Raw genomic sequence first — 48,593 nt, 5'->3', positions numbered from 1 at the left:
AACGTGGCCGATCGTGCCGATGTTTACGTGAGGCTTAGTGCGCTCAAACTTACCTTTTGCCATGTCTTTTTTCCTGTGATCGAAAGTTGGGCTAACCGGCCCTCCCGGTTTGGCAGCCGTTTAAGGCTTTCGCAACGAATGCGCAAGCCTTAAATGCGCGCGGGCGAAGGGGCTGCGGGGCACGCCCGCAAAGGCCGCGCGCGCCGCGGCATCGCACGCGAATCACTTTTTACGGCAAGGCCTTACGCGCACTTCCTGCCACCGTACGGCAGCGTTCCACACTGTGGCCACATCGCTGTGCGAGGGTCGTCGCCATGACCATAGGCATCGCTCTCGGCGTCGGAATAGGAGCCGTCATCGGCTCGGCTTTCCTCGACAACGTCCCCATCGGCATCGCGATCGGAATCGCGCTGGGGGCGGCGGGCGGCTGGGCGTTTTCACGAAAGAAGTAAGGGAACCTGCCGGCCGGTGGAGCGGGTAGCGGGAATCGAACCCGCGTATTCAGCTTGGAAGGCTGCTGCTCTACCATTGAGCTATACCCGCGGGTCATCGATCCGAACCGACGAAATGGTGGAGGGAGTTGGATTTGAACCAACGTAGGCTGAGCCAACGGATTTACAGTCCGTCCCCTTTAACCACTCGGGCATCCCTCCAGGTTTCCGTCGGGATCAAGCGACCAGGTATCGACCGGAGAAGGCAACCCTTTCGGGCGGCGCCTCCTATCTGGCGGGGTATATGACCGGCGCAATTCGTCCTGTCAACACGACGTCACGGAAAAAATTGCGAAAAAACCCGACGCCCGGTCCGGCCTGCGGCCGCCGCCATTCGTGTGCCGTCCGCGTTCCCGGATTTTTCATCGGGCCGTTGCCGCAAAACCGCTGCACAGTTTCGCGCGACGTGCTTTATAGGGCCGCATGAGCAAGGATGATACCGGCGGCAAGTCCGCGAAAGACACCCATTACGCCAAGCTGCGCCGGGCGCACCGCGACCAGAAGCGCGAGCGCGGCGAGATCCCGACGCCCAAGGACGACCGCCGGCGCCGGCAGGCGGACGGCTGGAAGCCGCCCGCCCCGGCGGCGCCGGACCAGGTCCATCTCTACGGGCTGCACACGGTGCGCGCCGCCCTCGACAATCCCGAGCGGAAGATCGTGAAGCTCTCGGTGACGCAGAACGCCGCGCAGCGGCTCGGCCTCGCCGACCTGTCCACCCTGCCCTACCCGGTCGAGACCGTGCTTCCCTCCGACCTCGACAGGGTGCTGGGGCCGGAGGCGATCCACCAGGGCGTGATGCTGGAGACGCGGCCCCTGCCCGTGCGCCGGCTGGAGGCGCTGAGGGACAGCCCGCTGCTGCTCGTGCTCGACCAGGTGACCGACCCGCACAATGTCGGCGCGATCATGCGCTCGGCCGTCGCCTTCGACGCCGGCGCCGTCATCACCACGCAGCGCCACTCGCCGACCGAATCGGGCGTGCTCGCCAAGACCGCCTCCGGCGCGCTGGAGCTCATCCCCTATATCCAGGTCACCAATCTCTCCGACGCGCTGGAGGAGCTGCACCGGCTCGGCTTCCTGACGATCGGCCTCGATTCGGAAGGCCCGGCGCCGCTGGAGGGCACGCTTGCCGGCGGGCGCATCGCGCTCGTCATGGGCTCGGAGGGCAAGGGGCTGCGACAGAAGACGCGGGCGACCTGCAAGGCGCTCGCCCGGCTCGACATGCCGGGCGCGATCAAATCCCTCAACGTCTCGAACGCCGCGGCGATCGCGCTCTACGCGACGCGGCGCTTCCTCGCGGGGTAGCCGATACGGCAACGCCCGCCGGGCAGGAACCGGCGGGCGTCTCGCCCGTCCCGACGGGCGGGGTCAGCTTGCGAGCTTCAGCGTCGGGCTGGTGGAGATGACGCGCTCGGCCTCGGAGATCGCCTCGACCTTCTTGTCGGCACCGAGGTTCAGCCCCTCGGCACGGACGATCTCGATGTCGGTGATGCCGACGAAGCCGAGAACGGCCTTCAGGTAGCTTTCCTGATGGTCCATGATCGCCGCCGGGCCGGCGCTGTAATGGCCGCCGCGCGTCGAGATGATGACGACCTTCTTGCCCTGCGCCAGGCCTTCCGGACCGCTTTCCGTGTAGCGGAAGGTCTTGCCGGCAACGGCGATGCGGTCGATCCAGGCCTTGAGCTGGCTCGGCAGCGAGAAATTGTACATCGGCGCGCCGATGACGATCGTGTCGGCGGCGAGGAATTCCTCCAGCACGGCCCGGCCCTCCGCGAGGTCGGCCGCAATGCGTGCGTCGAGCTCCTTCGGCTTCGCATTGGCCGCCATCAGGTGGGAGCCGGACAGATGCGCGAGCGGCGCGGCGACGAGGTCGCGGTAGGTGACGGTCGCGGCCGGCTGCTCGGCCCTGATCTGCGCGACGAGCGCGGCGCTCAGGCGGCGGGAAACGGAATGCTCTCCGAGAATGCCGGAGTCGATGTGGAGGACGTTCATGGGGTCAGCACCTCTGTTCAAATTCGATGCCGACGATATGAAACCAAAACAATCACCTGATTAGACCGCAAAAATCCAATTGACCGTTTCCGACGGGAAACAATAAATGGCGCGGAGACGGACAGGAGCCGACGATGCAGGATCTCAACGACCTCGCCCTCTATGCCGCCGTGGTGCGCCACAAGGGCTTCACGGCGGCGGCCAAGGCGCTTTCGGTGCCGAAATCGAAGATCAGCAAGCGCATCGCCGCGCTCGAGGACCAGCTCGGCGTGCGGCTGATCGAGCGCTCGACGCGCAAGCTCGCCGTCACCGACGTCGGCCAGTCCTTCTACGAGCGCTGCGAGGCGGTGCTGTCCGACGTGCAGTCGGCGGAGGCGGTGGTGGCGATGGCGAAGGCGGCGCCTGCCGGCGTCGTTCGGCTTTCCGTGCCACCGGGCTTCGCGCCGATGATCGCCGACATCCTGCCCGCCTTCATGACGCGCCACCCGCAGGTGCGCGTCTCCATCCTGATGACGAACCGGCCGGTCGACCTCATCGAGGAACGCATCGACGTGGCGCTGCGCGTGCGCGACGGCTACGACGGCGACCAGTCGCTGATCGTCCGCCGCTTCGGCGCGACGCGGCGCTACCTTGCCGCAAGCCCCCGCTTCCTGGAGCGCCACGGGCCGATCACCCTCGACCGGCTCGCGGAGGTGCCGACGCTCTCCATGGAGGAGAATACCGCGAGGACCGTCTGGACGCTCGTCAACGACGACGGCGAGACGCGCGAGGTCGTCTCCACGCCGGTCCTCTCGGCGGCGGACTTCGGCATCCTCGAACGGGCGACGATCGAGGGCGTGGGCGTGGCGCTCCTGCCGGACATCATCTTCGAGCGCGGCTTCCGCGCCGGGCTGCTGAGCCCCGTCCTGCCGGGCTGGTCCTCGGCGGAGGCGTCGGTGCACGCGGTCTTCACCTCGCGCCACGGCATGCTGCCCGCCGTGCGCGCGCTGATCGACCACCTCGCCGTCCACCTGCCCCGCTCGATGCAGCGCTGCCAGGAGGTCGTTCCCCACGCGCCCGCGGAGGCGAACTGGTCGATCTGACCCGCCCTTTTTCCTTTACAGCCGCCGAATTTGTGGTAACTCGCATGGCTGGAGCGCCCTTATAGCTCAGTTGGTAGAGCACCTGATTTGTAATCAGGGGGTCGCGGGTTCGAGTCCTGCTGGGGGCACCATTTCCCTCTCCTCGCGCTGCCGCGGCCTATGGCCGCTTCGCTCCGGAGGGGCGCCGGACGGCCGGCGACGGGCAGTCGCCCCTGCAAACCCTGCGGGTGCGGGGTTTCCCGATGAAGCGCACCATTTTTCCTCGCGCAATGCCGCCGATCGACCCGTTGCACGGGTTCGCCCTCGCTCCGCCTCGGCGTGCCATCTCTTTCTCCCGCGCTGACGCGGCCTGCGGCGGCTTCGCTCCGGAAGGACGCGAGCGGGCGGTCGCCGGTGCGAAAACGCTGCGGGTTCGAGGTTTCCGCGGCGAAGCGCGCACCCCTCCCACTTTTCGGATGCGCATGACGCCAAGGCATGCCACAAAGGCGGGGCGCTCGACGGGGAGCGGGCGGGCCAAGAGGATGCGGACCGGCGGGATGACGCGAGACTTCAGTTCCATTTCCTTCGTCGCCTCGCCGTCGGCCGAGGCGCAGGAGGCCCGGCACGACCTGGTCGCCCTCTACGGCAACACGGACCCGGAGGAGGCCGACGTCATCGTCGCGCTCGGCGGCGACGGCTTCATGCTGCAGACGCTGCACACGACGATGACCACCGGCAAGCCGGTCTACGGCATGAACCGCGGCTCTGTCGGCTTCCTGATGAACCGCTACGACACGACCGACCTCCGCGCGCGCATCGCCGGCGCGGTGGAGAATGCCTTCCGGCCGCTGGAGATGCTGACGGAGGATGCGAGCGGCCAGCAGCGCCGGGCGCTCGCCATCAACGAGGTCTATCTCTTCCGCCAGTCCTACCAGGCGGCGAAGCTGCGCGTGACCGTCGACGGGCGGGTGCGGCTGGAGGAGCTCATCTGCGACGGGCTGCTGCTCGCCACCCCCGCCGGCTCCACCGCCTACAATCTCTCCGCCCACGGGCCGATCCTGCCGCTGGAGGCGCCGCTGCTGGCGCTCACCCCCGTCAGCCCCTTCCGCCCGCGGCGCTGGCGCGGCGCGCTGCTGCCGAACAAGGTGACGGTCGAGATCGACGTGCTGGAGGCGGAGAAGCGGCCGGTCAACGCCGTCGCCGACAACACGGAGGTGAAGTCCGTGACTTCGGTGCGCGTCGCCGAATCGCTCGGGCTGACGGCGCGCATCCTCTCCGACCCCGACCATTCCTGGTCCGACCGGATCCTCGCCGAGCAGTTCGACTATTGAGGCGCGATGCCGGCTGATATAGCCTCCCGGCCAAGGAGTTCGCCCATGATCCGGCCCCTCTTCGCGACCGCGCTTGCCGCCCTCGTCCTCGTGCCGCTCTGCGCACGGGCGGAGGACGAGCCGCCCGTGCCCGCCACGATCACCTTCGTCGTCTCCAGCGGCTTCTGGGAGGAACTGCCGGATGCAGAGGACGATGCGGAGGAGGCAACCGCCCCGCAGGCGGCGCGGCGCGGCTACTACAAGCTGGTCGCCGAACGCCAGCCGGACGGCACGGCGCTCGTCCACCTCCAGCAGATCGAGGCGACGCCTGACGGGCCGAAGATCGCCAGTTCCACGGTGCTGGAAGAATTCTCGGCGCTGAAGCCCTACGTCACCGACATCCGCCCGGAGAATTCCGCCGGCATCACCATCCAGCCCGGCCTCTTCGCCACCGTCTATCTCAAGACCGACCCCGCCGTGGCCGAGCCGGAAAGCTGGACCGTGCTGATCGACGACCTCGGCGACATCAAGGTCGAGCGGGCGACGAACTGAGGACGGAGGCTCGCCCTCCCCTCGACGGCAGGACTATCGCATATGCGGCTTTGCCCCTCGCCCTCACCCTCTCCCCGCCTGCGGGGAGAGGGTGAGGGTTCGGGAAGCGATGCGGCACATCTCCTTCTCCCCGCAGCCAAGGAGGAGGTGGCCGGCAGGCCGGACGGGGCAAGACCGGGAGATCGGCGGAGACCGCCGACCCGCGGCCGAAGGTCAGTTCAGGTCGTCCACCACCGCATCGCCGCCGCCGCTGACGCGGTGGGCGAGCGCTGCCTCCATGAACGGGTCCAGCGCGCCGTCGAGGACGTCCGAGGGCGCGGTGCTCTCGACGCCGGTGCGCAGGTCCTTCACCAGCTGATAGGGCTGCAGCACGTAGGAGCGGATCTGGTGGCCCCAGCCGATGTCGGTCTTCGAGGCCGATTCGGCGTTGGCCGCCTCCTCGCGCTTCTTGAGCTCCGCCTCGTAGAGGCGCGCGCGCAGCATGTCCCAGGCCTTGGCGCGGTTCTTGTGCTGCGAGCGTTCCTGCTGGCAGGCCACGACGATGCCGGTCGGGATGTGCGTGATGCGCACGGCCGAATCGGTCGTGTTGACGTGCTGGCCGCCGGCACCCGAGGAGCGGTAGGTGTCGATGCGGCAGTCGCTCTCGTTCACCTCGATGTTGATCGAGTCGTCCACCACCGGATAGACCCAGATCGAGGAGAAGGAGGTGTGGCGGCGCGCGTTGCTGTCATAGGGCGAGATGCGCACGAGGCGGTGCACGCCCGATTCGGTCTTCAGCCAGCCATAGGCATTGTGGCCCTTGACGAGGATCGTCGCGGACTTGATGCCGGCCTCTTCGCCGTCATGGACTTCGAGCACCTCGACCTTGAAGCCGGAGCGCTCCGCCCAGCGCGTGTACATGCGCAGCAGCATGTTCGCCCAGTCCTGGCTCTCGGTGCCGCCGGCGCCGGAGTGGACTTCCAGATAGGTGTCGTTGCCGTCGGCCTCGCCGGAGAGCATCGCCTCGACCTGCTTGCGCGCGGCCTCGGCGGCGAGCGCCTTCAGCGCCTCCTCGGCGTCCTTGACGATCGCCTGGTCGCCCTCCTCCTCGCCGAGCTCGATCAGCTCGACATTGTCCTTCAGCTGCTGCTCGATGGCCTTCACGCCGCCGATGGCCTCGTCCAGCTGCTGGCGCTCGCGCATCAGCTTCTGGGCTTCCTGGGCATCGTTCCAGAGGTTGGGGTCCTCTGCCTTGTTGTTCAACCAGTCCAGTCGTCTTACCGCCTGATCCCAGTCAAAGATGCCTCCTCAGCAGGCTTATGGCCTGCTTGATCTCGTCGACGACGTTCTCGATTTCCGCTCGCATGTCCGCTTTCTTCGATGCTGTTTCGGGGTGGCCTGAAATAGTGAGAGCGGGCGCGGATGTAAAGCCCCGCGCCCGCCCCGAGATGTGCCGGCAGCTGGATCAGAACAGGCCGCCGCCGCCGCCGGTGATCGCCTGGTTGGCCTGCGGCGAGGAGCGCAGGATCTCCTCGGGCGTGGCGAACTCGTCGCCGCCGATGACCGAGAAGACGTCGGCCGGGCCGGTGCCGGGCTTGAAGGCTTCCATGATCGTGTCCGGATCGCCGGCGTTGGCCTGCATGCCGGTCTTGCGGTTGACGGGGATCAGCTTCATGCCTTCCGGGATGATGAACTTGGTCGGCTGCGTTCCCTCGAGGGCCGCCTGCATGAACTCGTTGAAGACGGGCGAGGCGAGCGAGCCGCCGGTCGCGCCGCGGCCGAGCGGGGCCGGGTTGTCGAAGCCGAGATAGAGGCCGGCGACGAGGTCCGGCGTGTAGCCGACGAACCAGGCGTCCTTCTCGTCGTTGGTGGTGCCCGTCTTGCCGGCAACCGGCCGGTCGAGCTTGATCTTGCCCGCCGCCGTGCCGCGCGTGACGACGCCCTCCATCATCGAGGTGATCTGGTAGGCGGTCATCGGGTCGAGCACCTGCTCGCGGTTGTCGACCAGCACCGGCTCCTCCTGGCTTTCCCAGTCGTTGGCGTTGCAGTCGTCGCAGGTGCGCTCCTCGTGGCGGAAGATCGTCTTGCCGTAGCGGTCCTGGATGCGGTCGATCAGCGAGGGCTTGATCTGCTTGCCGCCGTTGGCGAGTACCGAATAGGCCGAGACCATGCGCAGCACCGTCGTCTCGCCCGAGCCGAGCGACATGGAGAGCACCGGATACATCTTGTCGTAGATGCCGAAGCGCTCGGCATATTCGGCGACGAGGTTCATGCCCATGTCGTTGGCAAGCCTGACCGTCATCAGGTTGCGCGAGCGCTCGATGCCGAGGCGCAGCGTCGAGGGACCGGCGGCGCCGCCGCCGTAGTTCTGCGGGCGCCAGACCTGGCCGCCGGCGACGATCTCGATCGGCGCGTCCATGATGACGGAGGCCGGCGTATAGCCGTTGTCGAGCGCCGCCGCATAGACGAAGGGCTTGAAGGAGGAACCCGGCTGGCGCATCGCCTGGGTGGCGCGGTTGAACTCCGACTGGGCGAAGGAGAAGCCGCCGACCATGGCGAGCACGCGGCCGGTGTGCGGGTCCATGGCGACGAGGCCGCCCTGCACCTTGGGCGGCTGGCGCAGGCGGTAGGAGGCGCCGTCCTCGGTCGGCTCGACATAGACGACGTCGCCGGGACCGAACACGCCGGCGGGCGATTTCGCCGTCTTGCGGTCGCCCTTGGCCGAGCGGTAGGCCCAGGCCATGTTCTTCGCCTCGATGCGGCCCGTCACGCGCTCCTCGACCACCTTGCCGGAGGCCTCCTTGCGCGGCTGCAGGCCGATATCGGCACCGCTCTCGTCGACGGCGAGCACGACGGCGAGCTTCCATTCCGGCACGTCCGACAGCGCGTCGATCTTGGCGAGTTCGACGCCCCAGTCGCCGCCGATCTCGATCGTCTTGACCGGCCCGTGGAAGCCGCGCCGCTCGTCATAGCTGACGAGGCCGTGCTGCAGCGCCTTGCGGGCGGCGACCTGGATGCGCGGGTCGAGCGAGGTGCGCACCGAAAGCCCGCCCTCGTAGAGCGCGTTGTCGCCGTAGCGCTCGATGATCTGGCGGCGCACCTCCTCGGCGAAGAATTCCGAGGCGAAGAGATAGGAGCCGCGGTGGCGCGGCGTCACGCCGAGCGGCTGGGCCTTGGCCTCGGCACCGTCGGAGGCCGACACGTAGCCGTTCTCGACCATGCGGTCGATCACCCAGTTGCGCCGCTCGATCGCGGCCTCGGTGCGGCGGAAGGGATGGTAGTTCGACGGGCCTTTCGGCAGGGCGGCGAGATAGGCGGTCTCGGCGATCGAGAGCTCCGTCACCGACTTGTCGAAATAGGTGAGTGCGGCGCCGGCGATGCCGTAGGAATTGAGGCCGAAGAAGATCTCGTTGAGATAGAGCTCGAGGATGCGGTCCTTGGAATAGGCCTGCTCGATGCGGAAGGAGAGGATCGCCTCCTTCACCTTGCGGTCGATCGTCTGGTCGGAGGAGAGCAGGAAATTCTTGGCGACCTGCTGGGTGATGGTCGAGGCGCCGACCGGGCGGCGGCCGGAGCCCATGTTCTGCAGGTTGGTGACGATGGCGCGGAAGAGGCCCGTCACGTCGACGCCCGGATGCTGGTAGAAGTTCTTGTCCTCCGCCGAGAGGAAGGCGGCCTTGACGCGGTCGGGAATGGCCTGGATCGGCAGGTAGAGCCGGCGCTCGCGGGCATATTCGGCCATCAGCGCGCCGTTGCCGGCATGCATGCGCGTCGTCACGGGCGGCGCGTAGTTGCTCAGCACCTCGTAGTCGGGAAGATCCTTCGCGACATTTCCGAGATAGAGCGCCACGGCGGCGGCGACGACGAGGAAGAAAACCGCGCCGATCCCGAAGAAATATCCAATCAGTCTGACCATGAGCCGATTACCGATGCCTTTATATTATATGACGTCAACATTCCCCGGCACGGGCCGGCGGGCGCGATCTGGCCCCGCCCCGTCGCGGCAGACTCGGCTGCCGATTTTCCCACCCGTGTAGCGACCGGAATGTGAGGAAAATAGGGCTTACAGCATGCGCCCGCCCGTGGCCACCGCACAATGGCGGCCGCTGTCACTTTTCCGGCACAGGCCGCGGCCCTCAGCCGCCGTTGGCGACGACGGCGGCGCGGTAGCGCTCCACGGCCTTCGCCACGAGGCCCGCCACCTTCCTGCGCCACTTCGGATCGATCAGCAGCTGCTCGTCGTCCTTGTTCGACATGAAGCCGAGCTCGAGCAGGACCGAAGGCACGTCCGGCGCCGTCAGCACGCGGAAGCCGGCATGGCGGTGCGGGTTGTTGATCAGCGCCACCTCGCCCTCGAAGGCGCTGACGACGCTGGAGGCGAGGCTGATCGAGAAGGCCTGCGTCTCGCGGCGGGTGAGATCGAGCAGGATGTCGGCGACCTCGGCCGGCTCGCTTTCGAGCGCCATGCCGGCAAGCTGGTCGGAGAGGTTCTCGCGCTCGGCGAGATTGGCGGCGAGGCTGTCGGAGGCCTTGTCGGAAATGGTGTAGACGGTCGCGCCGCGGATGTCCTTCTGGCGCAGCGTGTCGGCATGGATGGAGATCAGCAGGTTCGCGCCGCCGCTGCGGGCGAGCTGCACGCGCTGGGAAAGGGAGAGGAACTCGTCCTTGTCCCGCGTCAGGAAGGCGCGCGTGTCGGCAAGCGCGTTCAGCGCCTCGGCGAGCTCGCGGGCGAAGGCGAGCGTGACGTGCTTCTCCTCCGTCTTCGTCACCCCGCCGCGCGCGCCGTCGTCGATGCCGCCGTGGCCGGCGTCGACCGCCACCACGAAGGGGCCGTCGGTCGCGCCGGCGCCCGGCAGCAGGAAGGGTGCGCGCTCCCCGGCGCCCGCCGCGGCCGTGTCCTTCCAGCTCTGCTTCTCCACCAGGCCCTGGAAGGCCTGGTCGGTGACGATCGCCGCGTCGACGACGAGCCGCCAGGTCGAGGCCTCCTCCTCCTCCTGCACCTCGGCGAGCACGACGCCGACCGGGCGGGCGGCCGTCAGCACGATGCGCGAGCGCCCCGCCGCCATCGTGCCGTAGCGGATGTCGGTGAAGATGCCGCGCGCGGCGAGCTCCTCCGGCTTCACGCCGAAGCCGGTCTCCGGCAGGTCGATGACGATGCGGTAGGGATTGGCGACGTAGTGGACCTCGAAATCCGGCTTCCTGTCGAAGTCGAGGACGAGGCGGGTGCGGGCATCGTCGCCGGCGATGCGGGCGGAGAAGACGAGCAGCGGCTGCGAGGGCTCGGGCGCGGCGGCCGCGGCCGGGCCGAGGACGGTGAGGAGCGTCAGCAGGCCGGCGGCGAGGAGGCGGAAGACATCGGTCGCAACGGTGAGTTTCGGCATCGAAAGCCCGTTCAAGCGCGTGGGGACCGCGAAGCGCGGTGCGGAACAAGGCCCATGGATGCCCTCATATGGTTAAGCGAAGGTTGCCGGCGCGGGGCCGGTCGACCGCCTGCGCACGGATCATGCCAATTTCATCAATATTATGACGCTTCGGGCTTTTCCCTTGCCATTGTGGCATATAGGCCATAAAAGCAAGATCAGGGAGAAAGATTAGACGGGATAGATCGTTCGATCGGGCAGCCACCCCATGACGGGACCTAACCTCGTCGGGACTTGGCGCCAAACCGGGCCCTCATCCGCCGTCGCACCGCTTTCTCCCGGCCGATTGAATCGCGTAATCCGGCGGTGGCCGGACTTGTTCGGGTGGTTTTCCACCTTCGCCCCATGCGGGGCAAACTCATCGGACCGACAGGTCTATGGCATTGGCATTCTCGTTTGGACGTTGATGTTGTCGCAGCGGATTTTCCCAGAGGATAACAGGCACCGGGATGACATCCCGGCCTCTGTCTGGCCGCTGCCCGCCCAACCGCACCGGACGGGACTTTACATATCCGGCGCAACCCCCTCCTCTTTCGGCACGTCCTTCTCAAGGGACCGTTCGCCAGACGGAGCGGCCTTGCGTCGAGGAGCACAATCTAAATGGCAGAGAAAATGCTTATCGATGCGTCTCACGCAGAGGAGACGCGGGTTGTCGTCGTACGCGGGAACCGCATAGAAGAATTCGACTTCGAATCCCAATACAAGAAGCAGATCCGCGGCAACATCTACCTTGCCAAGGTCACGCGCGTCGAGCCGTCGCTGCAGGCGGCCTTCGTCGACTACGGCGGCAACCGCCACGGCTTCCTGGCCTTCGCCGAAATCCACCCCGACTACTACCAGATCCCGCTCGCCGACCGGCAGGCGCTCCTGAAGGCGGAAGCCGAGGAGCATCGCCGCGGCGACGACGACGTCGAGCCGGTCGAGACGGCGCGCGATCTCGCGGGCGCGGACGAGGCGCCCGCCGCTGCGGCCGAGGCCGCCGTCGAGGAGGCCCCGGTCGAGGCCGCACCCGAGGCCGAGGTCGCGGAAGCCGCCGCCGACCTCGCCGAGGAGGCGCCTGCCGAGAAGCCGAAGAAGCCGCGCCGCACCCGCAAGGCGAAGGCCAAGGCCGAGGACGCGCCCGAGGCCACGGAGGCCGCCGCCGAGGGCGGCGAGGACGACACGCCCGGCGGCGCGATGGCCATGGCCGTCGACACGGACGAGATTTCCGAACCCGCCGAGCGCAAGCGCGGCCGCCGCCGGCGCGACGACGACGATGACGACGATCACGGCGAGGAGAAGGAAGTCATCGAATCGGTCGGCGCCGAGGACGCGATGGAAGAGGTTCCGGACCGCGTCATCCGCAAGCCGCGCAAGCAGTACCGCATCCAGGAAGTCATCAAGCGCCGGCAGATCCTGCTCGTGCAGGTCGCCAAGGAGGAGCGCGGCAACAAGGGGGCGGCGCTCACCACCTATCTGTCGCTCGCCGGCCGCTACTCGGTGCTGATGCCGAACACGGCGCGCGGCGGCGGCATCTCCCGCAAGATCACCAACCTGCAGGACCGCAAGCGGCTGAAGGAGATCGCCCGCGAGCTCGACGTGCCGCAGGGCATGGGCGTCATCCTGCGCACGGCCGGCGCCAACCGCACCAAGGTCGAGATCAAGCGCGACTTCGAATACCTGATGCGCCTGTGGGAGAACGTCCGCACGCTGACGCTGTCGTCGACCGCGCCCTGCCTCGTCTACGAGGAAGGCTCGCTGATCAAGCGCTCGATCCGCGACCTCTACAACAAGGACATCAGCGAGATCGTCGTCGCCGGCGAGGAAGGCTACAAGGAGGCGAAAGCCTTCATGAAGATGCTGATGCCGAGCCACGCGAAGGTCGTGCAGCCCTATCGCGACGTGCATCCGATCTTCTCGCGCTCCGGCATCGAGGCGCAGCTCGACCGCATGCTGCAGCCGCAGGTGACGCTGAAATCCGGCGGCTACATCATCATCAACCAGACCGAGGCGCTCGTCTCGATCGACGTCAACTCCGGCCGCTCGACGCGCGAGCACTCCATCGAGGAGACCGCGCTGCAGACGAACCTGGAGGCGGCCGAGGAAGTGGCGCGCCAGCTCCGCCTGCGCGACCTCGCCGGCCTCGTCGTCATCGACTTCATCGACATGGAGGAGAAGCGCAACAACCGCGCCGTCGAGAAACGCCTCAAGGACCATCTCAAGAACGACCGCGCCCGCATCCAGGTCGGCCGCATCTCGCATTTCGGCCTGCTCGAGATGTCGCGCCAGCGCATCCGCGCCTCGGTGCTCGAATCGACCATGCAGACCTGCCCGCACTGCAACGGCACGGGCCACATCCGCTCGCAGTCGTCGGTGGCGCTGCACGTGCTGCGCGGCGTCGAGGAATACCTGCTCAAGAACACGACGCACAACATCACCGTGCGCGCGACGCCCGACATCGCGCTCTACCTGCTCAACCACAAGCGCGGCACGATCGTCGACTACGAGGCCCGCTTCGGCGTGCGCATCATCATCGAGGCCGACGCCCATATCGGCGCGCAGCATTTCGCGGTCGACCGCGGCGAGCCGGTGGAAAACCCGGTCAAGATCGAGCAGATCCTGCACTTCGAGCCCGAGCCGGAAGAGGACGACGTCGTCATCGAGGAGGAGTTCGACGAGGACGAGGGCGAAGCCCGTCCGGCTGCTGCCGCCGCGCAGGCGAACGGCACTTCGGACGAGAACGGCCGCAAGCGCAAGCGCCGCCGCCGCCGTCGCGGCCGCGGCCGCGAGAACGGCGAAGGCACCGACACGGCCTCCTTCGGCGGCGAACTGCCGGGCGACGAGGACACCCTGGAGGAAGACGACGGAGCGGACGGCAATGGCGGGGACGAGGCGGAATCGCCGGCCGCGGCCGAGGCCGGCGATTCGGACGAGCCGCGCCGCAAGCGCCGCCGCCGCGGCAAGCGTGGCGGCCGCCGCAACCGGGCCGACGAGGCACTGGACGCCGCCGGCGAGGATGGCGCCGCGGATGATGACGACGACGAAGGCGACGACGAGGAAGAGGCCGCCGCCATCGTCTCGGTGACGGAAGAAGAGGCCGGCGAGGCGCCGGTCGTCGCCGAGGCCGAAGCGGAGGAAGCGCCCGCCAAGCCGAAGCGCGCGCGCCGCAGCCGCAAGGCCGCGGCCGAGGAGAGCGTCGCCGAAGAGGTGCCGACCGACGAGGCCGTGCGCGCCGAGATCGAGGCGGCGCCCGTCGAAGAGGTGGCGGAAATCCCGGCCGAGCCCGCCGTCGAGACGGCCGCTGCCGACCTCGACGAGCCGGAGAAGCCCGTCCGCGGCAACCGCGACCTGTCGCGCATCGCCTCCGAGCCGGTGGTCAAGTCCTCGGCCGTCAAGGAAGGCGAGCCGGAGAACGAGCCCGAGAAGCCGAAGCGCGGCGGCTGGTGGCAGCGCCGCGGCTTCTTCTGAGCCGCAGGACATTCGGAAATGAAGAAGGCCCGGCAGCGATGCCGGGCCTTTCGTTTGTTGGCTGTGCCCTGCCGGGCGGTCGCCTATGGAATCCGCCCTCACCCTGCCCCTCTCCCCGCGAGCGGGAGAGGAACCTGTTCCGTGAAGCGGTGGCGGCCGGGAAAACGATGTGGAATTTACCCCCAATCCTAACCCTTGTAACTTGGAATTTGCTTCCCGGACTGGCCGGTCCGGGAAGGTTCGCGACCAAGCCCGACAACTCCAAGAACTTCAAGTTCGTGGGAGAGCAAGGGACACCCGCCGGGATTTCCCAAGCCCGTACAGTCGCTTGGGCCAAGCTCCGGCCGGGGGCCAAGCCCGCTATGCGCAAGGATGGGACACCGAAACTCTCTACAAACTCCTCGTTCCTAAGCCCTTTCTTGGCTTGCAATTCAAGGCAGTCGCTCTCCCCGCAAGTGGGGAGAGAGGACCTGCCCGCGAACGGCGATAACCCGGGAAAACGATGCGGCTTCCTTCCTTCTCCCCGCCCGCGGGGAGAAGGTGGCCGGCAGGCCGGATGAGGGGCGCGCGCCCTTATGCAATCCCGCCCTCAGCCCAGCCACGCCCCGATCCGCTCCGTCGCCGTCACCATCTCCTCGTAGGACCCGGCATAGGAGAAGCGCATCGTGTGCCGGCCGTCGACGGGGTCGAAGTCGAGGCCGGGGGTGGCGGCGACGTCGATCTCGGCGAGCATGCGCCGGGCGAAATCCATGCTGTCGTTGGTGAAGCGGGAGACGTCGACATAGGCGTAGAAGGCGCCGTCCATCGGCGAGGCCACGGAAAAGCCGAGCGCCGGCAGGCGTTCGGCGAGAAGGTCGCGGTTGCGGCGGTAGGCGTCGCGGTGGGCGTCGAGCTCCTCCGTCGCGCCGAGCGCGGCCTCCGCCGCGATCTGCGATAGTTCCGGCGCGGAGATGTAGAGGCTCTGGGCGATGCGCTCGACCGGGCGCACCAAAGCGTCCGGCAGCACCATCCAGCCGACGCGCCAGCCGGTCATGCAATGGTATTTGGAGAAGGAGTTGATGACGACGGCGTCCGCGCCGAACTCCAGCGCCGTCGCCTCCTCGCCGACGAAGGCGAGGCCGTGGTAGATCTCGTCGGAGATGAAGGCGACGCCGTTGTCGCGGCACCAGGCGGAAAGCGCCGCGAGGTCTTGCCGGCCGGTCACGGTGCCGGTCGGGTTGGCGGGGCTTGCGAGCAGCACGCCGTCGATGCGGCCGTGCTCGGCGGCCGCCGCCTCGAGGGCGGCGGGCGCCAGCGTGAAGCCGTTGTCGCGGCTCACCTCGATCTCCACCGTCTCGATGCCGAGGGCGGCGAGGATGTTGCGGTAGGCCGGATAGCCGGGCCGCGCGATCGCCACCCGGTCGCCGGCGTCGAAGAGGGCGAGGAAGGCGAGGTTGAAGCCGGCCGACGAGCCGGTGGTGACGGCGATGCGGGCCGGATCGACGGAGACGCCGTGCCGGTCGCGGTAGAAACCGGCGATCGCCCTGCGCAGCGACGGCAGGCCGAGCGAATCGGTGTAGCCGATCCGGCCCGTATCGAGCGCCGCACGCGCGGCGGCGAGCGCCGCCTTCGGCGCGGGATGCACCGGCTGGCCGACCGCCATGGAGATCACCGGCCTGCCGGCGGCACGCCGCCGCGTCGCCTCCGCCAGCACGTCCATGGCGTGGAAGGGTTCGACGGCGCCGCGTCGGGAGAGTTTCATGGGCTTCGCTCCGCTTGCAGGAAGCCTCCTCCTAGCGCCAACGCTCCCCCGTTCACAATCCCGCGAGGGCCGAAAATCCGCCGCTTTTGCCCTGTCCTTTCCGCCGGAGCGTCCCTAAGCTCGTCCTTGACGCCGCGCGCGGGACATGACAATCGGGCGCGAAACGCCTCACCGAGGGAACGGAAACGGACATGACATTCAGGACTTCGCTGGCGGCCTCCGTCGCGCTCGGCATCGCATTCGCAGCCCCCCTCCCCGCGCTCGCCCTCGACGACGCCCAGAAGAAGGAATTCGGCGCGTTCATCCGCGAATACCTGCTCGAGAACCCCGAAATCCTCCTCGACGTGCAGGAGGCGCTGCAGCGCAAGCAGCAGGAGGCACAGCAGGTGAAGGCCGTCCAGGCGATCACCGACAACGAGACGGCGATCTTCTCCTCCGACCACGACATCGCGCTCGGCAATCCGGACGGCGACGTCACCGTGGTCGAGTTCTTCGACTACAATTGCGGCTACTGCCGCCGCGCGCTTTCCGACATGGACGCGATCATCGCCTCCGACAAGAACGTGCGCTTCGTGCTGAAGGAACTGCCGATCCTCGGTCCCGATTCGCTCGCCGCCCACAAGGTGAGCGCCGCCGTGCGCGATCTCGCGCCGGAAAAATACGGCGACTTCCACCGCAAGCTGCTCGGCAGCGACGGCCGGGCGACCGAGGAGAGCGCCATCGCGGTCGCCGTCGAGCTCGGCCTCAAGGAGGAGGACATCCGCAAGACGATGGCCGACAAGCCGCACGACGACGCCGTGCGCGAGGCCTATTCACTCGCCAACGACCTCGGCATCACCGGCACGCCCTCCTACGTGATCGCCCGCGAGACGGTGTTCGGCGCCGTCGGCGCGGACGACCTGGAGGCGAAGATCGCCAACGTGCGCTCCTGCGGCAAGGCGACCTGCTGAGCCGCCATCTTCCTGCCATATCGCCGGTGTTCAGCCTCCGCGGCTTGTGGACAGCGGACCCATGGACCCGCGCCTTGCGCCCGCTTGGGGCTTTCCCTGCGGGAATCGCCGGTCTATAGGTACTCGTCCATCCAGCATGCGGACTTTCGAATGGCATCCACCTTCTTCGTGCTCAACGGCCCCAACCTGAACGCACTCGGCAAACGCGAGCCCGGCATCTATGGCGGGCAGACGCTCGCCGATATCGAGGCGCTCTGCCGGGCCGAGGGCGAGCGGCTGGGCTTTGCCGTCGATTTCCGCCAGTCCAATCACGAAGGCGATCTGGTCGACTGGATCCACGAGGCCGGCGACACCGCCGCCGGCATCGCCATCAACGCCGGCGCCTACACGCATACGTCCGTGGCGCTGCACGACGCCATCCGCGCCATAAGGATCCCCGTCGTGGAGCTGCACCTTTCCAACGTGCACGCCCGCGAGGAATTCCGCCACAGGTCGATGATCGCCCCCGCCGTCAAGGGCGTCATCTGCGGCTTCGGCGCGACGAGCTACATCCTGGCGCTCAACGCGCTTTCATCCATAACGACATAACAACAAGACCCCGAGGCTCACTTCCATGGCTGACAAGAAACAAGGCATCGATCAGGCCCTGATCCGCGATCTCGCCAACATCCTCAACGAGACCGACCTGACCGAGATCGAAGTGGAGCAGGACGACCTGCGCATCCGCGTCTCGCGCGCCGGAACGCCGCAATACGTGCAGGCGCCGGTCGCCCCGCCGGCCGCTGCGCAGTTTGCGGCCGCGCCCGCGGCCGCCGCCGCAGCGCCCGTCGCCGACGCCCGCTCCAACAAGAACGCCGTGACGGCGCCGATGGTGGGCACCGCCTATCTCTCGCCCGCTCCGGGTGCGCGCCCCTTCGTCGAGGTCGGCTCCACGGTCAAGGAAGGCCAGACGATCCTCATCATCGAGGCCATGAAGACGATGAACCAGATCCCGGCGCCGCGCTCCGGCAAGGTGACGGAGATCCTCGTCGGGGATGCCGCGCCGGTCGAATACGGCGAGCCGCTGGTCATCATCGAATAAGGCGGGCCAGATGATCTCCAAAATCCTGATTGCCAATCGCGGCGAGATCGCGCTCCGGGTCCTTCGGGCCTGCAAGGAGCTGGGCATCGCCACGGTTGCCGTGCATTCGACGGCGGATGCCGACGCCATGCACGTCCGCCTCGCCGACGAGAGCGTGTGCATCGGCCCGCCGCCCTCGCGCGACAGCTACCTCAACATCCACCAGATCGTCGCGGCCTGCGAGATCACCGGCGCCGACGCCGTGCATCCGGGCTACGGCTTCCTGTCGGAGAACGCCAAATTCGCGGAGATCCTCGACGCGCACGGAATCACCTTCATCGGCCCGACGGCGGAGCACATCCGCATCATGGGCGACAAGATCACCGCCAAGAAGACGGCCGAAGAGCTCGGCATCCCGGTCGTGCCCGGTTCCGACGGCGAGGTGAAGCCGGACAACGCGCTCGAAGTCGCCCGCAAGATCGGCTTCCCGGTGCTGATCAAGGCCACCGCCGGCGGCGGCGGACGTGGTATGAAGGTGGCGAAGACCGAGGCCGATCTCGACGAGGCGGTCTCCACCGCCCGTTCCGAGGCGCTCGCCGCCTTCGGCAACGACGCCGTCTACATGGAGAAGTATCTCGGCAAGCCGCGCCACATCGAGGTGCAGGTGGTCGGCGACGGCGAAGGCGACGCCATCCATCTCGGCGAGCGCGACTGCTCCTTGCAGCGCCGCCACCAGAAGGTCTGGGAGGAGGCGAACTCGCCCGCCCTCAACGTCGAGCAGCGCATGAAGATCGGCAAGATCTGCGCCGACGCGATGAAGAAGCTGAAATACCGCGGCGCCGGCACGATCGAGTTCCTCTACGAGAACGGCGAGTTCTATTTCATCGAGATGAACACGCGCCTGCAGGTCGAGCATCCGATCACCGAGGCGATCACCGGCATCGACCTCGTGCACGAGCAGATCCGCGTCGCCTCCGGCGCCGGCCTTTCCGTGCGGCAGGAGGACGTCGTCTTCTCCGGCCACGCCATCGAGTGCCGCATCAATGCCGAGGACCCGCGCACCTTCGTGCCCTCGCCCGGCACGATCACGCATTTCCATGCGCCGGGCGGGCTCGGCGTGCGCGTCGATTCGGGCGCCTATCAGGGCTACCGCATCCCGCCCTACTACGACAGCCTGATCGGCAAGCTGATCGTGCACGGGCGCACGCGCGTGGAATGCATGATGCGGCTGCGCCGGGTCCTTGACGAGTTCGTCATCGACGGCATCAAGACGACGCTGCCGCTGTTCCAGGACCTGATCGGCAACCAGGACATCGCCAACGGCGACTACGACATCCACTGGCTGGAGGATTATCTGGCCAAGACCGACGCCTGAGGAGGCGCCGGTCGCCATGGCGGGACGGCGCAGCCGGAACACCGAGATCACGCCGGAGCTGCTGCTGCGCGCCTATTCCATCGGCCTCTTCCCGATGGCCGATTCGGCGGACGACCCGGAGCTCTTCTGGGTCGAGCCGGACATGCGCGGCATCATCCCGCTCGACACCTTCCACGTCCCGCGCAGCCTGGCGAAGACCATCCGCAGAAAACCCTTCGACATCCGCTTCGACACCGCTTTCGACACGGTGATCGCGGCCTGCGCCGAGCCCGCGCCCGGCCGGCCGACGACCTGGATCAACGGCAAGATCCGCGCGCTCTATTCGACGCTGCACCGCATGGGCCATGCCCATTCGGTCGAGGCCTGGGCGGGGGACGAACTGGTCGGCGGGCTCTACGGCGTGTCGCTCGGCGCCGCCTTCTTCGGCGAGAGCATGTTCTCGCGCCGCACCGACGCCTCGAAGATCTGCCTCGTGCACCTGGTGGAGCGGCTGAAGGCGAACGGTTTCCGGCTGCTCGACACGCAGTTCACGACGGAGCACCTGAAGACCTTCGGCGCGATCGACGTGCCGAAGGCGGACTACGAGGACATGCTGGCGCGGGCCGTGGCCTCGCCGCATCTGCCGTTCTGAGCGTGTGAAGGCCCCTCATCCGGCTGCCGCCACCTTCTCCCCGCTTGCGGGGAGAAGGGGATGTGGCGAGGGTTTCCTGATTTGGGAAAACATTACGGCAAAGTCCCTTCGTCCCGCTTGCGGGGAGAAGGTGGCGGCAGCCGGATGAGGGGCAATCAAACCCTTATTCGTTTTCCGGCGGCGGCACGTCGGACTTCGCCTTGCACTCGATCAGCCAGACGTCGTAGACGGGGTGCTCGACGGCGTTGAGGCCGGGGCTGTCGGCGAACATCCAGCCCGTGAAGATGCGGCGGATCTTCCGGTCGAGCGTGATCTCGTCGACCTCGACGAAGGTCGTCACCTTCTGCGCCTCGGTCTCGTCGCGGCTGTAGCAGACGCGCGGCGTCACCTGCAGCGCGCCGAACTGCACGGTCTCGCCGATATAGACGTCGAAATTGGTGATGCGGCCGGTGATCTTGTCGATGCCGGAGAAGACGGCGACGGGATTTTCGATCCGCGCGGCATGGGCGGAGCCCGCAAGCGCCGCGAGCGCGAGACAGGCCGCCGGAAGAAGCCGCCGTCCGGCCGTCGCCGAGAAAATCCCAAATGTCATGAAGCCGTCTCCTGCGATCCGTGTCCGGCACGCGGCCGGCGCCCTCGGGCTACCGGCGAATTGTGGCCAAATCGGTGTCTTTCGTTTCACGCAATTGCGGACGCAAGACCGCTTCGCACCTTTGCCGGAATCGCTTCAGCCGCCGGGCGTCCAGGCGTCGTAGTCGCCCGTCACGCGCGGGCGCTCGCCGGCGGCGGCGATCGAGCCCGGCGGGCGGTAGGCCTGCGCCGTGCCGGTCGGGTTCGGGCGGTGCGGCTTCTGCCATTCGCGGGCCTTGTAGGCCTCGTCGGCGGGCGAGACGTCGGTGCGGTGATGCATCCAGCCGTGCCAGCCCGGCGGGATCTTCGAGGCCTCGGCATAGCCGTTGTAGATCACCCAGCGGCGGGTGCGGCCCTCGGAATCCTTGCCGCCCTGATAGTAGACGTTGCCGAATTCGTCCTCGCCGACCTTGGTGCCGACGCGCCAGGTGTGGAAGCGGGTGCCGATCGTCTGACCGTTCCACCAGGTGAAGATCTGCTTGAGAAGGTTCATGGATGTCGTCCTTGCAGGGGACCGATGGTCGTTTCCGCTTATGGCGCGCAAGCACCGGAATGTCCAGAGATTCCCGCAGCTTCCCCGGGGCTTTTCGCCGCGCTCAGCCGCCGAGCGGCTTTTCGTAGACGTGGAGCGGCAGGCCGGAGACGATGTCCACCGTATGCCGCGTCTCGCCCACCCTGACGAAGCCGTGCGCCGTATAGAAGGCGATCGCCGCGGCGTTGCGCGGATCGACCTCGAGCTGCATGGCGGTGGCGTCGGGAAAGCAGGTCTCCAGCTCGGCGAAGAGGTCGCGGCCGATGCCTTGGCGCTGGTGGCGCGGCAGGACGTAGAGCTGGTGCAGGAGCGCCAGCGTCGGCCGCTCCTTCGACAGCGCCGCATAGCCCATGCCGGCAAGCGTGCGGCCGTCGTCGGCGACGACGAACTCGCTGTCCCTGCGTTCGAGCCGCGCCTTCAAGGCCGGCACCGAATGCCAGCGCGCCGAGACCTCGGCGACCGTGTCGGCGCCGTAGAGCGCGTCGAAGGACGCGTGCCACGTCTCGGTAAGCAGCGCGCTGACGGCCGCGAGATCCCGCTCCGAGGCCGTGCGGACGAAGAACACGGGAAGCTCCTTTCCTTTCGATGCAATTCCGGACGGAAAACCGCTTCGCACTTTTCCTGGAATTGCGTCAGTCTTCCAACCCGAGCTTCGCCTTGACGAGCGCCTGCACGGCCTGCGGGTTGGCCTTGCCACCGGTCGCCTTCATCACCTGGCCGACGAACCAGCCGGCGAGGTTGGGCTTGGCCTTGACCTTCTCGACCTGGTCCGGGTTGGCGGCGATGATCTCGTCGACGGCCTTCTCGATGGCCCCGGTGTCCGTCACCTGCTTGAGGCCCCGCGCCTCGACGATCCCGGAGGGCTTCCCGCCCTCGTTCCAGACGATCTCGAAGAGGTCCTTGGCGATCTTGCCCGAGATCGTGCCGTCCTTGATGAGGTCGATGATCTCGCCGAGCTGGGCGGGCGAAACCGGAGTCTCCTCAATGGCTTTGCCGGCCTTGTTCAAGGCGCCCATGAGGTCGTTGATGACCCAGTTCGCCGCCGCCTTGCCGTCGCGGCCGGCCGCCAGCGCCTCGAAATAGTCGGCGATCGCCTTTTCCGAGACGAGCACGGAGGCGTCGTAGACCGAGAGGCCGAGCTCGCGGATGAAGCGCTCCTTCTTGTCGTCCGGCAGCTCCGGCAGGTGTGCTGCAAGCTCCGCGACGAAAGCGTCGTCGAATTCGAGCGGCAGGAGGTCCGGATCGGGGAAATAGCGGTAGTCGTGCGCGTCCTCCTTGGAACGCATGGAGCGGGTCTCGCCCTTGTTGGGGTCGAAGAGGCGCGTCTCCTGGTCGATGACGCCGCCGTCTTCCAGGATGCCGATCTGGCGGCGGGCCTCGTATTCGATCGCCTGGCCGATGAAGCGGATGGAGTTGACGTTCTTGATCTCGCAGCGCGTGCCGAAGGGCTCGCCCGGCCGGCGCACGGAGACGTTGACGTCGGCGCGCATCGAGCCCTCGTCCATGTTGCCGTCGCAGGTGCCGAGGTAGCGCACGATCGAGCGCAGCTTCGTCATGTAGGCCTTGGCCTCGTCGGAGGAGCGCATGTCCGGCTTGGAGACGATCTCCATCAGCGCCACGCCCGAGCGGTTGAGGTCGACATAGGACATGGTCGGATGCTGGTCGTGCATCGACTTGCCGGCGTCCTGCTCCAGGTGCAGGCGCTCGATGCCGATCTCGATGTCCTCGAAATTGCCCTGCCGGTCGGGGCCGAGCGAGATGACGATCTTGCCCTCCCCGACGATCGGGTCCTTGTACTGCGAGATCTGGTAGCCCTGCGGCAGGTCCGGGTAGAAATAGTTCTTGCGGTCGAAGACCGAGCGCTTGTTGATCTGCGCTTTCAGGCCAAGGCCGGTGCGGACCGCCTGGCGCACGCACTCGATGTTGATGACCGGCAGCATGCCCGGCATTGCCGCGTCGACCAGCGAGACGTTAGCGTTCGGCGCCTTGCCGAATTCCGTCGAGGCGCCGGAGAACAGCTTGGACCGGGACAGCACCTGGGCGTGCACCTCCATGCCGACGATCACCTCCCACTCGCCGGTGGCGCCGGGGATCAAGCGTTTCGGATCGGGGGTGCGGACGTCGACGATGGTCATGGGATGCTCGTTGGAAAAGCTTCGGATTTGCCTGTCTCGGTAGAACATATGGCCCGCCCGTGCAAGGCTTCGGGGCGAAGCATTGACCGCCCTGCCCGCCTGCGCCTATGAAGGCATGTCCTTCATGGAGTCTGGATGTCACACCAGTCGGAGACCCGCTGAGGACCCTGCCCGCATCCTTTTGCGCGCGGGGTCGGAAAAACGATGAACCCTGCCACCCCCGGGTGGCGGACCGTTTTTTCGCGTTCATGCGAACGCCAGACAGGTTTCCGGAACAATGGACATCTCACGCGCGGAACAGCGCATTCTCCACCTGCTCGCCCAGGGCGGCAGGATCGACATCGAAAGGGGCGAGAACCGCAGGATCGTCGCCGTCGCCTGCATCACGCGGGACGGCTGGCGCACGGGCGGGCTGGACATCCCGCTCTTCCGCAAGCTGAAGCGGCGCGGCTGCATCGCCTCCAGCGGGGGCAGGCCCTATCGCATCACCGGCCGCGGGCTGGAGCTCGTCCGCGCCCAGGCCGACAACCGCTGACCGCTTCGGGAGGGGGCGGCGCGCCCGCCTCCTCTCAGAAGCCGCCCGGCCCGTATCCGAGCGGTTCGTCGGCGACGAGTTGCTTCCTCAGGCCGACCGATTCGACGTCGCGGTCGAGGCGGGCGGCATAGGCGACCGAGAGCCAGTGCACGCCGTAGCCGCGGTTGCGGAAGAAGCCGACCGCGCGGTCGTTGCGCGCATGGGTCTGGAGGCGCGCGGCCTCGAAGCCGGCGGCGGCGATCTCCGCCTCAAGGGCTGCGACCAGCGCCGTGCCGGCCCCCTGCCGCTGCCGGGCGGGATCGACCCAGAGGTCGGTGATCTCGTCGTCCAGCGCCTCGCGCGCCGCCCAGCCGACGACCGCCCCCGCCTGCTCGGCGACGATCGCCCGCAGCCAGTGCGCGACGAGGAACTGCTGGAAGGCGATGCGGGCGTTCTCGCGCAGCGTCGAGAGGTCGGCAAGGCCCGTCGCGGCCTGCGCCCAGGCCGCCACGCCGATGTCGACGAGCAGCGGGATGTCCTCTTCGCGGGCGTTGCGGACGGTGATCATGGCGGAAGCATCAAAGCACCGTCACGCCGCCGTGGCGAGTGAGACGAATCGAAATGATTGTGGATTGCGCGAGCTACCCCCCTCTGGCCTGCCGGCCAGAGGGGGGGGTATCACAAGCACAATGCCTACCACCACTTCGTCGGCGAGAAGCGGCCGGCGGCCTGCTCGATGACGTGGGCGGTCCTGAAGAGGGTCTCCTCCTCGAAGGGCTTGCCGATGAGCTGGAGGCCGAGCGGCAGGCCCTTATGGTCGAGGCCGGCGGGAACCGACAGGCCCGGCAGGCCGGCCATGTTCACCGTCACCGTGAAGATGTCATTGAGATACATCTTCACCGGATCGGCGGCGAGGTCCTCGTCGGCGATGCCGAAGGCCGACGACGGGGTGGCCGGCGTCAGGATCGCGTCGACACCGGCCTGGAAGGCGAGCTCGAAGTCGCGCTTGATCAGCGTGCGCACCTTCTGCGCCCGGAGGTAATAGGCGTCGTAGTAGCCGGCCGAGAGCACGTAGGTGCCGATCAGGATGCGGCGCTTGACCTCGGTGCCAAAGCCGGCGGCGCGGGTCTTCTCGTACATGTCGACGATGTCCTTGCCGTCGACGCGCAGCCCGTAGCGCACGCCGTCGTAGCGGGCGAGGTTCGAGGAGGCTTCCGCGGGCGCGACGATGTAATAGGCCGGCAGCGCGTATTTCGTGTGCGGCAGGGTGATGTCGACGATCTCCGCGCCGGCGTCCTTCAGCCAGGCGATGCCCTGCTGCCAGAGCGCCTCGATCTCCTCGGGCATGCCGTCGACGCGGTATTCCTTGGGGATGCCGATCTTCATGCCCTTCAGCGACTGGCCGAGTGCCGCCTCGTAGTCCGGCACCGGCAGGTCGACGGAGGTCGTGTCCTTGTCGTCGACGCTCGCCATGGACCTGAGCAGGATCGCCGCGTCGCGCACGTCGCGGGCGATGGGGCCGGCCTGGTCGAGCGAGGAGGCGAAGGCGACGACGCCGAAGCGGGAGCAGCGGCCGTAGGTCGGCTTGATGCCGACGGTGCCGGTGAAGGCGGCGGGCTGGCGGATCGAGCCGCCGGTGTCGGTCGCGGTCGCGCCGGCGCAGAGGAAGGCGGCGACGGCGGCCGCCGAGCCGCCGGAGGAGCCGCCCGGCACTAGGTCGGCATTGGAGCCCTTGGCGCGCCACGGGTTCTTCACGGGGCCGTAATAAGAGGTCTCGTTGGAGGAGCCCATGGCGAACTCGTCCATGTTGAGCTTGCCGAGCATCACCGCGCCGTCGTTCCAGAGGTTCTGCGTGACGGTCGATTCGTAACGCGGCCTGAAGCCGTCGAGGATGTGGCTGCAGGCCTGGGTGTGGACGCCCTCGGTGCCGAACAGGTCCTTGATGCCGAGCGGGATGCCCTCCAGCGCGCCGGCCTTGCCGGCGGCGATGCGGGCGTCGGAGGCCTTCGCCATCGCGCGCGCCTTGTCGGCGGTGACGGTGACATAGGCGTTGATCGCCGGGTTGGCGGCCTCGATCGCGGCGAGATAGGCGTCGGTCAGCTCGGCGGCGGAAAATTCCTTCGCGGCGAGTTTTTCGCGCGCTTCGGCGATGGTGAGGCGGGTCAGGTCGGTCATGGAGGACGTCTTTCGGATACGGGCGGTTCGGACGGCGGGCGGACGGTGTTACTCGACCACCTTGGGAACCAGGAAGAAGTTGCGGTCGGAGGCCGGCGCGTTGGCGACGATGTCGTCGGCCTTGTCGCCGTCGGTGACGGCGTCCTCGCGCTTCTTCATCGCCATCGGCGTGACGGAGGTCATCGGCTCGACGCCCGCGACGTCCACCTCGGACAGTTGCTCGACGAAGCCGAGGATGCCGTTCAGCTCGCCGGTCATGCGGTTTGCCTCTTCCTCGCTGACGGCGATGCGGGCAAGGCGCGCGACGCGCTTCACGGTGGCGATATCTACGGACATGGGGCGTCTCCGGTCAGAAATACCCCTCCGCTATACTGACCAAGCCGGAGGGGCGCAACCGGGTGCAGGCCCGGTTTGCGCGTGCTGTCCGGATTTCAGCGCACGACGACGTCGCCGACGCGCGGAACCTCCACAATCGAGGACTGGCCGTCCATGGCGGCGAGGAAGGTGTCGGCGGTCTTCTCGATGATGCCGAAGGAGCCGTAGTGGCAGGGGATCACCGTCGAGAACTGGAAGAAGCGGCGGCAGGCGAGTGCCGCCACCGCGCCGCCCATGGTGAAGCGGTCGCCGATCGGCACGAGGCCGATGTCGGGCTGGTGCAGCTCGTTGATGAGGCCCATGTCGGAGAAGATGTCGGTGTCGCCCATGTGGTAGAGCGTCGGCTCGTCCTCGACATGCAGCACGAGGCCGTTGGCGTTGCCGAGCGAATGGGAGACGCCGTCCTCGGTGATCTGCGCGGAGGAATGGAGCGCGTTGACGAAGGTGACGGAGAAGCCGTCGTAATGCACGGTGCCGCCGGTATTGCCCATGTCGACGGTGCCGACGCCCTTCGAGCCGAGCCAAGCGGCGAGATCAGCGTTCGCCAGCACCGTCGCGCCCGTCTCCCTGGCGATGGCGATCGTGTCGCCGACGTGGTCGCCGTGGCCATGGGTCAGGAGGACGTGGGTGAGGCCCGCCGCGGCGTCCTTACGGGTCGATTCGTCGAAGGCGGGGTTTCCGGTGAAGAACGGGTCGATGAGGATCCTCGCCTTCGCCGTCTCGATGCGGAAGGCGGAATGGCCGAGCCAGGTGATTTTCATGCTTGTTCTCCCGTTTGGTCCTTTGGCGCGATATAGAAGCGGCGAAGGCCGTTTCCATCCGTCGTGGGATCGTTATAAGCGGCTAATGTCCCAGCTTGAAGGAGCCGCCATGAGCGACGACGACTATATCTACGACGAAGCGACCGGCGAATGGCGGCCGGCCTCCGAAATCGCGGCGGAAAAGGCCGCTGCCAACGTCGTGCACGACGCGGCCGGCAACGTGCTCGCCGACGGCGATTCGGTCGTGCTGGTGAAGGATCTCAAGGTGAAGGGCGCCGGGCAGACGCTGAAGCAGGGCACCGTGATCCGCTCGATCCGCCTCACCGACAATCCGGAGGAGATCGACTGCCGGCACGAGACCATCAAGGGGCTGGTGCTGCGCACGGAATTCGTCCGCAAGCGCTGAGGGGATCTCCATGGCGACACTGACGCTGGAAGAGCTTTCGCAAACCCTCCTGCCCGGCCAGCCGGTCGCCGGCCTCGACCTCGGCACCAAGACCATCGGGCTTGCCGTCTCCGACCTCGGCCGGAGGCTCGCCACGCCACGGCCGGTGCTGAAGCGGGTGAAGTTCACGCAGGACGCCGAGACGCTGCTTTCCTTCGCCGCGAAGGAGAAGGTCGCCGCCTTCGTCATCGGCCTGCCCGTCAACATGGACGGCTCGTCCGGCCCGCGCGTGCAGGCGACGCGCGCCTTCGTGCGCACGATGGCGGAGAAGACGGACATACCCTTCGTCTACTGGGACGAGCGGCTGTCGACGGTGGCGGCGGAGCGCACGCTGATCGAGATGGACGTGTCGCGCAGGAAGCGGGCGGAGCGGATCGATTCGGCCGCCGCCGCTTTCATCCTTCAGGGCGCGCTCGACAGGCTCTCGTCGCTGGCGAGGGCCTCGGAGGCCTGACGGCGCGCCTGCCACCAGGCGGCGATCCGGCGGCGGCGGCGGAAGGCCATGAGCGCGAGCACCAGGAAGCTGTCGAAGACGATGGCGCGGGCGACGAGCGGCGGCAGGTCCTCCGGCGGGATGCCGAGGATATGGCCGTAGATCTGGAACACCAGGTCATGGGCGTCGCGCGTCAGCATGAAGAAGCCGAAGCTCATGTCGTAGTAGGAAAGCCCGTACCAGCCGCCGAGGAGCGCCACGGGCATCGCCCAGAGGGACAGGAACCACTTCATGCCGCTCTCCTCCGCATGGTGAGCAGAAGGTCGCCGGCAACGAAGACCGTCTCGCTCGCGACGACGCCCGCCAGAAGCACCGCAAGCGGCACGGCGATGTCGAGCGCCAGAGAGGCAAATAGGGTCGTCATGACCAAAATCCAGGCCGTCCTGGCCATAGGGCACTCGCTGCATGGTTAACGAAACATGAAGCGCAACTTGGCCCGTTAACCCTTCCTCCGCAACGTAAACCCTTTGTTAAGGTTAATATCCACCGTCAGGCGAGCCTTCGACGGGGACTGGGGGATTCAGGAAATGCAGCGCCGCCGTTCCCTTCTCCCCGCCGGGGAGACGGGGCGAGAAGCACGCTTGTAATTCCACGCGCGATAGCTACCGCGCCGGCGGATAGAGCAGGTCGACGATGTAGGCCGAATCGAAGCGCGAATCGAGCATGCCGTAGGTGGCGCGCCAGCCCGACGCGAGCCGCGTCTCGAGGAAGGCGTCGGCCACCCTGCCCGCCCCGGCCCGGTAGAGCTCGGCGGCGGCGGCGGCGAGCGCGAGCTGCTCGACCAGCAGGCGCGCCGCCCCCTCGTCGCGCTCGCAGAGCGAAAGGGCGGCGCGCAGCACCTCGACCGTCTTGCGGCCGGCCGGGCCGAGATCGCGGGCGAGCGCTGCAAACAGGATCTCGAACAGATCCTTGCCGTGGCCGAGCACGCGCAGCACGTCGAGCGCCATGACGTTGCCGGAACCCTCCCAGATCGCGTTGACCGGGGCCTCGCGGTAGTGGCGGGCGATCGGCCGTTCCTCGACGTAGCCGCTGCCGCCGATGCACTCCATCGCCTCGTAGATGAGGGCGGGCGCGATCTTGCAGCACCAGTATTTCGTGACGGGCGTCATGACGCGGGCGTAGGCCGCGTCCTCGGCGCTGTCGCGCGCCTTGTCGAAGGCCTCGGCGAGGCGGAAGGCGAGCGCCGTGGCGCCGGCCACGTCGAGCGCCATGTCGGCGAGCACGCGCGTCATGATCGGCTGGGCGACGAGCGGCTTGCCGAAGACGTTCCGGCCGCGCGTGTGGTGCACGGCTTCAGCGAGCGAGGCGCGCATGATGCCGGCCGAGGCCAGCGCGCAGTCGAGCCGCGTCAGCGTCACCATGTCGAGGATGGTGCGGATGCCGGCGTCCGGCGCGCCGAGCAGGAAGCCGAAGGTGTCGGAGAACTCCACTTCCGAGGAGGCGTTCGAGCGGTTGCCGATCTTGTCCTTGAGGCGCTGGAAGCGCAGGCCGTTGGTCGAGCCGTCCTCCAGGAGGCGCGGCACGAGGAAACAGCCCATGCCCTCGCGCGTCTTCGCCAGCATGACGAAGCCGTCGCTCATCGGCGCCGACATGAACCACTTGTGGCCCGAAAGGCGATAGATGCCCTCGCCGACGCGCTCGGCCGTCGAGGTATTGGCGCGGACGTCCGTGCCGCCCTGCTTTTCCGTCATGCCCATGCCGATGGTGACGGCGCTCTTCTGCATGGCCGGCTTGTTGGTCGAATCGTATTTGCGCGACAGGATCTTGCCGCCCCATTCGCGCTGCACCTGCGGCGAGGCGGAAAGGGCGGCGACCGAGGCGCTGGTCATCGTCAGCGGGCAGAGATGGCCGCTTTCGAGCTGGGCCGTCAGGTAGAAGCGCACGGCGCGGGCCTTGTGCGCCCTGCCCTTCTCGTCGGCGACGGTCTCCCACAGCGAGGAATGCAGGCCGCTTGCCATCGAGCGGCGCATCAGCGCATGCCAGGCGGGATGGAAATCGACGACGTCGATGCGCTCGCCGCGCGGCCCGTGGGTGCGCAGCTCCGGCACGCCGTGGTTGGCCATGCGGGCGAGCTCCTGCGCCTCCGGCGAGGTGACGTAGCGGCCGATGGCGTCGAACTCGTCGCGCAGCGCCTTCGGCATCGCGTCTGTGGCGTCGACCAGCAGCGGGTCGGAGCGGTAGGCGTTGATGCCCGACCAGAGCGGCGGCTGGTTGAGATCGGCGAGTTTCTGTTCGGTGCGTGCGTCGCGAGTCATGGAGGGGTTCTAGCCCAGTTCCGGAGCGGACGAAACGGGGGGACGCGGGCGGCCTCAGAAAAGCGTGGGAATGCGGCGAAAGGCCCGTCTTTTCCTTGCCGGGGCGGGAGCGAGGCTCTAAGGAAAGCCCGCATATCCACGACAGTTGAGGCGGAGCCCCATGGACCTCTTTCCGCATCGCCACCTCCTCGGCATCAAGGGCCTGACCGAGCAGGACATCACGCTCCTGCTCGACCGGGCCGACGAGGCCGTGAAGATCTCCCGCCAGCGCGAGAAGAAGACCTCGACGCTGCGCGGCCTCACCCAGATCAACCTGTTCTTCGAGGCCTCGACGCGCACGCAATCCTCCTTCGAGCTCGCCGGAAAGCGTCTCGGCGCGGACGTGATGAACATGTCGGTCGGCAATTCCTCGGTGAAGAAGGGCGAGACGCTGATCGACACGGCGATGACGCTGAACGCCATGCACCCCGACGTTCTGGTGGTGCGCCACTCCTCCGCCGGGGCCGCCGCCCTGCTCGCCCAAAAGGTCTCCTGCGCGGTGGTGAACGCCGGCGACGGCCAGCACGAGCATCCGACCCAGGCGCTGCTCGACGCGCTGACGATCCGCCGGGCCCGGGGCAAGCTCTCGCGCATCATCGTGGCGATCTGCGGCGACGTCTTGCATTCGCGCGTCGCCCGCTCGAACATCCTGCTGCTCAACGCCATGGGCGCGCGCGTGCGCGTCGTCGCGCCGCCGACGCTGCTCCCCTCCGGCATCGCCGAGATGGGCGCCGAGGTCTACCACTCGATGGCTGAGGGGCTGAAGGACGCCGACGTGGTGATGATGCTGCGCCTGCAGCGCGAGCGCATGTCCGGCGCCTTCGTGCCCTCGGTGCGCGAATATTTCCACTATTACGGCCTCGACGCGGAGAAGCTGAAAGCGGCGAAGGCGGATGCGCTGGTCATGCATCCCGGCCCGATGAACCGCGGCGTCGAGATCGCCTCGGAGATCGCCGACGGGCCGCAGAGCGTGATCGAGCAGCAGGTCGAGATGGGGGTCGCCGTGCGCATGGCCGTGATGGAAACGCTTCTTCTCTCGCAGAACCGGGAGCCCCGCGCATGAGCCGCACGACCGTCATCCAGAACGTCCGCATCCTCGACCCGTCGCGCAACGTCGATGAAAAGGGCGCCATCGTCGTCGAGAACGGCCGGATCGCCGCCGCGGGCGCCGGCGCGCTGAACCAGGGCGCGCCGGAAGGGGCCGAGGTGGTCGACGGACGCGGGCTGATCGCCGCGCCGGGCCTCGTCGACGCGCGCGTCTTCGTCGGCGAGCCGGGCGGCGAGCATCGCGAGACGATCGAATCGGCCGCGCGCGCCGCGGCGGCGGGCGGCGTCACCTCCTTCATCATGATGCCGGACACCGATCCGGTCATCGACGACGTGGCGCTGGTCGAGTTCGTGCTGAAGACGGCGCGCGACAAGGCGGTCGTCAACATCCATCCGGCCGCAGCGCTGACCAAGGGTCTCGCCGGCGAGGAGATGACGGAATTCGGCCTGCTCAAGGAGGCCGGCGCCGTCGCCTTCACCAACGGCCGCCACCCCGTGCACAACGCGCAGGTGCTGCGCCGCGCCATGACCTATGCCCGCACCTTCGGCGGCGTCATCGCGCTGGAGACGCGCGACAAGCACCTCGGCGCCGGCGGCGTCATGAACGAAGGGCTGCTTGCAAGCTGGCTCGGCCTCTCCGGCACGCCGCGCGAGGCGGAGCTGATCCCGCTCGAACGGGATCTCCGCATCGCCGGCCTGACCACGGCCGCCTACCATGCCGCGCAGATCTCCGTGCCGGAATCGGCGGACGCCATCGAGATCGCCCGGGCGCGCGGGGCGAACGTCACCTGCGGCATCTCGATCAACCACCTGACGCTGAACGAGAACGACATCGGCGAGTACCGCACCTTCTTCAAGCTCTCGCCGCCCTTGCGCGGCGAGGACGACCGCAAGGCGATGGTCGACGCATTGGCGAAGGGGACGATCGACATCATCGTCTCCTCGCACGACCCGCAGGACGTCGACACCAAGCGCCTGCCCTTCGCCGACGCCGCCGACGGGGCGATCGGGCTGGAGACGATGCTCGCCGCGGCACTCCGCCTGCACCACAGCGGCGAGGTGCCCTTGATGCGGCTCGTCGATGCGCTGTCGACGCGGCCCGCAAAGATCTTCGGTCTCGACGCCGGCACGCTCGCGCCGGGGGCTGCGGCCGACATCGTGCTGATCGATCCCGACGAGCCATGGCTTGCGACGCGCGACACCTTCGTCTCGCGCTCGAAGAACACCGCCTTCGAGGATGCCCGCTTTACGGGGCGTGCCGTCAGCACCTATGTTGCCGGCAAGCGGGTGCATTCGCTGGGGTAGGCCTGTCGGGCCGCCTTCTTCCCGAGGGAGAAGGGGAATACCGTCAGCGCCGCATTTCCCTTCTCCCTCGGGGAGAAGGTGCCGGCAGGCGGATGAGGGGCGCTGCGGCGGATGAGCTGGAAGACGAACTGGGGGAACTGACGTGTCCGAAATCCTCACCTGGCAGCCCGGCGCGCTGGCGACGCTTGCCGCCCTCGTCTTCGGCTACCTCCTCGGCTCCATCCCGTTCGGCCTCGTCCTGACGCGGCTCGCCGGCCTCGGCGACGTGCGCAAGATCGGCTCGGGCAATATCGGCGCGACCAACGTGCTGCGCACCGGCAACAGGAAGCTCGCCGCCGCGACGCTGCTGCTCGACGCGCTGAAGGGCACGGCGGCCGCCGCGATCGCCGCGCGCGTCTCGCCCGACCTCGGCCTCGCGGCGGGCTTCGCCACCTTCCTCGGCCACCTCTTCCCGGTCTGGCTCGGCTTCAAGGGCGGCAAGGGGGTCGCCACCTATGTCGGCGTGCTGCTCGGGCTGGTGCCGGTGGTGGTGCCCGTCTTCGCCGCCGTCTGGGGCGCGGTCGCCTGGCTCAGCCGCTATTCGTCCCTGTCCGCCCTGGTTGCAACGGCTGCCTCACCGGTTGTATTGTGGTTTCTCGGTCACGAGAAGGCGGCGCTCGTCTTCGCGCTCCTGACCGTAATCACCTGGTGGAAGCACCGGGCGAACATAACCCGCCTTCTCGGCGGCACCGAGAGCAGGATCGGCGACAAGGGATAGCGATGACCGACGGCGCAAGGAAACAGGGAATTGCGCTTTCGGAACGACAACGGATCGCCTGGCTGCGCCTGATCCGCAGCGACAATGTCGGGCCGGTCACCTTCCGCGACCTCATTAACCATTTCGGCAGCGCCGAGACGGCGCTCACGATGCTGCCCGAGCTCTCCCGCCGCGGCGGCGCGGCGCGCGCCATCCGCGTGGCCAGCATGGCCGATGCCGAGCGCGAGCTGGAGGTCGCCCGCCGGCACGGCGCCGCCTTCGTCGGCATCGGCGAGCCGGACTATCCGCCGCTGCTGCGCCAGATCTACGGCGCGCCGCCGCTCCTTGCCGTCATGGGCAACCGCGCGGTCGCGGCCGCACCCGCCGTCGGCATCGTCGGCGCACGCAACGCCTCCGTCTCCGGCATGAAGTTCGCGGGGCTCATCGCCCGCGGCGTCGGCCGCGCCGGCTATGCCACCGTCTCCGGCCTCGCCCGCGGCATCGACACGGCCGCCCACCGCGCCAGCCTCGACACCGGCACGATCGCCGCCATGGCCGGCGGGCTCGACTGCCCCTACCCGCCGGAAAACGCCGACCTTCTCCGGGAGATCGCCGACGGCCAGGGGCTCGCCGTCAGCGAGATGCCGTTCGGCTGGGAGCCGCGCGCCCGCGACTTCCCGCGCCGCAACCGGCTGATCGCCGGCATGGCGCTCGGGCTCGTCGTGGTGGAGGCGGCGACGCGTTCCGGCTCGCTGATCACGGCGCGCAACGCCGCGGATTTCGGCCGGCTCGTCTTCGCCGTGCCGGGCTCGCCGCTCGACCCGCGCTCGGAGGGCACGAACGGGCTCCTGAAGGAGGGGGCGACCATCGTGACGGGGGCGGAAGACGTGCTGGAGGCGCTGCGCCCGCTCGCCGAGCCGGACCTCTTCGTCGCGGCACGCACCGGGGCGGACGAACCGGACGACGGCCCGCCGCCGCTCGCCGCCCTGCCCCCGAGCGAGGACGAGCGGGCGCGCGTCGTCGACGCGCTGAACCTCGTCCCCACCGATATCGACGACATCATCCGCCACACCGGCATCGCCGCGCCGACGGTCTATCTCGTGCTGCTAGAGCTTGATCTTGCCGGGCGCCTTCACCGGCACGCCGGCGGCGCGGTCTCCCGCGCGCCGGACTGACAGCGGCCGCAACCCCGCCTGGATGTCGCCCGCCTCGACATAGGCCATCTCGATCAGGTAGCCCAGCATCTCCGCGCCCTCGTTGTGGGCGACGGTGCGCAACTCCCCGAGCATGTTGCGGACATAGACGATGTTGTCCAGCGTGCCGCTCGGGGATTGGACGGGCATGGCCGATTTCGAATTCATGAGTTGCACCTGCGGTTCGATCGCGCGCGGCGCGCAATTCCATCACGACAAAAACGATACATCCTTTATTTAAAATTGCAACAACTTGCGAAGCTCTCTTTGGTTGTATCGCGTTGCAGAGGCGTTAATTTCACCCCTGCCTCTTGACCGGCGCGCTTTCCCTGTTCATGTCGGGAGCACGAATTTCCGGCGGAACGCGCCTGTTTCGGCCGCCTGCCCCAATGCTGCGGCCCGGCATCAGAGAATTGACGATGAATGTTGTAGTTGTGGAATCGCCCGCCAAGGCCAAGACGATCAACAAGTATCTCGGCCCGGGCTACACGGTGCTCGCCTCCTTCGGCCATGTGCGCGACCTGCCCGCCAAGGACGGCTCCGTGCGTCCCGACGAGGACTTCGAGATGTCCTGGGAGGTCGACGGGGCGTCCGCCAGGCGCATGAAGGACATCGCCGACGCGGTGAAATCCTCCGACGGCCTGATCCTCGCGACCGACCCCGACCGCGAGGGCGAGGCGATCTCCTGGCATGTGCTGGACCTCCTGAAGAAGAAGCGGGTGATCGGCGACAAGCCGGTCAAGCGCGTCGTCTTCAACGCCATCACCAAGGCGGCCGTGCTCGACGCCATGCGCAACCCGCGCGACATCGACATCTCGCTGGTCGACGCGTATCTCGCGCGCCGCGCGCTCGACTATCTCGTCGGCTTCAACCTGTCGCCGGTGCTCTGGCGCAAGCTGCCGGGCGCGCGCTCGGCCGGCCGCGTGCAGTCGGTGGCGCTGCGCCTCGTCTGCGACCGCGAGGCGGAGATCGAGCGCTTCGTCTCGGAGGAATACTGGAACCTCTCGGCGCTGCTGAAGACGCCGCGCGGCGACGTCTTCGAGGCCCGTCTCGTCTCGGCCGAGGGCAAGCGGCTTTCCGGCAAGTCGATCGGCAACGGCGAGGAGGCGAACCGCCTCAAGGCGCTGCTCGAAGGCGCCGCCTACCGCGTCGAGAGCGTCGAGGCGAAGCCGACGAAGCGCAATCCGGCGCCGCCGTTTACCACCTCCACGCTGCAGCAGGCAGCCTCCTCCAAGCTCGGCTTCTCGGCGTCGCGCACCATGCAGGTGGCGCAGCGGCTCTACGAGGGCATCGACATCGGCGGCGAGACCGTCGGCCTCATCACCTATATGCGAACCGACGGCGTGCAGATGGCGCCCGAGGCGATCGAGGCGGCGCGGCGTGCCGTCGCCGAGCAGTTCGGCCCGCGCTACGTGCCGGAGAAGGCCCGCTTCTACGCCACCAAGGCGAAGAACGCGCAGGAGGCCCACGAGGCGATCCGCCCGACCTCCTTCGACCGCACGCCCGACCAGGTGCGCCGCGCGCTGGACGCCGACCAGCTGAAGCTCTACGACCTCATCTGGAAGCGCGGCATCGCCAGCCAGATGGCGTCGGCCGAGATCGAGCGCACCACCGTCGAGATCGACGCCGACAACGGCGGGCGCAAGGCCGGCCTGCGCGCCACCGGCTCCGTCATCCGCTTCGACGGCTTCATCGCTGCCTACACCGACCAGAAGGAGGACGGCGAGCAGGCCGACGATGGCGACGAGGACGGCCGCCTGCCGGAGATCAACGCGAAGGAGAAGCTCGACAAGGAGAAGGTGAACGCCACCCAGCACTTCACCGAGCCGCCGCCGCGCTATTCCGAAGCCACGCTGATCAAGAAGATGGAGGAGCTCGGCATCGGCCGCCCCTCGACCTACGCCGCGACGCTCGCCACGCTGCGCGACCGCGAATACATCACCATCGACAAGCGCAAGCTGATCCCGGAGGCCAAGGGCCGGCTCGTCACCGCTTTCCTCGAGAGCTTCTTCACCCGCTACGTCGAATACGACTTCACCGCCGACCTGGAGGAGAAGCTCGACAAGATTTCTGCCGGCGAGCTCGACTGGAAGCAGGTGCTGCGCGATTTCTGGAAGGATTTCTTCGCGCAGATCGAGGACACGAAGGAGCTGCGCGTCACCAATGTGCTCGACGCGCTGAACGACGAGCTCGCGCCGCTGATCTTCCCCAAGCGCGAGGACGGCAGCGATCCGCGCGCCTGCCCCTCCTGCGGCACGGGCAAGCTGTCGCTGAAGCTCGGGCGCGGCAGCGGCGCCTTCATCGGCTGCTCGAACTATCCGGAATGCCGCTACACCCGCCCCTTCGGCACCGAGGCGAACGGCGAGGCGCAGGCGGCCGCCGAGCCGCAAAACCTCGGCAAGGACCCGCATACCGGCGAGGAGATCACGCTGCGCACCGGCCGCTTCGGCCCCTATGTCCAGCGCGGCGACGGCAAGGAGGCCAAGCGTGCCAGCCTGCCGAAGGGCTGGGCGCCGGCGAGCATCGACCACGAGAAGGCGGTGGCGCTGCTCTCGCTGCCGCGCGACATCGGCCGGCATCCGGAGACCGGCAAGATGATCTCCGCCGGCATCGGCCGCTACGGCCCCTTCCTGCTGCACGACGGCGGCTATGCCAACCTGGAGACGGTGGAGGACGTGTTCTCGATCGGCCTCAACCGCGCCGTGACGGTCATCGCCGAGAAGAAATCGAAGGGCGGCGGACGCGGCCGTTCGGCGCCGGCGGCGCTGAAGACGCTGGGCGACCATCCCGACGGCGGGCCGGTGACGGTGCGCGACGGGCGCTACGGACCCTATGTCAACTGGGGCAAGGTGAACGCCACGCTGCCCAAGGGGAAGGACGCCGACGGCGTCACCCTGGAGGAGGCGCTGGTGCTGATCGCCGGCAAGGCGGGGAAATCACCCGCCAAGGCCAAGGCCGCGAAGACGACGAAGGCGGCGAAGCCGAAGGCCGCGGCCAAGCCTAAGGCGGCACCGAAGGCGAAAAAGGCTTGAGGCCATGACGAACGGGGCTATCGCAGATAAAGGCAGGCCGGTGCCGCTCTCCTTCTCCCCTTGGGGAGAAGGTGGCCCGAAGGGCCGGATGAGGGGGAAAAGCCCCCTCGGCCGAATCCGCTGCTTGCGCCCCCTCATCCGCCTGCCGGCACCTTCTCCCCGAGGGGAGAAGGGAGAAGACGGCCTGCTCTCGGCACTCCATTGGGGCATCCTGTCATGGTGAAGGAACCGCGCGGCCGGACGGGACACTCGAAACGGACCGGGCGCCCGCCCGACGCCGAGGCGCCGATCATCCACGGCGTCGTGCCGCCGCGCGACGTCCTCCTGCGCTTCATCGCCGACAATCCCGAGCAGGCCTCCAAGCGCGAGATCGCCAAGGCCTTCGGCCTCAAGGGCGAGGCGCGCGTCGAGCTGAAGGCGCTCCTGAAATCCTTCGAGGAGGAGGGTCTCCTCGAAAAGCGGCGCAAGTCGCTCGTGCGGCCCGGCGCGCTGCCGCCGGTCGTCGTGCTCGACATCACCACGCGCGACGTCGACGGCGAGCTGATCGGCCGGCCGGCCGAATGGCTGGACGATGCCGGCGTGGCGCCGGCCGTGACGATCCGCCAGCCGACCGCCGCCCGCAAGGACAAGGCGCCGGTGGCGGGCCTCGGCGACCGGGTGCTGGCGAAGATCTTCCCCGCCAAGGAGCGCGGCGGCCCGGCCTATGCGGGGCGCGTCATCAAGATCCTCGACAAGCGCAGGAATGCCGGCATGGGCGTCTTCCGGGCGCTTGCCGGCGGCGGCGGGCGGATTCTCCCCATCGACCGGCGCGGAGAGGAGATGGAGGTCGACCCGGAGTTCACGGCAGGCGCCGCGGACGGCGACCTCGTCGAGATCGACGTCGTGCGCCTAGGCCGCTACGGCCTGCCGCGCGCGCAGATCAAGGGCGTGATCGGCTCGGTCGCCTCGGAAAAGGCGATCTCGATGATCGCCATCCATTCGCACGGCATCCCCTACATCTTCTCCGACGCCGTCATCCGCGAGGCCGAGGCCGCCGGCCCCGCCTCGATGGCGCATCGCGAGGACTGGCGGGCGCTGCCGCTCATCACCATCGACCCCGCCGACGCCAAGGACCACGACGACGCGGTCCATGCGGAGCCGGACCCCTCGCCCGACAATCCGGGCGGCGTGATCGTCACGGTCGCCATCGCCGACGTCAGCTACTACGTGCGGCCGAAATCGGCGCTCGACCGCGAGGCGCTGAAGCGCGGCAACTCGGTCTATTTCCCCGACCGCGTCGTGCCGATGCTGCCCGAGCGCATCTCCAACGACCTCTGCTCGCTGAAGGAAGGCGTCGACCGGCCGGCGCTCGCCGTGCGCATGGTCTTCTCGAAGGAAGGCCGCAAGGCGAGCCACACCTTCCACCGCATCATGATGAAGAGCGCGGCCAAGCTCTCCTACCAACAGGCGCAGGCGGCGATCGACGGCGCGCCGGACGACAAGACCGCGCCTATCCTGGAAACGATCCTGAAGCCGCTCTGGGAGGCGCACCGCATCCTGACGACCGGCCGCGAGCGCCGCCAGCCGCTCGAGCTCGACATGCCGGAGCGGAAGATCCTGCTCAAGGAGGACGGCACGGTCGACCGGGTCTTCGTGCCGCCGCGGCTCGAGGCGCACAAGCTCATCGAGGAGATGATGATCCAGGCGAACGTCTCGGCCGCCGAGACGCTGGAGAAACGCCGCCAGCCGCTGATCTACCGCGTGCACGACGCGCCCTCGCTCGCCAAGCAGGAGGTGCTGCGCGACTTCCTGCAGACGCTCGACATTTCTCTGCTCAAGGGCGGCAACATGCGCGCCAACCATTTCAACGGCATCCTGTCGAAGGCGAAGGACAAGCCGTTCGAGCAGATGGTCGGCGAGATGGTGCTGCGCTCGCAGAGCCAGGCGATCTACAGCCCGGAGAACATCGGCCATTTCGGCCTCAACCTGATGAAATACGCCCATTTCACCTCGCCGATCCGCCGCTATGCGGACCTGATCGTGCATCGCGCCCTGGTCGGCTCGCTGAAGCTCGGCGAAGGCGGCATCACGCCGGACGAGGAAGGCGCGCTCGACGACATCGCCGCCGAGATCTCCACCTTCGAGCGGCGCGCCATGGCCGCCGAGCGCGACACGGTCGACCGGCTGATCGCCCATCACCTGGCGGGCCGGATCGGCGAGGAATTCGACGGCCGCGTCTCGGGTGTCACGAAATCGGGACTTTTTGTCACCCTGCCGGACTATGGTGCGGACGGATTCGTGCCTATATCTACGCTCGGTCGCGACTACTACATCTACGACGAGGCGCACCAGGCGCTGTCCGGCGAGAAGACCGGGCTCGGCTACCGCCTCGGCGATGCGGTGCGGGTGCGGCTGGCGGAAGCGATTCCGCTTGCCGGCGCGCTCCGCTTCGAGATGCTCAGCGAAGGACGCAAGATGCCGACGGCGATCCGCTCCTTCCACAAGGCGGGCCGGCGCGACCGCGGCGCATCCCGGCGCCAGCCGGGCACGCGCGCTCCGCGCGGACGACGCTAGGTGATGCCAGGCCAGCAGACGGCCGGCAGGAAGGAACGGACATGGAGACGAACGAGGCTTCGCAGAGCACGCTGCATTTCGGCGGCCAGGAGGCGCCCGCCGACCGCGAGCGTCCGGTCGGGCGCTCGATCAAGCGCGGCCTCCTCAACCGCTGCCCGGCCTGCGGCACCGGCCGCCTCTTCCGCGCCTATGTGAAATGCGTCGACCATTGCGCGGTCTGCGGCGAGGATTTCACCCACCAGCGCGCCGACGACCTGCCGCCCTATCTCGTCATCACCATCGTCGGCCACATCGTCGTCGGCGGCTACATGGCGACCGACCTCGTCTGGCCGCTCACCACCTGGCAGCACCTGGCGATCTGGGTGCCGATCACGCTCGTGCTGGCGCTGCTTCTGCTGCAGCCGGTCAAGGGCGGCGTCATCGGCCTGCAATGGGCGGTGAAGATGCACGGCTTCGGCGACGAGGCCGAGGAGGCCGACGAGGAAACGGCCTACAGCGACCGCGCGGCATGAAACCCGTCAGACCCGTCGACGCCGCCTCGATCCTGCTCCTCGACCGGTCGGGGGCGGATGTGCGCGTGCTCGTCGGCCGGCGCAGCAGCAAGCATGTCTTCATGCCGGACGTCTACGTCTTTCCCGGCGGGCGGCGCGACGCCGCCGACCGCTACGTCGCGGTGGAGAACACGCTCCATCCGCTGGCGTGCGAGCGGCTGGCGGTGCGGGCGGGGCCACGGTGTTCCAAGACACGGCTGCGCGCGCTCGGCGTCGCGGCGCTGCGCGAACTCTACGAGGAGGCGGGGCTCGGCGTGGGCGCGCCCGCCGACGGCAGCCCCCTTCCCTTCCGCCCCGATCTCTCGCGGCTGCGCTTCCTCGCCCGCGCCATCACGCCGCCCGGCATGGTGCGGCGCTACGACACCCGCTTCTTCGCCCTCTTCGCCGACGAGGCCGGCATCGACCCCGCCGGCGCGCGCGCCAGCCACGAGCTGGAGGACCTGCGCTGGGTCGACATCTTCGCGCCCGGCGGCGTCACCATGCCCGACATCACCGCCCTGATCCTGGAGGAGCTGCGGAAAAGCCTCCGGGAGGACCTGTCCTTACCGTTCGGAAGGGCGGTTCCGCTCTACCACAGCCCGCGCGGACGCTTCGTCCGGGAACTGCTTTGAGGATCGACTGTCGATGACGCAGCCGGAATGCGGCCCCTCAGGCCCGGCGGAACACATTCACTGGCCGGCGCTCATCGCCGCCTTCTCCGCCGTCGCGGCCGTCGGCATCGCGCTCGGCCTCGGCCTGCCGCTGCTCGCCCTCATCATGGAGAAGCGCGGTATCCCGCCGACGCTGATCGGCGTCAACTCGGCCATGGCCGGAATCGCCGCCATGGCCGCCGCGCCGTTCACCACGCGGCTCGCGCATGCGCTCGGCACCTCGACGACGATGATCGTCACGATCCTCTTCGCCGCAGTGAGCTCGCTCGGCTTCTACTATGTCGAGAATTTCTGGCTGTGGTTCCCGCTGCGCCTCGTCTTCCACGGCGCGATCACCATGGTCTTCATCCTGTCGGAGTTCTGGATCAACGCCGCCGCCCCGCCGCGCCGGCGCGGGCTCGTGCTCGGCATCTACGCGACCGTGCTCTCGCTCGGCTTCGCCATGGGCCCCCTGCTCTTCTCCGCGCTCGGCAGCGAGGGCGCGCTGCCCTTCGTCACCGGCGCGGCGATCATCCTCGTCGCCGCCGTGCCGATCCTCTTCGCCCGGCACGAGAACGCGGCGATCGACCAGAAGCCGGAGCGGCATTTCCTGCGCTACGTCTTCCTGGTGCCGACGGCGACGGCGGCCGCCTTCATCTTCGGCGCGGTCGAGGTGGGCGGCCTGTCGCTGCTGCCGATCTATGCCACCCGCGCCGGCTTCACCGAGCCGCAGGCGGCGCTGCTCTTGACGATGATGGGGCTCGGCAACGTCGTCTTCCAGATCCCGCTCGGCATGCTCTCCGACCACCTGAAGGACCGGCGCCGGCTGCTCACCGGCATGGCCTTCATCGGCTTCGCCGGGGCGCTGGCGCTGCCGGTGCTCGCGCAAGGGTGGCTGACGATGGCCGCCGTGCTGCTCTTCTGGGGCGGCTGCGTCGCCGGCCTCTACACGGTCGGCCTCAGCCACCTCGGTTCGCGCCTGCACGGGGCGGACCTCGCCGCCGCCAATGCCGCCTTCATCTTCTGCTACGCGGTCGGCACGGTCGCCGGGCCGCAGGCCATGGGCGCGGCGATGGATGTCGCCGGCAACGACGGTTTCGCCTGGGCGATCGCCTGTTTCTTCGGCTCCTACCTGCTACTTTCTCTCGGCCGCATGGTTTTCCGGCCGAAACGGACTTGACTTTTCGGGCGCGATTTGTAGTTTCCGCCCAGATTTAAAGCCGTGGAGCAGACTGGCTGTCCGCGGCTTCGTTTTTCATAAAGGCAGGACGACCATGGCCAAGGCTACCACCATCAAGATCAAGCTGCTGTCGACGGCCGACACCGGTTTCTTCTACGTGACGACCAAGAACAGCCGCACGATGACGGACAAGATGACCAAGACGAAGTACGATCCGGTCGTCAAGAAGCACGTCGAGTTCAAGGAAACCAAGATCAAGTAAGCCTTGGTCCCGAACGGTTCCCAAAAGGCGCGGGACGGCAACGTCCGGCGCCTTTTTCTTTGCAACCCTGTCGCGCGGGGTTGCGGGCGATTCGGCAACGGAATCAAAAACGCCGCCCCCATTTTTCCGGGAGCGGCGCTGATCGGGGGTCGACCGGTTACGACGACGGCACGAGGATTCCGTTTATATCGTAACCAGCCGACCGGCCCCACGACCCAGGAGATGCGGCGGACCTAGCATCATGGGGTAACCGGTTGTGGCGAGCTTGTCTGTCGCCCATGTCCAGAGCATCGCCCGGAAAAGAAAAAAAATCAACGATTTCTTAACCCTTCATCGCCGGCTTCGTGTCTCATAGTTAATCGCGCCGGGGCCGCCCTGCCCCTTCCGAAGTCATTTCCGTCGTGAAACGCAACAGATACGAACGGTAACGAAACAACCTTTCCGGGCAGTCGACACAACCCAGGAAGGAGCGGGGCCGCATACACGGCGAGATTGTATCCGAAGCAAGCCGTTGATAAAATTCCGCAAAAGTCAATAGTACGACTTATCCTAAAATTTAGCTACTTTGCCCGCGCGTTCCGGCGCGGAAGAGCGGCCTGCCGCCGGGCCGTGGAAACGCCGTACGGGAACGCCGGCTGCTCAAATTCTGGCGTCGATGCCCGCCGCGTGCACGATCCTGTGGATAAGCAACGTGCAAAGCCGGCGCGCCGCAACCGACTCAGGCGGCCGCGGCGACGACTCGATTGCGGCCGGAGCGCTTGGCCTCGTAGAGCGCGGTGTCGGCGCGCTTCAGGAGCGTTTCCGGCGTATCGCCCGCCGGCAGCAGCGAGGCGGTGCCGAGCGAGGCGGTCACGGTGAGGCGGATGTCGGTGCCGGGAATGGTGAACGGCGCCTCCTCGACGATGGTGCGCAGGCGCTCGGCGACGCCGGCGGCCATCTCAGCGGACGTGTCGGGCATCACCAGCACGAACTCCTCCCCGCCGTAGCGGCAGGCGAGGTCGGCGCCGCGCACGGCCGCGCGCACCCGGTTGGCGAATTCCTTCAGCACCACGTCGCCGGCATCGTGCCCGTAGGTGTCGTTGATCACCTTGAAGCGGTCGATGTCGGTGATGCAGACGGAGAGCGGGCGGCCGCGCGCCATCGCCCGGTCCACCAGCAGCTTCATGTGGTTGTCGAGGTAGCGGCGGTTGTTGAGGCCGGTCAGGCCGTCGGTGACGGCAAGCTCGATGGTCTGGCGCACGCTCGCGCGCAGTCGGTCGTTGTAGCGCTTGCGGCGGATCTGCGTGAGACTGCGGGCGACCAGCTCGTTCGGATCGATCGGCCGGACGAGATAGTCCGTCACGCCGAGATCGAGCGCGCGCACGACCATCGGGTCGTCGCCCTGCTCGACGATGATGAGGATCGGCAGGAAGCGGGTGCGCTCCAGCGAGCGAAGCTGCGAGCAGAGCCGGAGCGGATCGTAGTCGGGGAAATTGGCGTTGACGATGACGAGCTCGTAGTTGCTCTCCGCCGCCTGGAACAGCGCCGCCTGCGGGTCGGATATGCAGGTGACGTCGGCGACCGGCTTCAGCGTGCGGACGATGCGCTCCTGCGAGCTGCCGCGTCCGTCGACCAGGAGCACGTCGCCGGGCTCCTCGCCCATGGCGCCCTCCAGCCCCTCCTCCATCGAGATGGCGCGGGCGGTCGCCGCGCGCATGCGCAGCTCGTCCGTCAGCGTCTTCAGCCGCACCAGGCTCTTCACCCGCGACATGAGCTGGAGGTCGTTGACCGGCTTGGTGAGGAAGTCGTCGGCGCCCGCCTTCAGGCCGCGCACGCGGTCGGACGGCTGGTCGAGCGCCGTCACCATGACGACGGGGATATGCGCCGTGCGCGGATTGGCCTTCAGCCGCTCGCAGACCTCGAAGCCGTCGATGCCGGGCATCATGATGTCGAGCAGGATGAGGTCGACCTGGGTGCGCTCGCAGATGGAGAGCGCGTCGTAGCCGTTGTCGGCCGTCAGCACGTCGAAATATTCCGCCAGCAGCCGCGCTTCCAGCAGCTTCACGTTGGCGGGTATGTCGTCGACGACGAGGATGCGCGCTGTCATGCCCTTGGCCTCCGCCTCATGCGTCGCCGAGATAGGTCTTGATCGTCTCGATGAATTTCGGAACGGAGATCGGCTTGGAGACATAGGCCTCGCAGCCGCCCTGGCGGATGCGCTCCTCGTCGCCCTTCATGGCGAAGGCCGTGACGGCGATCACCGGGATGACGTGGAGCTCGTCGTCCTCCTTCAGCCACTTCGTGACCTCGAGCCCCGAGACCTCGGGGAGCTGGATGTCCATCAGGATCAGGTCCGGACGATATTTCCGGGCGAGATCAAGGGCTTCCATTCCGTTCCTCGTCTGGATCGTCGTGTAGCCCGACGCCTCGATGAGGTCCCGGAAGAGCTTCATGTTCAGCTCGTTGTCCTCGACAATCATCACCTGCTTGGGCATCGTTCGTCCCTGTCCCCGGTCCCGGCTTGCAACGCTCGGGAAGACATATAAGGTGCGGCACGCCGTGAACACCCATCCCGATGCCGTAACGGTAGCGTCATTTGGTTGATTAAAAGGTAAACTCAGCCGGGAAAGCGCGATGCCAGCCCAAAAAGACACATCCGCCGCCGAAGAGGCCGAGGCGACGGCCGTCGCCGTGCTCGGCTGGCTTGCCGGCGAGCCGGAGCTCCTCTCCCGCTTCCTGGCGCTGACCGGCGTCTCGCCCGCCGACGTGCGCCATGCGGCCGGCGATCCGGGCTTCCTCGCCGGGCTCCTCGATTTCCTCATGGGCCACGAGCCGACGCTTCTCGACTTCTGCGAGGCGAGCGGCCTGCCGCCGGAAACGGTCGTGCGGGCGCATGCCGTCCTTTCCGGTCCCGACCCGTCCTTTCCCTGAGCCCGACCGCCGAAACGCGAAAAGGCTGCGGCCTCCCGCTCTCGTCCATTTCCGGACGCAAAAGCGCTTCGCACCTTTGCCGGAAATGCTCTACGTATGTAATCTCGCACCGTTCAACCTTTGTTCGTCCCATGCGCACCGACGAGACGCGTTTTCCGGGCTTCTGTCGCGACTGCCTCGCCGGGCAGCCGGCGGCTCTGCGCCGCTGCCGGGCCTGCGGCAGCCCGCGGCTCCTCTATCACGGCGAGCTCTACGACCTGACGCTCGCCCATATCGACTGCGACGCCTTCTACGCGGCGATCGAGAAGCGCGACAATCCGGAGCTCGCCGACAAGCCGGTGATCGTCGGCGGCGGAAAACGCGGCGTCGTCTCCACCGCCTGCTACATCGCCCGCATCCACGGCGTGCGGTCCGCCATGCCAATGTTCAAGGCGCTGGAGGCCTGCCCGAGCGCCGTGGTGATCAAGCCGGACATGGAGAAGTATGCCCGCGTCGGGCGCGAGGTGCGGGCGATGATGCAGGAGCTCACGCCGCTGGTGCAGCCGCTGTCCATCGACGAGGCCTTCCTGGAGCTCAAGGGCACCGAGCGGCTGCACCACGATCCCGCGGCGCGCGTGCTCGCGCGCTTTGCCGCCCGCGTCGAGCGCGAGGTCGGCATCACCATCTCGATCGGCCTTTCCTACTGCAAGTTCCTCGCCAAGGTCGCCTCGGACCTCAACAAGCCGCGCGGCTTCTCCATCATCGGCGCCGGCGAGGCGCTCGACTTCCTGAAGGACAAGCCGGTGCGGCTGATCTGGGGCGTCGGCAAGGCCTTCGCCGAGACGCTGGAGCGCGACGGCATCCGCACCGTCGGCCAGCTGCAGACGATGGAGGAGACGGACCTGATGCGCCGCTACGGCGTCATGGGCCGCAGGCTCTATACGCTCTCGCGCGGGCAGGACGACCGCGAGGTGCACCCGAACGACCCGATGAAGAGTGTCTCGGCCGAGACGACCTTCTTCGACGACATCGCCGGCTACGACGACCTCGCCACGCATCTGCGCCGCCTCAGCGAGAAGGTGGCCGGGCGGCTGCGCAAATCCGGCATCGCCGGCCATACGGTCGTCCTCAAGCTCAAGTCGGCGGACTTCAAGACCCGCACCCGCAACCGCAAGCTCGAAGACCCGACCATGCTCGCCGACCGGATCTTCCGCACCGGCATCGAGCTCCTGCGCAAGGAGGTGGACGGCACGAGATACCGGCTGATCGGCATCGGCGTCACGGAGCTTGCCGATTCCGGCCGGGCCGACCCGCCCGACCTCGTCGACCCGCAGGCCGCCCGCCGCGCCGCAGCCGAGGCCGCCATCAACACGCTGCGCGACAAGTACGGCAGGAAGACCGTCGAGACCGGCTACACCTTCGGCAAGGAGCCGCGGCTGGGCGCCGACAGCGTTCTCACGAAAAAGTGAGACGCGCCGCCGCCGAATAAACCCGCGCGCCGCGGCGTCTTTCCCGCATCGACGGGGAACAAGCCGGGGATTTCCGGGTGCATCAAATCTTCCTTAAATCCGATGCGCCAGACTGACGGCCGGTTTGTATTGCGTACGGATGGATCAGATGAATTTTCGCCTCGCGACGGGTATGGGCATCCTCGGCCTTCTCTTGAGCTGCGGCACCGCGCTGGCCGGCACGCTCGAAGGTCCCCTTCAGATCGTGGTGTCCAAGGATCTGCAGGAACTGAAGGTCTATGACGGCGGCGTGGTCGTCGCCACCTCGCGCGTCTCCACCGGCAAGGCCGGGCATTCCACGCCGACGGGCATCTTCTCGATCCTCGAGAAGAAGCGGACGCACTTCTCCAACCTCTACGACAGCGCGCCGATGCCCTTCATGCAGCGGCTGACCTGGTCGGGGATCGCGCTGCACGCCTCCAACAGCGTGCCCGCCTACCCCGCCTCGCACGGCTGCGTGCGCCTGCCGAACGACTTCGCCAAGACGCTCTTCAGCCTCACCCGCCGCGGCGGCCACGTCCTCATCAGCGACCGCGCGGTGGAGCCGCGCCGGATCGTGCACGAGGCGCTCTTCAGGCCCGCGACGGTGCTGCCGGAGACGCAGCTGCTCTCCGACGCCGACCTGCGCCCCGGCCTCCTCGACGACGGCACGAAGAGCGTCGAGGTGGCGATGACCGAGCCGGTCGCCGCCGTGCCGGAGCCGGCGGTGCAGAAGAGCGAGCAGGACCCGATCCGCATCCTCGTCACCCGCCGCGGCGAGCGGGAGGCCCTCATCGACCTGCAGCGGCTGCTGACGGAGCTCGGCTACGACGCCGGCGCGCCGGACGGGCTTCTCGGCCGCCAGACGATCGCGGCGATCAAGGCCTTCCAGGCCGCCGAAGGACTTGCCGAGGACGGGCGCGTGACGCCGGAGCTTTCGGCCGCCGTCTACGCCAGGGCCGGCAAGGGCGCGCCGCCCAACGGCCGCATGCTCGTGCGCCAGAAGTTCAAGCCCGTGCTGGAGGCGCCGGTGACGATCCGCGACGCCGAGACCGCGCTCGGCACGCATTTCCTGCTCGCCCGCGACGTGGACAGCGAGAAGGGCACGGCGGACTGGTACGGCGTGACCATGGAGAACCACCTGCCGCAGTCGACCATGACACGCCTCGGCATCACGCAGGCGGCCGACGCCGGCGCGCCGGACGCGCTTGCGAAGACGCTCTCGCGCATCGACATTCCCGCCGACATGCGCATCCGCATCTCCGCCATGCTGAGCGAGGGCGCGTCGCTGTCGATCTCCGACACCGGCCTCGGCGCCGAGACCGGCAACGGCACCGACTTCATCACGCTCACCCGCAAGGCGCCGCTG

General features: G+C 67.9%; 46 protein-coding genes, 3 tRNA genes and 1 pseudogene (1 of these 50 only partly in view). 28 read left to right on the top strand and 22 right to left on the bottom strand.

Translation table 11 applies throughout. The features are described from left to right. A pseudogene (locus NNZ72_RS06375) lies at positions 1-63 on the bottom strand (GTP-binding protein); the annotation flags it as partial. Positions 64-314: 251 nt separating this feature from the next. Between NNZ72_RS06375 and NNZ72_RS06370 the strand changes: the two are divergent. Beyond that, a complete protein-coding gene (locus NNZ72_RS06370) occupies positions 315-452 on the top strand; it encodes a glycine zipper domain-containing protein (RefSeq protein ID WP_257314212.1) in 138 nt (45 codons plus the stop codon). Positions 453-469: 17 nt separating this feature from the next. On the opposite strand, the gene NNZ72_RS06365 is transcribed toward NNZ72_RS06370, so the two are convergent. Then, positions 470-543 (bottom strand) — tRNA-Gly (locus NNZ72_RS06365). Positions 544-568: 25 nt separating this feature from the next. After that, positions 569-653 (bottom strand) — tRNA-Tyr (locus NNZ72_RS06360). A gap of 261 nt (positions 654-914) precedes the next feature. Here NNZ72_RS06360 and rlmB point away from each other — a divergent pair. Next, positions 915-1,793: a 23S rRNA (guanosine(2251)-2'-O)-methyltransferase RlmB gene (gene rlmB, locus NNZ72_RS06355; protein WP_257314208.1), complete on the top strand. Its 879-nt coding sequence runs from the start codon at positions 915-917 to the stop codon at positions 1,791-1,793. Between the two features lie 63 nt (positions 1,794-1,856). Here rlmB and NNZ72_RS06350 read toward each other — a convergent pair whose 3' ends face one another. Then, positions 1,857-2,480 carry an FMN-dependent NADH-azoreductase gene (locus NNZ72_RS06350; RefSeq protein WP_257314204.1) on the bottom strand — a complete coding sequence of 208 codons (624 nt, stop codon included), beginning with the start codon at positions 2,478-2,480 and terminating at the stop codon, positions 1,857-1,859. 134 nt (positions 2,481-2,614) lie between these two features. Between NNZ72_RS06350 and NNZ72_RS06345 the strand changes: the two genes are divergently transcribed. The 4 genes from NNZ72_RS06345 to NNZ72_RS06330 all read left to right on the top strand — a co-directional run bounded on the left by NNZ72_RS06345 (position 2,615) and on the right by NNZ72_RS06330 (position 5,403). Further along, positions 2,615-3,562, top strand: a complete 948-nt coding sequence (locus NNZ72_RS06345; protein WP_257314203.1) for a LysR substrate-binding domain-containing protein — start codon at positions 2,615-2,617, stop codon at positions 3,560-3,562. Positions 3,563-3,617: 55 nt separating this feature from the next. Then, positions 3,618-3,693 (top strand) — tRNA-Thr (locus NNZ72_RS06340). A gap of 405 nt (positions 3,694-4,098) precedes the next feature. Next, positions 4,099-4,872 (top strand): NAD kinase, encoded by a 774-nt coding sequence (locus tag NNZ72_RS06335; protein ID WP_257314201.1) that lies wholly within the window; start codon positions 4,099-4,101, stop codon positions 4,870-4,872. A 45-nt stretch (positions 4,873-4,917) separates the two neighbouring features. Next, complete coding sequence (locus tag NNZ72_RS06330; protein WP_257314198.1) at positions 4,918-5,403, top strand: hypothetical protein; 486 nt, start codon at positions 4,918-4,920, stop codon at positions 5,401-5,403. Between the two features lie 213 nt (positions 5,404-5,616). Here NNZ72_RS06330 and prfB read toward each other — a convergent pair. The 3 genes from prfB to NNZ72_RS06315 form a co-directional block, all read right to left on the bottom strand. After that, positions 5,617-6,748 (bottom strand): peptide chain release factor 2 gene (gene prfB / locus NNZ72_RS06325; RefSeq protein ID WP_257314195.1). Its coding sequence is split into 2 segments (ribosomal slippage): positions 5,617-6,678 and positions 6,680-6,748, totalling 1,131 coding nucleotides; the frame shifts between segments, so codons are not numbered across the junction. A 99-nt stretch (positions 6,749-6,847) separates the two neighbouring features. Then, positions 6,848-9,298, bottom strand: a complete 2,451-nt coding sequence (locus NNZ72_RS06320) for a penicillin-binding protein 1A (protein WP_257314192.1) — start codon at positions 9,296-9,298, stop codon at positions 6,848-6,850. A 220-nt stretch (positions 9,299-9,518) separates the two neighbouring features. Then, complete coding sequence (locus tag NNZ72_RS06315) at positions 9,519-10,763, bottom strand: N-acetylmuramoyl-L-alanine amidase (protein WP_257314189.1); 1,245 nt, start codon at positions 10,761-10,763, stop codon at positions 9,519-9,521. Between the two features lie 639 nt (positions 10,764-11,402). Here NNZ72_RS06315 and NNZ72_RS06310 point away from each other — a divergent pair. Continuing rightward, positions 11,403-14,249: an Rne/Rng family ribonuclease gene (locus NNZ72_RS06310; protein ID WP_257314186.1), complete on the top strand. Its 2,847-nt coding sequence runs from the start codon at positions 11,403-11,405 to the stop codon at positions 14,247-14,249. Between the two features lie 589 nt (positions 14,250-14,838). On the opposite strand, the gene NNZ72_RS06305 is transcribed toward NNZ72_RS06310, so the two are convergent. Continuing rightward, positions 14,839-15,990 (bottom strand): pyridoxal phosphate-dependent aminotransferase, encoded by a 1,152-nt coding sequence (locus NNZ72_RS06305; protein ID WP_257314184.1) that lies wholly within the window; start codon positions 15,988-15,990, stop codon positions 14,839-14,841. Between the two features lie 191 nt (positions 15,991-16,181). On the opposite strand from NNZ72_RS06305, the gene NNZ72_RS06300 reads away from it, so the two are divergent. From NNZ72_RS06300 to aat, 5 genes are all read left to right on the top strand, one after another. Beyond that, positions 16,182-16,940: a DsbA family protein gene (locus NNZ72_RS06300; RefSeq protein WP_257314181.1), complete on the top strand. Its 759-nt coding sequence runs from the start codon at positions 16,182-16,184 to the stop codon at positions 16,938-16,940. A 150-nt stretch (positions 16,941-17,090) separates the two neighbouring features. Then, the gene (aroQ, locus tag NNZ72_RS06295; protein WP_257314179.1) at positions 17,091-17,528 is read left to right on the top strand and encodes a type II 3-dehydroquinate dehydratase; all 438 of its coding nucleotides are present in this window, start codon (positions 17,091-17,093) and stop codon (positions 17,526-17,528) included. A 25-nt stretch (positions 17,529-17,553) separates the two neighbouring features. After that, a complete protein-coding gene (gene accB, locus NNZ72_RS06290) occupies positions 17,554-18,021 on the top strand; it encodes an acetyl-CoA carboxylase biotin carboxyl carrier protein (RefSeq protein WP_257314177.1) in 468 nt (155 codons plus the stop codon). A 10-nt stretch (positions 18,022-18,031) separates the two neighbouring features. Continuing rightward, positions 18,032-19,375 (top strand): acetyl-CoA carboxylase biotin carboxylase subunit, encoded by a 1,344-nt coding sequence (gene accC, locus NNZ72_RS06285; protein WP_257314175.1) that lies wholly within the window; start codon positions 18,032-18,034, stop codon positions 19,373-19,375. A 16-nt stretch (positions 19,376-19,391) separates the two neighbouring features. After that, positions 19,392-20,006, top strand: a complete 615-nt coding sequence (aat, locus tag NNZ72_RS06280; RefSeq protein WP_257314173.1) for a leucyl/phenylalanyl-tRNA--protein transferase — start codon at positions 19,392-19,394, stop codon at positions 20,004-20,006. A 163-nt stretch (positions 20,007-20,169) separates the two neighbouring features. Here aat and NNZ72_RS06275 read toward each other — a convergent pair whose 3' ends face one another. From NNZ72_RS06275 to gatB, 4 genes are all read right to left on the bottom strand, one after another. Further along, positions 20,170-20,598, bottom strand: coding sequence for a DUF2155 domain-containing protein (locus NNZ72_RS06275; protein WP_257314170.1), 429 nt, complete (start codon positions 20,596-20,598; stop codon positions 20,170-20,172). A 135-nt stretch (positions 20,599-20,733) separates the two neighbouring features. Then, positions 20,734-21,129: an NADH:ubiquinone oxidoreductase subunit NDUFA12 gene (locus NNZ72_RS06270; protein WP_257314167.1), complete on the bottom strand. Its 396-nt coding sequence runs from the start codon at positions 21,127-21,129 to the stop codon at positions 20,734-20,736. Positions 21,130-21,232: 103 nt separating this feature from the next. After that, a complete protein-coding gene (locus NNZ72_RS06265; RefSeq protein WP_257314164.1) occupies positions 21,233-21,733 on the bottom strand; it encodes a GNAT family N-acetyltransferase in 501 nt (166 codons plus the stop codon). Between the two features lie 67 nt (positions 21,734-21,800). Further along, on the bottom strand, positions 21,801-23,303 hold the full coding sequence (gene gatB / locus NNZ72_RS06260) for an Asp-tRNA(Asn)/Glu-tRNA(Gln) amidotransferase subunit GatB (RefSeq protein WP_257314162.1): 1,503 nt from the start codon (positions 23,301-23,303) through the stop codon (positions 21,801-21,803). Between the two features lie 277 nt (positions 23,304-23,580). Between gatB and NNZ72_RS06255 the strand changes: the two genes are divergently transcribed. After that, the gene (locus NNZ72_RS06255) at positions 23,581-23,838 is read left to right on the top strand and encodes a YjhX family toxin (protein ID WP_257314159.1); all 258 of its coding nucleotides are present in this window, start codon (positions 23,581-23,583) and stop codon (positions 23,836-23,838) included. 34 nt (positions 23,839-23,872) lie between these two features. On the opposite strand, the gene NNZ72_RS06250 is transcribed toward NNZ72_RS06255, so the two are convergent. From NNZ72_RS06250 to NNZ72_RS06235, 4 genes are all read right to left on the bottom strand, one after another. After that, a complete protein-coding gene (locus NNZ72_RS06250) occupies positions 23,873-24,385 on the bottom strand; it encodes a GNAT family N-acetyltransferase (protein ID WP_257314156.1) in 513 nt (170 codons plus the stop codon). 125 nt (positions 24,386-24,510) lie between these two features. Then, the gene (gatA, locus tag NNZ72_RS06245; protein WP_257314153.1) at positions 24,511-25,992 is read right to left on the bottom strand and encodes an Asp-tRNA(Asn)/Glu-tRNA(Gln) amidotransferase subunit GatA; all 1,482 of its coding nucleotides are present in this window, start codon (positions 25,990-25,992) and stop codon (positions 24,511-24,513) included. 48 nt (positions 25,993-26,040) lie between these two features. Beyond that, positions 26,041-26,328 (bottom strand): Asp-tRNA(Asn)/Glu-tRNA(Gln) amidotransferase subunit GatC, encoded by a 288-nt coding sequence (gene gatC / locus NNZ72_RS06240; RefSeq protein WP_257314150.1) that lies wholly within the window; start codon positions 26,326-26,328, stop codon positions 26,041-26,043. 95 nt (positions 26,329-26,423) lie between these two features. Further along, positions 26,424-27,128, bottom strand: coding sequence for a metal-dependent hydrolase (locus NNZ72_RS06235; protein WP_257314145.1), 705 nt, complete (start codon positions 27,126-27,128; stop codon positions 26,424-26,426). A gap of 109 nt (positions 27,129-27,237) precedes the next feature. Between NNZ72_RS06235 and NNZ72_RS06230 the strand changes: the two genes are divergently transcribed. Together NNZ72_RS06230 and ruvX are read left to right on the top strand one after the other, a co-directional pair. Continuing rightward, positions 27,238-27,534, top strand: a complete 297-nt coding sequence (locus tag NNZ72_RS06230; protein WP_257314142.1) for an alkylphosphonate utilization protein — start codon at positions 27,238-27,240, stop codon at positions 27,532-27,534. Between the two features lie 10 nt (positions 27,535-27,544). Next, positions 27,545-28,027, top strand: coding sequence for a Holliday junction resolvase RuvX (gene ruvX, locus NNZ72_RS06225; RefSeq protein ID WP_257314139.1), 483 nt, complete (start codon positions 27,545-27,547; stop codon positions 28,025-28,027). Here the strand turns inward: ruvX and NNZ72_RS06220 are convergent. From NNZ72_RS06220 to NNZ72_RS06210, 3 genes are all read right to left on the bottom strand, one after another. Continuing rightward, entirely contained in the window at positions 27,976-28,299 is a 324-nt protein-coding gene (locus NNZ72_RS06220; protein WP_257314136.1) for a DUF6105 family protein, read from the bottom strand. The two genes, ruvX and NNZ72_RS06220, sit on opposite strands and share 52 nt — an antisense overlap. Then, entirely contained in the window at positions 28,296-28,430 is a 135-nt protein-coding gene (locus NNZ72_RS06215) for a hypothetical protein (RefSeq protein ID WP_257314134.1), read from the bottom strand. The genes NNZ72_RS06220 and NNZ72_RS06215 overlap by 4 nt, the downstream gene beginning before the upstream one ends. Before the next feature lie 238 nt (positions 28,431-28,668). After that, complete coding sequence (locus NNZ72_RS06210; RefSeq protein WP_257314131.1) at positions 28,669-30,321, bottom strand: acyl-CoA dehydrogenase family protein; 1,653 nt, start codon at positions 30,319-30,321, stop codon at positions 28,669-28,671. Between the two features lie 160 nt (positions 30,322-30,481). On the opposite strand from NNZ72_RS06210, the gene NNZ72_RS06205 reads away from it, so the two are divergent. The 4 genes from NNZ72_RS06205 to dprA all read left to right on the top strand — a co-directional run bounded on the left by NNZ72_RS06205 (position 30,482) and on the right by dprA (position 34,623). Next, positions 30,482-31,423, top strand: a complete 942-nt coding sequence (locus NNZ72_RS06205; RefSeq protein WP_257314128.1) for an aspartate carbamoyltransferase catalytic subunit — start codon at positions 30,482-30,484, stop codon at positions 31,421-31,423. Then, positions 31,420-32,712: a dihydroorotase gene (locus NNZ72_RS06200; protein ID WP_257314125.1), complete on the top strand. Its 1,293-nt coding sequence runs from the start codon at positions 31,420-31,422 to the stop codon at positions 32,710-32,712. The genes NNZ72_RS06205 and NNZ72_RS06200 overlap by 4 nt, the downstream gene beginning before the upstream one ends. 142 nt (positions 32,713-32,854) lie before the next feature. Next, positions 32,855-33,469: a glycerol-3-phosphate 1-O-acyltransferase PlsY gene (plsY, locus tag NNZ72_RS06195; protein WP_371747727.1), complete on the top strand. Its 615-nt coding sequence runs from the start codon at positions 32,855-32,857 to the stop codon at positions 33,467-33,469. A gap of 2 nt (positions 33,470-33,471) precedes the next feature. Continuing rightward, on the top strand, positions 33,472-34,623 hold the full coding sequence (gene dprA, locus NNZ72_RS06190; protein ID WP_257314122.1) for a DNA-processing protein DprA: 1,152 nt from the start codon (positions 33,472-33,474) through the stop codon (positions 34,621-34,623). Here the strand turns inward: dprA and NNZ72_RS06185 are convergent. Beyond that, the gene (locus NNZ72_RS06185) at positions 34,555-34,791 is read right to left on the bottom strand and encodes a hypothetical protein (protein WP_306766210.1); all 237 of its coding nucleotides are present in this window, start codon (positions 34,789-34,791) and stop codon (positions 34,555-34,557) included. The two genes, dprA and NNZ72_RS06185, sit on opposite strands and share 69 nt — an antisense overlap. Before the next feature lie 269 nt (positions 34,792-35,060). Here NNZ72_RS06185 and topA point away from each other — a divergent pair, with 269 nt between their 5' ends. The 6 genes from topA (at position 35,061) to rpmG (ending at position 42,848) form a co-directional block, all read left to right on the top strand. After that, complete coding sequence (gene topA, locus NNZ72_RS06180; RefSeq protein WP_257314116.1) at positions 35,061-37,673, top strand: type I DNA topoisomerase; 2,613 nt, start codon at positions 35,061-35,063, stop codon at positions 37,671-37,673. Positions 37,674-37,889: 216 nt separating this feature from the next. Continuing rightward, on the top strand, positions 37,890-40,226 hold the full coding sequence (rnr, locus tag NNZ72_RS06175) for a ribonuclease R (protein ID WP_257314113.1): 2,337 nt from the start codon (positions 37,890-37,892) through the stop codon (positions 40,224-40,226). A gap of 41 nt (positions 40,227-40,267) precedes the next feature. Further along, complete coding sequence (locus NNZ72_RS06170) at positions 40,268-40,738, top strand: DUF983 domain-containing protein (protein ID WP_257314111.1); 471 nt, start codon at positions 40,268-40,270, stop codon at positions 40,736-40,738. Further along, positions 40,735-41,388, top strand: coding sequence for an NUDIX hydrolase (locus NNZ72_RS06165; protein WP_257314108.1), 654 nt, complete (start codon positions 40,735-40,737; stop codon positions 41,386-41,388). The genes NNZ72_RS06170 and NNZ72_RS06165 overlap by 4 nt, the downstream gene beginning before the upstream one ends. A gap of 13 nt (positions 41,389-41,401) precedes the next feature. Then, positions 41,402-42,586, top strand: a complete 1,185-nt coding sequence (locus NNZ72_RS06160; protein ID WP_257314106.1) for an MFS transporter — start codon at positions 41,402-41,404, stop codon at positions 42,584-42,586. 94 nt (positions 42,587-42,680) lie between these two features. Then, positions 42,681-42,848: a 50S ribosomal protein L33 gene (gene rpmG / locus NNZ72_RS06155; protein WP_023512792.1), complete on the top strand. Its 168-nt coding sequence runs from the start codon at positions 42,681-42,683 to the stop codon at positions 42,846-42,848. Positions 42,849-43,566: 718 nt separating this feature from the next. Here the strand turns inward: rpmG and NNZ72_RS06150 are convergent. Next, positions 43,567-44,934 carry a PleD family two-component system response regulator gene (locus tag NNZ72_RS06150; RefSeq protein WP_257314099.1) on the bottom strand — a complete coding sequence of 456 codons (1,368 nt, stop codon included), beginning with the start codon at positions 44,932-44,934 and terminating at the stop codon, positions 43,567-43,569. A 16-nt stretch (positions 44,935-44,950) separates the two neighbouring features. Further along, entirely contained in the window at positions 44,951-45,322 is a 372-nt protein-coding gene (locus NNZ72_RS06145; protein ID WP_010065708.1) for a response regulator, read from the bottom strand. Between the two features lie 139 nt (positions 45,323-45,461). On the opposite strand from NNZ72_RS06145, the gene NNZ72_RS06140 reads away from it, so the two are divergent. From NNZ72_RS06140 to NNZ72_RS06130, 3 genes are all read left to right on the top strand, one after another. Then, a complete protein-coding gene (locus tag NNZ72_RS06140) occupies positions 45,462-45,758 on the top strand; it encodes a DUF3572 domain-containing protein (protein ID WP_257314087.1) in 297 nt (98 codons plus the stop codon). A gap of 131 nt (positions 45,759-45,889) precedes the next feature. After that, positions 45,890-47,206, top strand: coding sequence for a DNA polymerase IV (locus tag NNZ72_RS06135; protein ID WP_257314085.1), 1,317 nt, complete (start codon positions 45,890-45,892; stop codon positions 47,204-47,206). 148 nt (positions 47,207-47,354) lie between these two features. After that, positions 47,355-48,593, top strand: the 5' portion of a protein-coding gene (locus NNZ72_RS06130) for a L,D-transpeptidase family protein (RefSeq protein ID WP_257314082.1). 69 nt of this gene lie beyond the right edge of the window; 1,239 of the gene's 1,308 nt are visible here — the first part of the coding sequence; its start codon is at positions 47,355-47,357; the stop codon falls past the right edge of the window.

Source organism: Shinella pollutisoli (genome assembly GCF_024609765.1).
In the GTDB taxonomy this organism is placed as follows: domain Bacteria; phylum Pseudomonadota; class Alphaproteobacteria; order Rhizobiales; family Rhizobiaceae; genus Shinella; species Shinella pollutisoli.
The sequence above is the reverse complement of the archived record's forward strand: the minus strand, read 5'-3'. Positions and strand labels throughout refer to the sequence as shown.

Coding starts and splice junctions, on each gene's coding strand:
- NNZ72_RS06370 (WP_257314212.1), top strand. CDS start 315: ATGACCATAGGCATCGCTCTCGGCGTCGGAATAGGAGCCGTCATCGGC.
- rlmB (WP_257314208.1), top strand. CDS start 915: ATGAGCAAGGATGATACCGGCGGCAAGTCCGCGAAAGACACCCATTAC.
- NNZ72_RS06350 (WP_257314204.1), bottom strand. CDS start 2,480: ATGAACGTCCTCCACATCGACTCCGGCATTCTCGGAGAGCATTCCGTT.
- NNZ72_RS06345 (WP_257314203.1), top strand. CDS start 2,615: ATGCAGGATCTCAACGACCTCGCCCTCTATGCCGCCGTGGTGCGCCAC.
- NNZ72_RS06335 (WP_257314201.1), top strand. CDS start 4,099: ATGACGCGAGACTTCAGTTCCATTTCCTTCGTCGCCTCGCCGTCGGCC.
- NNZ72_RS06330 (WP_257314198.1), top strand. CDS start 4,918: ATGATCCGGCCCCTCTTCGCGACCGCGCTTGCCGCCCTCGTCCTCGTG.
- NNZ72_RS06320 (WP_257314192.1), bottom strand. CDS start 9,298: ATGGTCAGACTGATTGGATATTTCTTCGGGATCGGCGCGGTTTTCTTC.
- NNZ72_RS06315 (WP_257314189.1), bottom strand. CDS start 10,763: ATGCCGAAACTCACCGTTGCGACCGATGTCTTCCGCCTCCTCGCCGCC.
- NNZ72_RS06310 (WP_257314186.1), top strand. CDS start 11,403: ATGGCAGAGAAAATGCTTATCGATGCGTCTCACGCAGAGGAGACGCGG.
- NNZ72_RS06305 (WP_257314184.1), bottom strand. CDS start 15,990: ATGAAACTCTCCCGACGCGGCGCCGTCGAACCCTTCCACGCCATGGAC.
- NNZ72_RS06300 (WP_257314181.1), top strand. CDS start 16,182: ATGACATTCAGGACTTCGCTGGCGGCCTCCGTCGCGCTCGGCATCGCA.
- aroQ (WP_257314179.1), top strand. CDS start 17,091: ATGGCATCCACCTTCTTCGTGCTCAACGGCCCCAACCTGAACGCACTC.
- accB (WP_257314177.1), top strand. CDS start 17,554: ATGGCTGACAAGAAACAAGGCATCGATCAGGCCCTGATCCGCGATCTC.
- accC (WP_257314175.1), top strand. CDS start 18,032: ATGATCTCCAAAATCCTGATTGCCAATCGCGGCGAGATCGCGCTCCGG.
- aat (WP_257314173.1), top strand. CDS start 19,392: ATGGCGGGACGGCGCAGCCGGAACACCGAGATCACGCCGGAGCTGCTG.
- NNZ72_RS06275 (WP_257314170.1), bottom strand. CDS start 20,598: ATGACATTTGGGATTTTCTCGGCGACGGCCGGACGGCGGCTTCTTCCG.
- NNZ72_RS06270 (WP_257314167.1), bottom strand. CDS start 21,129: ATGAACCTTCTCAAGCAGATCTTCACCTGGTGGAACGGTCAGACGATC.
- gatB (WP_257314162.1), bottom strand. CDS start 23,303: ATGACCATCGTCGACGTCCGCACCCCCGATCCGAAACGCTTGATCCCC.
- NNZ72_RS06255 (WP_257314159.1), top strand. CDS start 23,581: ATGGACATCTCACGCGCGGAACAGCGCATTCTCCACCTGCTCGCCCAG.
- NNZ72_RS06250 (WP_257314156.1), bottom strand. CDS start 24,385: ATGATCACCGTCCGCAACGCCCGCGAAGAGGACATCCCGCTGCTCGTC.
- gatA (WP_257314153.1), bottom strand. CDS start 25,992: ATGACCGACCTGACCCGCCTCACCATCGCCGAAGCGCGCGAAAAACTC.
- gatC (WP_257314150.1), bottom strand. CDS start 26,328: ATGTCCGTAGATATCGCCACCGTGAAGCGCGTCGCGCGCCTTGCCCGC.
- NNZ72_RS06235 (WP_257314145.1), bottom strand. CDS start 27,128: ATGAAAATCACCTGGCTCGGCCATTCCGCCTTCCGCATCGAGACGGCG.
- NNZ72_RS06230 (WP_257314142.1), top strand. CDS start 27,238: ATGAGCGACGACGACTATATCTACGACGAAGCGACCGGCGAATGGCGG.
- ruvX (WP_257314139.1), top strand. CDS start 27,545: ATGGCGACACTGACGCTGGAAGAGCTTTCGCAAACCCTCCTGCCCGGC.
- NNZ72_RS06220 (WP_257314136.1), bottom strand. CDS start 28,299: ATGAAGTGGTTCCTGTCCCTCTGGGCGATGCCCGTGGCGCTCCTCGGC.
- NNZ72_RS06215 (WP_257314134.1), bottom strand. CDS start 28,430: ATGACGACCCTATTTGCCTCTCTGGCGCTCGACATCGCCGTGCCGCTT.
- NNZ72_RS06210 (WP_257314131.1), bottom strand. CDS start 30,321: ATGACTCGCGACGCACGCACCGAACAGAAACTCGCCGATCTCAACCAG.
- NNZ72_RS06205 (WP_257314128.1), top strand. CDS start 30,482: ATGGACCTCTTTCCGCATCGCCACCTCCTCGGCATCAAGGGCCTGACC.
- NNZ72_RS06200 (WP_257314125.1), top strand. CDS start 31,420: ATGAGCCGCACGACCGTCATCCAGAACGTCCGCATCCTCGACCCGTCG.
- dprA (WP_257314122.1), top strand. CDS start 33,472: ATGACCGACGGCGCAAGGAAACAGGGAATTGCGCTTTCGGAACGACAA.
- NNZ72_RS06185 (WP_306766210.1), bottom strand. CDS start 34,791: ATGCCCGTCCAATCCCCGAGCGGCACGCTGGACAACATCGTCTATGTC.
- topA (WP_257314116.1), top strand. CDS start 35,061: ATGAATGTTGTAGTTGTGGAATCGCCCGCCAAGGCCAAGACGATCAAC.
- rnr (WP_257314113.1), top strand. CDS start 37,890: ATGGTGAAGGAACCGCGCGGCCGGACGGGACACTCGAAACGGACCGGG.
- NNZ72_RS06170 (WP_257314111.1), top strand. CDS start 40,268: ATGGAGACGAACGAGGCTTCGCAGAGCACGCTGCATTTCGGCGGCCAG.
- NNZ72_RS06165 (WP_257314108.1), top strand. CDS start 40,735: ATGAAACCCGTCAGACCCGTCGACGCCGCCTCGATCCTGCTCCTCGAC.
- NNZ72_RS06160 (WP_257314106.1), top strand. CDS start 41,402: ATGACGCAGCCGGAATGCGGCCCCTCAGGCCCGGCGGAACACATTCAC.
- rpmG (WP_023512792.1), top strand. CDS start 42,681: ATGGCCAAGGCTACCACCATCAAGATCAAGCTGCTGTCGACGGCCGAC.
- NNZ72_RS06150 (WP_257314099.1), bottom strand. CDS start 44,934: ATGACAGCGCGCATCCTCGTCGTCGACGACATACCCGCCAACGTGAAG.
- NNZ72_RS06145 (WP_010065708.1), bottom strand. CDS start 45,322: ATGCCCAAGCAGGTGATGATTGTCGAGGACAACGAGCTGAACATGAAG.
- NNZ72_RS06140 (WP_257314087.1), top strand. CDS start 45,462: ATGCCAGCCCAAAAAGACACATCCGCCGCCGAAGAGGCCGAGGCGACG.
- NNZ72_RS06135 (WP_257314085.1), top strand. CDS start 45,890: ATGCGCACCGACGAGACGCGTTTTCCGGGCTTCTGTCGCGACTGCCTC.